Here is a 57,322-nt window from a genome sequence, read left to right on the forward strand (position 1 = left end):
GATCGCCTACCTGCTCGGCGCCCGCGGCGTGCAGCCGGGCGAGATCCTGGCGATCACCTTCACCAACAAGGCCGCCGGGGAGATGAAGGAACGCGTCGCCGCGCTCGTCGGGCCGCGCGCCCGGGCGATGTGGGTGTCGACGTTCCACTCGATGTGCGTGCGCATCCTGCGCGCCGAGGCCGCCAAGCTGGGCCTGAAGTCGTCGTTCACGATCTACGACCAGGGCGACTCGGTCCGGCTCATGACGATGGTCGCCCGCGACCTGGACCTCGACGCCAAGCGCTACCCCGGCCGCAGCCTGGCCGCCCAGGTGTCGAACCTGAAGAACGAGCTCATCGACGAGGAGAGCTACGTCCCGGGGACGGCGCCGGAGAAGGTGCTCGCCGAGGCCTACACGCTGTACCAGCAGCGGCTGCGCCAGGCGCACGCCATGGACTTCGACGACCTGATCATGACGACGGTGCACCTGCTGCAGGCGTTCCCCGACGTCGCCGAGCACTACCGCCGCCGCTTCCGGCACGTCCTGGTCGACGAGTACCAGGACACCAACCACGCGCAGTACGTGCTGGTCCGCGAGCTGGTGGGGCGCGTGGGCGACGGCGCAGCGGGCCCGGTGCCGCCGGCCGAGCTGTGCGTGGTGGGGGACGCCGACCAGTCGATCTACGCCTTCCGCGGCGCCACGATCCGCAACATCGACGAGTTCGAGCGCGACTACCCCGACGCGACGACGATCCTGCTGGAGCAGAACTACCGCTCCACGCAGCGCATCCTCAAGGCGGCCAACCAGGTCATCGCCAAGAACACCGGCCGCCGTCCCAAGAACCTGTGGACCGACGCCGGCGACGGCGAGCTGATCGAGGGCTACGTCGCCGAGAACGAGCACGACGAGGCCGCCTGGGTCGCCGAGCAGATCGACGCGCTGGTCGACGAGGGCGAGGCCAAGCCCAGGGACATCGCGGTCTTCTACCGGACCAACAACGCCTCCCGTGTGTTCGAGGAGGTGTTCATCCGCGTCGGCATGCCCTACAAGGTGGTCGGCGGGGTGCGCTTCTACGAGCGCAAGGAGGTCCGCGACGCGCTGGCCTACCTGAAGCTGGTCGCCAACCCGGCCGACGTCGTGAGCCTGCGCCGCATCGTCAACGTGCCCAAGCGGGGGATCGGCGAGAAGGCCGAGTCCTGCATCGAGTCCTTCGCCGACCGGGAGCGGATCGCGTTCGGGTCGGCGCTGCGCCGGTGCTCGGAGGTCACCACCCTGGCGCCGCGGTCGCTCAAGGCGATCCAGGAGTTCGTCGCGCTGCTGGAGGAGTTCGAGCAGCTGGCCGAGACCGGCTCCGGTCCGGCCGCGCTGCTGGAGAGCATCCTCGACCGCACCGGCTACCTCGCCGAGCTGGAGGCCAGCACCGACCCGCAGGACGAGGGCCGCGTCGACAACCTCAACGAGCTCATCTCGGTGGCCGCGGAGTTCGAGGCGGCCAACCCGGGCGGCTCGGTCACCGACTTCCTCGAGCAGGTGTCGCTGGTCGCGGACGCCGACCAGATCCCCGTGGCCGGGGACGAGGCCGGCGTCGTCACGCTGATGACCCTGCACACGGCCAAGGGCCTGGAGTTCCCGGTCGTCTTCCTCACCGGCATGGAGGACGGCGTCTTCCCGCACCTGCGCGCCCTCGGGGACCCGCGCGAGCTGGAGGAGGAGCGCCGGCTGGCGTACGTGGGCATCACGCGGGCGCAGCAGCGGCTGTTCATCTCGCGGGCCACGGTGCGCACCAGCTGGGGTCAGCCGGCCTACAACCCGCCGTCCCGCTTCCTCGACGAGCTGCCGTCGGACACCGTGCGGTGGGCGGGCAAGGAGCCGACGCCCGCGCCCAGCACCGGCTACCGGTCGGCGCAGCAGCGGGTGGCGGCCACCGGGCTGTCCACCGGCGGGCTGCGCGGCGGCGCGGGCAACCGGCCGGTCATCTCCGTCGACGTCGGGGACCGGGTCAGCCACGACGCCTTCGGGCTGGGCACGGTCGTCGAGGTCAACGGCATGGGGGACAAGGCCCAGGCCACGGTCGACTTCGGCTCCGGCGGGACCAAGCGCCTGGTCCTGCGCTACGCCCCACTCGTCAAGCTCTGACCCGAGGAGGGGGGCCCGGAGGGCTCCGCGAGGAGGGGCAGGACGGGCTCAGCGCCGTTGGGGATCGGCACCTGGCTGCGGTCGTCGGCCGGAGGCCGACAGATCAGATGACCACGCCGTGCTCGGCGAGCCATTCCTGCGGGTCGATCGGGCGGCCGGTCATGCCGCCGCGGTGGATCTGGTAGTGCAGGTGCGGGCCGGTGGACTGGCCCTCGTTGCCGATCTTGGCGATCGGGTCGCCCGCGTGCACGATGTCGCCGGCCTGGACGTCGTAGTAGCGCATGTGGCCGTAGACGTGCACGTTGCCGTCGGGGTCCTGGATGTAGACGGCGTTGCCGTAGCCGGAGGCGCGGCCGGCGCGGATGACGACGCCGTCGGTGGCCGAGTGGATCGGCGTGCCCAGCGGCCCGGCGAGGTCGATGCCGTAGTGCATCGTGCCCCAGCGCATGCAGAAGCAGGTGGTGAGCCGGCCCTGCGTGGGCAGCACGGTCTTCGGCTCCCGGGCGGCGCGGGAGGCGGCCAGCTCGCCGAGCCGGGCCTGGGCCTCGGCCTCGGTGATGCCGCGGCGCACGCCGACGTCCTCGAGGTCGCCGCTGAAGCCGACGTCGGAGGCGACGCCCAGGCCGTAGTCGGCGGCGCTGACCGACAGCCCGGCCGTGTCGCTGCCGAGGGTGCTGGGCAGGGCGGCGACGACGGCGCCGGCGACGAGCGCGGCGAGCCACACGGGGCCGCGCCGGCCGGGCGGGCGCGGCAGGCGGCGACGCCGGCCGGCGGCGGGCTCCTCGGCGGCGTCGGGACCGGCGGTCTCGGCGGCCGGCGCCTCGGTCGTCTCGACGAGGGCGGGGACGGCGGGGACGGCGGGGACGGCGCCGGTGGCGGCCCCGTCGTCGGTGCGCGGTCGCTCCAGCAGCGCGGGGCCGGTCGAGCCGATCACGGGGCACCTTCTTCGGGAGCGCCTCCCCGAGCGGGCGCCGCGGGGCGACCCGTCGGGGGAGCGACGGCGGCGGGGACGTCCGGGGACGTCTGCCGGTGGGTACCGGCTCCGTGATCGGACCGTAACGATCAGTCAGCTCCGCGACGGGTCACCGACACCCGGGTGTCGACACGTCTGCGCCGGGTGAGGCGGGTGTGACGGGGGTGGCGGTGTCGCAGCGCACGACCGCCCGCCACGCGTGACGGGTGTGGCGGGCGGGGGGCATGAGGCGGCCCGTCCCCGGCCGGCCCCGTCCAGAGGCTCGCCCCGAGCCTGCGAGGGGTGAGGAGGACGGGGTCCTCTTTCAGGCGACGGCGGCCCGTGCGGGGGCCTGGGTCCGCGGCCGGCGGTGGCCGGCGAGAGTGGCGGCGACCTCGTCGAGGACGGCGCGGTGGAAGGGCAGTGACATGTGGCCGACGCCGCGCACCAGCACGTTGCGGGCCTGCAGGTCCGGGTGGTCGCACCGCCCGGCGCTGGTGGGGAGGACGACCTGGTCGAGGTCGCTGTAGATCGCGGTCACCGGCGTGCGGATGCCCGGCGCGGGCTCGGTGAGCTCCCGCAGCACCGGCGAGCCCGGCCGGAGCTGGCGCACCAGCGGGGTGGGCAGCAGGTGGGCGAGCACCGACCCCTGGTGCGGCGTCCCGAGCGTCACCAGCGACTCGACGTGCCGGTCACCGCCCTGGCGCTGCACGTGGTAGCGGGCGAGCAGACCGCCGAGGCTGTGCCCGATGACGTGCACCCGCTCGTGCCCGGTCTGCTCGCAGACGCGCTGCAGGTGCTCGCCGAGGGCAGCGGCGCCGCGCGCCACGTCGGTGAGCAGCGGGCTGTAGTTCCAGGAGCAGACGGAGGTGAACCCGCGGCGGCGCAGGCTGCGCCGCATCACCGCGAAGACCGAGTGGTTGTCGATCAGGCCGTGCACGAGGACGACGGGGACGCGCGCGGCCAGCGGGTCGGCGGCGAACAGGGCGCGCACCGCGGGCGGCTGCTCGCCGGGGCGGCAGCGTGGGTCGGGGCGCAGCGGCTCGGTGCGCGTGCCGAGCGGGTAGATGAGCGCGTGGGCCCCGACGAGGGCCAGTTCGGTGAGCCCGCCGGTCAGCGTGGCCAGGCTCATCAGCGACCGCACCGGGTGCCGTGGCGCTCCCGGCCCGCCGGCGTCGGTGTGCGACGCTGGATCGGACTCCGGGTCGCTGAGTGGGCGCATCGTTCCTCCCCCGTCCGGGACCGCTGATCGGGTTCGTCCCGGCGGGGACGACGACCTCCCTGGGGTACCCCAGTTCACCTGACGGTAAAGCGGCTGTGTGGTGCTCGTCACATCGGCGCCACGCACCGAGGCCAGTTCGTGACCGATGACGAAGGGGGAACCGTGGTCGCCCGCGATGGCTCGACCCGCGACCGCTCGACCCGCCCCGAGGGGAGGACGGCGCGCCCGTCCGCCCGCCGCGCCGGACCCCGCCGCCCGCCCGAGCCCGCCGCCGCGGTGCCGGCCGACGGGCTGGTCGTCGGCGAGCCGCCGGTGCCCGCCCGCGTGACGGGGGTGCTGCTCGTCCTCGCCGGCCTCGCCGGGGCGGCCGCCCTCTTCCCGACCTACCTCGTCGTCGGCGGTACCGAGGTGTCCCAGTCCGCCGGGGCTCTCAGCCTGCTCGCCGGCCTGCTGGTGCCCCTCACCGCCGCGGCGGTCGGCGGCGGCCTCGTCGCCGGCCGGGTGCCGCGCCTCGGCCTCTCCTACGCCGGGATCGGCGGCGCGCTGGCCCTGGGGCTGCTGCTGATCGAGCTCTACCGGGCCAGCACCTCCACCATCCGGCCGGGCATCGAGGTCATCGCCGGCCAGCGGGTGCTCACCAGCTCGGTCGACGTCGGGCCCGGCTGGGTGCTCGGTGCGGTCGCCCTGGGGCTCACCGTGCTGGCCGGCGTCCTGGGGGTGGCCGCCTGGGGGCGCACCGTCATGGACGACGCCGGCACCCTCGACCCCGTCCGCCCGGCGCTCGCCGGCGCCGCGGTCGTGCTCGGGGTGGGTGCCGTGCTGTGCCTGGTGCTGCCGGCCGCCGACCTCCCCGACCGCATCGTCACCGACCCGACCACCGGCCTGCAGGTCGTGGTCGAACAGGAGGGGCCGCAGGGGCTGCTCGAGCGTCCCGGGCTGGCGCTGCTCGGGGGCCTGCTGCTCGCAGGGACCGTCGTCCTGTGCTCGGTGCTGGCCCCCTCGCTGCGGCCGCGGCTGGCCGCGGTCGGCGGCCTGCTCGCCATCGCCGCCGTCGTCCTCGCCGCCGGGCTGGGCGGCCTGCGCGACGCCGTGGTGTCCGACGAGCTGGAGTGGACGCTGCCCGGCGTCGGGCTGCTGCTGGCCGGCGTCGGCTACGTCGTCCTCACGGTGCTGGCCTGGCGGCTGCGCCGGGCGCCGGCCCGGTGACCGCACCCGACGCGGCCGCCGAGGAGCGCATCCGCGTCGTCGTCGCCACCTGGGGGGACGACGACGCCGACCGCGCCACCGGGACCGTCGCCCGCGGCCTGCGCGACGCCGGGATGGAGGTGGTCCACGCCGGCCGGCTCTCACCTGAGGCGCTCGCCGACACCGTGGTCCAGGAGGACGCCGACGCCGTCGGCCTGCCGGAGCTCCCCACGGACGCACGGGCGCTGCTCGCCCGGCTGGCCGCGCTGCTCGCCGACCGCGGTGTCGACGACGTCGCCGTCTTCGGCTGCGGCGCGGACGCCGACCCGCCCGGCCGCACCCGCCTCTTCCCACCCGGCAGCCCGCCCGCCGAGATCGCCGACTGGCTGCGCGGACAGCTCGGCGGATGACGGTCACCCCCGCGGTGAACAGGGCAGTCGTCGGCACGGCGGCGGCTCGGCGCACGGCTGCGGCTCCTCGTCGCCGGGAGGCCCCGGTGGTCGGCGCCGTGTGATGCCGCCCACCCTCTCCGCGCCGGTGCGCGGCGCCGGTCCGGCGGGGGATACGGTGCCTGTTCGTGGATCTCTTCGAGTACCAGGCCCGTGACCTGTTGGCCTCGCACGGTGTCCCCGTGCTCCCCGGCGGCGTCGCCGAGACCCCCGAGCAGGCGGAGGCGATCGCCCGCGAGATCGGCACCACCGTCGTCGTCAAGGCGCAGGTGAAGACCGGTGGCCGCGGCAAGGCCGGTGGCGTCAAGCTCGCCGACAGCGCCGAGGACGCCCGGGCGCGCGCCCAGGACATCCTCGGCCTGGACATCAAGGGCCACATCACCCACCGCGTGATGGTGGCCCAGGCCAGTGACATCGCCGAGGAGTACTACTTCTCCTACCTGCTCGACCGCGCCAACCGCACCTTCCTGGCCATGGCCAGCGTCGAGGGCGGCATGGAGATCGAGCAGCTCGCCGTCGAGCGCCCCGAGGCCCTGGCCCGCATCCCCGTGGACGCCACCACCGGCGTCGACACCGCCAAGGCCGCCGAGATCGTCGACGCCGCCGGCTTCCCCGCCGAGGTGCGCGACCAGGTGATCGCCATCGCCGTCCAGCTGTGGGACACCTTCGCCAAGGAGGACGCCACCCTGGTCGAGGTCAACCCGCTGGCCAAGGCGCCCGACGGCACCGTCCTCGCGCTCGACGCGAAGGTGACCCTCGATGAGAACGCCCGCTTCCGGCACCCGCAGCACGAGGAGCTCGAGGACTCCGCCTCGGCCGACCCGCTGGAGGCCGCGGCCAAGGAGAAGGACCTCAACTACGTCAAGCTCGACGGGGAGGTCGGCATCATCGGCAACGGCGCCGGGCTCGTCATGAGCACCCTGGACGTCGTCGCCTACGCCGGTGAGGAGTTCGGCGGCGTCAAGCCGGCCAACTTCCTCGACATCGGTGGCGGCGCCTCGGCCGAGATCATGGCCAACGGGCTGCACATCATCCTGTCCGACCCCGCCGTCAAGAGCGTCTTCGTCAACGTGTTCGGCGGGATCACCGCCTGCGACGCGGTCGCGAACGGCATCGTGCACGCGCTGCAGCTGCTCGGCGACGAGGCGACCAAGCCGCTGGTCGTCCGGCTCGACGGCAACAACGTGGAGGAGGGCCGGCGGATCCTCGCCGAGGCCAACCACCCGCTGGTGACCCTGGTGGACACGATGGACGGCGCCGCCCGCCGGGCCGCCGAGCTCGCCGCCGCCTGAGGAAGGACCCCCTTCCTCCCCACCCCTCGCAGGCTCGGGGCGGGCCCCTGGAAGGGGGCCGTTCCATCAACCCCAGACAGGACCAACAGAGATGTCGATCTTCCTCAACGAGAACAGCAAGGTCATCGTCCAGGGCATGACCGGCTCCGAGGGGCGCAAGCACACCCAGCGCATGCTGTCCTCGGGGACGGCGATCGTCGGCGGCGTGAACCCGAAGAAGGCCGGCCAGAGCGTCGACTTCGACGGCGCCAGCGTCCCGGTGTTCGGCGGTGTCGCCGAGGCGATGAAGGAGACCGGCGCCGATGTCAGCGTCATCTTCGTGCCGCCGGCCGGCGCGAAGAACGCCGTCATCGAGGCCGTGGACGCCCAGATCGGGCTCGCCGTCGTCATCACCGAGGGCATCCCGGTGCACGACTCGACCCACGTCTGGGCCCACGCCCAGGGCGGCTCGACCCGCATCATCGGCCCGAACTGCCCGGGGCTGATCAGCCCGGAGCGCTCCAACGCCGGCATCATCCCGGCCAACATCACCAAGCAGGGCAGGATCGGGCTGGTCAGCAAGTCCGGCACGCTGACCTACCAGATGATGTACGAGCTCCGGGACATCGGCTTCTCCACCTGCGTCGGCATCGGTGGCGACCCGGTCATCGGCACCACGCACATCGACTGCCTGCGGGCCTTCCAGGACGACCCGGAGACCGAGGCCATCGTGATGATCGGTGAGATCGGTGGCGACGCCGAGGAGCGGGCCGCGGACTTCATCAAGGCCAACGTCACCAAGCCCGTCGTCGGCTACGTCGCCGGCTTCACCGCGCCCGAGGGCAAGACGATGGGCCACGCCGGTGCGATCGTCTCGGGCTCGGCCGGTACCGCGCAGGCCAAGAAGGAGGCCCTCGAGGCCGCCGGTGTCCGCGTGGGCAAGACCCCGTCGGAGACGGCCCGCCTGATGCGCGAGATCGTCGGCGCCTGAACGAGGACCACCCTCCCTCCCACGCCTCGCAGGCTCGGCGCGGGACCTGAGGGGTCGCCGTTCCAGCACGTCACCTGCTGCCCGGTGGCCCCTCGGGGTCGCCGGGCAGCGGCGTCCCTGCGTCTGGCCCGCACCCGGACGGGGGATGATGGGCGCGCCGCGGTCGCACGGGCTGCGGGCCGGTGTCCACGATCCGCGCAGTCACCAGGCCACGACCGAGGAGCGCCCCGCGATGACCAGTCAGCCGCCGCAGCAGCCGGGCGGGTACGGGCGCCAGCCGGGTGAGGGCGAGGAGGCACCGCGTCCGGACGGCGGGCAGTCCGCGCCGGAGCAGGCGCAGCCCGGGTACGGGCAGCAGCCGCCGTCCTACGGCCAGCCGGGGTACGGACAGCAGCCGGGCTACGGCGCGCCCTACGGCCAGTCGTCCTACGGCCAGTCGTCCTACGGACAGCCGCCCTACGGCCAGCCGGGCTACGGCCAGCAGCCCGGGTACGGCTACGGGCAGCCGGGCTCCGGTGCGCAGTACCCGCAGCCCTACGGCCAGCCGCCGTACGGGCAGTCCTCGTGGGGCCAGCCGGGACACGGCCAGCCGGCGTACGGCCAGCAGGCGCCCTGGGGGCAGCCGTACGGGCAGCAGCCCCCGGCCCAGCAGCCGTGGGCGCCGCAGGCCCGCAGCGGCCCGCAGGTCGGCCTCGACCGCACGCGGGTGCACCGGGGCGACTGGCTGGTGACCCTCTGCGCCGTGGCGTTCCTGCTCTTCGCGGCGCTGCCGTGGTTCACCTTCGACTTCGGGTTCGGGTTCTCCGAGTCGATCAACGGCTTCGACTTCGCCCTCGTCACCATCGCGGCCGTGCTGCTCGTCCTCGCCGCGGTGTGGTCCCTGCTCCCCGCCGTCGTGGACCTCGATCTGCCCTTCCCGCGCGGCTTCGTCACCGTGGGTCTGACCTCGCTGGCCCTCCTGCTGACCTTCGCCGAGTGGCTGAGCTCCTTCGAGGGCGGGTTCAGCCCCTTCGCGCTGCTGACCTTCCTCACCGCGGCCGCCGCCGTCGTGGTCGCCGTCCTGACGCTGCTGCGCCAGCCCCACAGCCGCCCGGGTACGACCTCCGCTGGCACGCCCTGGCCCACCCAGCAGCCCGGTCAGCCGTGGCAGCCGGCCACGTACGGCCAGCAGCAGCCGCCGTACGCCGCGCCGTACGCCCCGGAGCCGTCCCCGCCGACCCCACCGGGATCCACGACGCCGCCGTCCGAGGGCGACCGGGATCCCCACCGGCCGGGCGGCTCGACCGCCCCGGGCGCGGGGTCCGACCCGTCCGCGTAGCCCTCCTCATGCCGATCCTCGGATCCGCCGGGCGCGTGGTCCGACGATCCCGGCCCGGCCTTGGGACAGTGGGGGCGTGGTCTCCCTGCTCGCCCGACTGAACCTGCCCGGGCAGCGGGACCCGGGCACCCGCACCGCGTGGCACGCCCCCGTCCTCGCCGCCGCGGCGACCGCCGCCGTCACCGTGCTCGGCCTGCTCGGCGTGGGCCTCGCCTCGGTGGTGGTGCAGACGCTCGACCCGGCCGGTGGGATGCCCGTCGCCGGTTCGGCGCGCCTGTCCGGCCGGCTGTGGCTGCTGGCCCAGGGCGGCGGCCTGACGCTCGGGTCCGGTCCGCTGGTGCTGGCGCCGCTGCTGCTCAGCCTCGTCGTCGCCTGGGGCCTGTCCAGTGCCGGCCGGGGAGTGGTCCGCGCCTGCGACCTCACCGTCGGGCGGTCGCTGGCCGCCGTCGTGGCCGCGGCGGTCGGGACGCACATCCTGCTCGCCGTGCTCGTCGGGCTGCTCGTCACCACCCCGGGGGCGCAGGTCGACCTGCTGCGGTCCGCGGTCGGCAGCGGCGTGATCGCCCTGCTCGCAGCCGGCTGGGGTACCGCCCGCGACGCCGGCCTGCTCGACGACCTCCTCGACTCCGCGCCGGGGCCGGTGCGGCCACTGCTGCGCGCGGTCGCGGCCGGGCTGCTGACCGCCGTCGCCCTCGGCCTGCTCATGGTGGCGGTGGCCCTGGCCGCGGACGCCGGGGGCTACGCGGCGCTGTCGCGGTCCCTCGGCGGGTCCGGCGCCGGCGCGGTCGGGCTCCTGGTGCTCGGCGTCCTGCTGCTGCCCAACGCCGCCGCTGCCGCGATCGGCGTGGCCGCCGGCCCGGGCTTCGCCGTCGGCAGCGGCACGCTCGTCTCCGTGCACGGCGTCACCCTCGGGGCGGTGCCGGCGCTGCCGCTGCTGGCCGCGCTGCCCGACACCCAGGCGGTGCCGCTGCTGGCCTTCGCCTCCCAGGTGGTGCCGGCGCTCGCCGGCCTGGTCGCCGGCGCGACGCTCGGCCGGCGGCTGCGCGACGACGACGGCGGCTCCGTCGTCGCCGGGCTGTGGGGTGTGCTGTCGGGCGTGCTGGTCGGCCTGGCCTGCGGCCTGCTCGCCTGGGCCGCCGGCGGCTCGCTCGGTGACGGCGCGCTGGCCGACGTCGGGGCGCCACCGGTCGCGACGGGGCTGGCGGTGGCGCTGCAGGCCGGTGTGGCCGCCGCGGTCGCGGCCGCGGTCACCCGCTGGCGCTCGCTGGCCTGAAGGGAGTTCCCGGCCCCATCCCGCGCCGGCCCCGTCCAGAGGCTCGTCCCGAGCGTGCGAGGGATGAGGAGGACGGGGTCCTTATAGGGTCGCTGCCGTGCCCGCCCCCGAGACCTCCGCGCGGGCGCGGGTCGTCGTCCTGCTCTCGGGCACCGGGTCGCTGTGCGAGGCGCTGCTGACCGCCGCGGAGGACCCGGGCTACCCGGCCACCGTGGTCGCCGTCGGTAGCGACCGCGACGCCCCAGGGCTCGAGCACGCGCGGTGCCGTGGCATCCCGACCTTCACCTGCGCGCTGCGCGACCACCCCGACCGCGGCGCCTGGGACCGCGCGCTGGCCGCCGCCATCGCCGCGCACCGGCCCGATCTCGTCGTCTCCGCCGGGTTCATGAAGATCGTCGGCCCGGCCGTGCTCGACGGCTTCGGCGGCCGCCTGCTCAACACCCACCCCGCGCTGCTGCCGGCCTTCCCCGGCGCGCACGCCGTTCGCGACGCGCTGACCGCCGGCGTCGACGTCACCGGCAGCACCGTGCACTGGGTGGACGCCGGCGTCGACACCGGACCGGTGATCGCCCAGCGGGAGGTGCCCGTGCTCCCCGGGGACGACGAGGCCCGGCTGCACGAACGGATCAAGGACGTGGAGCGCGAGCTCCTGGTGGAGACGGTGGCGCGCGTGGTCACCGGCCTCGGCACCGAGACCACGGAGGACCCCCGATGAGCGACCGCACCCCGGTCCGCATGCCCATCCGCAGAGCCCTGCTCGGCGTCTACGACAAGACCGGCATCGAGGAGCTGGCCCGCGGCCTCGCCGACGCCGGCGTCGAGCTGGTGAGCACCGGCGCGACCGCCCGCCGGATCGCCGACGCCGGGGTGCCGGTCACGCCGGTCGAGCAGGTCACCGGCTTCCCCGAGTGCCTGGACGGGCGGGTCAAGACGCTGCACCCGGCCGTGCACGCCGGCATCCTGGCCGACCGCCGCAGGCCCGAGCACGTGCAGCAGCTCGAGGAGCTCGGCATCGCGCCGTTCGACCTCGTCGTCGTCAACCTCTACCCGTTCACCGAGACGGTGGCCTCCGGTGCCGGCCAGGACGAGTGCGTGGAGCAGATCGACATCGGCGGCCCGGCCATGGTCCGCGCGTCGGCCAAGAACCACCCGTCGGTGGCCGTCGTCGTCGACCCGGCCCGCTACGGCGACGTCCTCGCCGCCGTCGCCGCCGGGGGCTTCACCTTGGCCGAGCGGCAGTCGCTGGCCGCCGCGGCCTTCCGGCACACCGCCGACTACGACATCGCGGTCGCCTCGTGGCTGGGCAACGTCGTCGCCCCCGACGACGACTCGGGGTTCCCGGGCTGGGTCGCCGCCGGCTGGCGGCGCGCCGACGTGCTGCGCTACGGCGAGAACCCGCACCAGCGGGCGGCGCTGTACCGCAGCGACCGGCCCGGGTTGGCGCACGCCGAGCAGCTGCACGGCAAGCAGATGTCCTACAACAACTACGTCGACACCGACGCCGCGTGGCGGGCCGCGCACGACCACGCCGACCCCTGCGTGGCGATCATCAAGCACGCCAACCCCTGCGGCATCGCCGTCGGCACCGACATCGCCGCAGCCCACCGCAAGGCGCACGCGTGCGACCCGGTCTCGGCCTTCGGCGGCGTGATCGCGGCCAACCGCGAGGTCGACCTCACCACGGCCGAGCAGGTGGCCGAGGTGTTCACCGAGGTCGTCGTCGCGCCGTCCTTCACCGAGGACGCGCTGCAGGTGCTCACCGCGAAGAAGAACATCCGGCTGCTGCGCCTGGCCGAGGTGGCCCCGCCGGGAACCGAGATGCGCCCGATCAGCGGCGGGCTGCTGGTCCAGAGCGTCGACCGCATCGACGCCCCCGGCGACGACCCCACCACCTGGACCCTCGCCACCGGCGAGCCGCTGGATGCCGCCGGCCTCGACGACCTGGTGTTCGCCTGGCGCTCGGTCCGCGCGGTGAAGAGCAACGCCATCCTCCTGGCCCACGACAAGGCCACGGTCGGCGTCGGCATGGGCCAGGTGAACCGGGTGGACTCCGCCCGGCTGGCCGTCGCGCGGGCGGGGGAGCGGGCCGCCGGCTCGGTCGCCGCCTCCGACGCCTTCTTCCCGTTCGCCGACGGCCTCCAGGTGCTGCTCGACGCCGGGGTCCGGGCGGTCGTGCAGCCCGGCGGATCGGTGCGCGACGAGGAGGTCGTCGCGGCCGCGGCCGCCGCCGGCATCCCGGTCTACCTGACCGGCACCCGCCACTTCGCCCATTGAGGTCCCGTCCAGAGGCTCATCCTGAGCCTGCGGAGGGTGAGGGGGACGGGGTCCTTCGACCCCCCACCCCTCGGAGAAGGACCCCGTCCCCCTCACCGCTCGCAGGCTCGCGATGAGCCTCCGGACGCGGCCGACCGGCACGGGGCCGCGGCCGCACGTCCGGCCGCCCGAGGCCGGCGCGGTCGTCGAGGGGGCCGACTACGCCCGGATCGACTGGTGGGGCGCCGAGCTCGACGGCGTCACCTTCACCCGCTGCCGGTTCGAGGACGCCGGGCTGGAGGAGCTGGTCACCCGGCGGTGCGTCTTCGACTCGTGCGTGCTCACCGGGGTGCGGATGGGCGGTGCCGAGCACCTGGGGACGGCCTTCCTCTCCTGCCGCTTCGACCGCGCCCGGCTGTTCGACGTCACCTGGGACGGCTGCAAGCTCACCGGCTCGCAGTTCCCCGGTGCGCAGCTGCGCCCGATGACCACGACCGACAGCGACTGGAGCTGGACGTCGCTGCGCGGCGCCGACCTCTCCGGGGTGGTGCTGGCCGGTCAGCGGTTCCGGGAGGCCGACCTGACCGACGTCGACCTGCGCGAGTCCGACCTCACCGGTGCCGACCTCGACCGGGCCCGGCTGCAGGGCGCGAAGCTGCGCGGGGCCGACCTGCGCGGCGCCTCGACCGACGCGGTCGACTGGCGGGCGTTCGAGCTGACCGGCGTGCAGCTCGACCTCGTCCAGGCCGTCCAGGTCGCCCGCGCCCACGGCGCCCTCGTGGTGGACTGATCACCTCCAGCGGGGGCCGGTGAACAGGGCCTTCAGCGCGCCGAGCAGGCCGAGCGCCGGGACGGCCACGGCAAACCAGAACCCGGTGTCGATGGTGTCCAGGTCCCAGCCCTCGGCAGCCAGCGGCACCAGGACCCCGGCTCCGGCCACCAAGCTGACCAGCAGCGCCAGCACCCCGAGGAAGCGGTGCGAGTGGGCCGGGAGGACGACGAGCAGGCCCAGCAGGAACAGCACCGCGCCACCCAGGACGACGGCCATCGGCTGCCAGAACCCGTTGTCGAACAGCGCCGCGACACCGCCGTCGGCGGCATCGTCGAAGCCGCGGCGGACCAGGTCCCAGCCGGTCAGGTCGCTCACCGGGAGCCAGCGCAGCAGCAGGCTGACCCCCGCGGCGATGCCGGCCAACAGCAGCAGCAGGCTGGCCAGGCTGTCCGGGCGCCGCACCCGGACCGGCGTGGTCGAGTACTCCGGGGCTGGGCGCGGGGCGTACCCCGGGGGCGGCGGAGGTGGGCCGCCGGCGTAGCCGGGGCCGCCGGCCCCCACCGGCGCGCCGACCGGCTGCATGCCGGGGATCGTCTGTTCCCGCCAGTCAGCGGTGCCCCGCGTCCCGGGGGCCGGGGACTGCTCGCGCTCGCTCATCTGCACTCCTCGCGCAACAGCGGGCGCGGGAGGCGCCCGCACCTGCGAGCCTAGGGCGGGGTGGCTCGTGCCGGACCCCTCTCCGGCAGACTGTCGGCCGTGCAGGCGACGACTCTCGACGGCAAGGCCACCGCAGCAGCCATCCGCGCCGAGCTCACCGAGCGGGTCGCTGCCCTGACCGCGGCCGGTCACCAGCCGGGCCTGGGCACGCTGCTGGTCGGCGACGACCCCGGCAGCCGCTGGTACGTCAACGCCAAGCACAAGGACTGCGCCCAGGTCGGCATCGCGAGCATCCAGCGCGAACTGCCAGCGACCGCGACGCAGGACGACGTCCTCGCCGTCGTCGACGAGCTGAACGCCGACCCGGCCTGCACCGGCTACATCGTCCAGCTGCCGCTGCCGAAGGGCATCGAGGAGAGCGTCGTCCTCGAGCGGATGGACCCGGCCAAGGACGCCGACGGCCTGCACCCGGTCAACCTCGGCCGGCTGGTGCTCAACGTCCCGGGCCCGCTGCCGTGCACGCCGGTCGGCATCGTGGAGCTCCTGCGCCGCCACGACGTCCCGATCGCCGGTGCCGAGGTCGTCGTCGTCGGCCGCGGCATCACCGTCGGCCGGCCGCTGGGTCTGCTGCTCACGCGCCGGACCGAGAACGCCACCGTGACGCTCTGCCACACCGGCACCCGCGACCTGGCCGCGCACCTGCGCACCGCCGACATCGTGGTCGCCGCCGCCGGCGTCCCGGGCCTGGTCACGAAGGACGTCGTCAAGCCCGGCGCCGCCGTCCTCGACGTGGGCGTCAGCCGGGTCGACGGCAAGATCGCCGGGGACGTCGCCCCGGACGTCGTCGAGGTCGCGGGCCACGTCGCCCCGAACCCCGGCGGGGTGGGCCCGATGACCCGCGCGATGCTGCTGCAGAACGTCGTCCTGGCCGCTGAGCAGGCCGCCGCCGCGGACGTCCTCTCGGCCTGATGACCCGCCCGCCGCTCTACACCCGCCGGCCGTTCCTGGCCGGCCTGCTGCGGCAGCTGCCGCTGCTGGCGGTGCTGCTCGCGGTGGGCGTCGGGCTGCTCATGGTCACCTTCGAGCACTGGCGGCGGGGGCTGGTCGTCGTCGGCCTGGCGCTGGTCGGCGCCGGTGTGCTGCGGCTGTTGCTCCCCCTGCGCCGGCTCGGCTTCCTCGCCGTCCGCAGCCGTCCGGTGGACGTCGTCCTGCTGGTCGGCGTCGGGGTCACGCTGACCGCCTTCGCGCTGGCGATCCCGGGCGCCTGAGGAAGGACCCCCTTGTCCCCGCCACTCGCGGGCTCGCGGCGGGGCCCTGCACGGGGGCCCCACCCTTCCCCCCCACCCCTCGCGAGCTCGGGTGGGCCCCTGAAGGGCGGCCGCCCTCGCCCCTGCCACTCGCAGGCTCGCGGCGGGGCCCTGCACGGGGGCCGCACCCCGACCGGGCGCGGTACCCCGCCCAGCGATAGGTTGGCCGCCATGGCAGAGCAGCCCAGGAACGGCAAGGTGACCGTCGTCGGTGCCGGGTTCTACGGCTCGACCACCGCCCTCCGTCTCGCGGAGTACGACGTCTTCGAGACCGTCGTGCTCACCGACATCGTCGAGGGCAAGCCCGAGGGCCTGGCCCTCGACATGAACCAGTCCCGCCCCATCGAGGGCTTCGAGACGAAGGTCGTCGGCGTCGGCGGGGGGTCCTACGAGGGCACCGAGGGCTCCGACGTCGTCGTCATCACCGCGGGCCTGCCCCGCAAACCCGGCATGAGCCGGATGGACCTCATCGAGACCAACGCCAAGATCGTGCGCCAGGTCGCGGAGAACATCGCGCAGACCTCGCCGGACGCCGTGGTCATCGTGGTGTCCAACCCGCTGGACGAGATGACCGCGCTGGCCCAGCTGGCCACCGGCTTCCCCAAGAACCGGGTGATGGGCCAGGCCGGCATGCTCGACACCGCCCGGTTCACCAACAACGTCGCCGAGGAGCTCGGCGTCCCGGTGGGCTCGGTGCGCACCCTGACCCTCGGCTCGCACGGCGACACGATGGTGCCGGTGCCCTCGCGCTGCACCGTCGACGGCAAGCCGCTGTCCGACGTCCTGCCGGCCGACCGCATCGAGCACCTCGTCGACCGGACCCGCAACGGCGGGGCCGAGGTCGTGGCCCTGCTCAAGACCGGCTCGGCCTACTACGCCCCGTCCGCGGCCGCCGCACGCATGGCGCGCGCGGTCATGGAGGACTCCGGTGCGGTCATGCCGGTGTGTGCCTGGGTCGACGGCGAGTACGGCATCTCCGGGGTCTACCTCGGGGTCGAGGCCGAGATCGGCCGCGAGGGCGTGCGCCGCGTGGTCGAGGGCGACCTGACCGAGAGCGAACTGGCCGGGCTGCGCGAGGCGGCCGAGGCCGTGCGCGCCAAGCAGGCCGACGTAGCCGACCTCTGAGCCGAACCGGCTCGGAGCATGTAGAGAGGGACCCGCACGTGGCGAAGATCAAGGTCGAGGGCACCGTCGTCGAGCTCGACGGCGACGAGATGACCCGGATCATCTGGCAGTTCATCAAGGACCAGCTGATCCTCCCGTACCTCGACGTCAACCTCGAGTACTACGACCTGGGCATCGAGAAGCGCGACGAGACCGACGACCAGATCACCGTCGACGCCGCGAACGCGATCAAGCAGCACGGCGTCGGCGTCAAGTGCGCGACCATCACCCCCGACGAGGCGCGGGTCGAGGAGTTCGGCCTCAAGCGGATGTACCGGTCGCCCAACGGGACGATCCGCAACATCCTCGGCGGCGTCATCTTCCGCGAGCCGATCATCATGTCCAACGTGCCGCGGCTCGTGCCGGGCTGGACCAAGCCGATCGTCGTCGGCCGTCACGCCTTCGGTGACCAGTACCGCGCCACCGACTTCCGCTTCCCGGGCGAGGGCACCCTGACGGTGACCTTCACGCCCAAGGACGGTTCCGCGCCGATCGAGCACGAGGTCTTCCAGTCGCCCGGCGCCGGCGTCGCCCTGGCGATGTACAACCTCGACGAGTCCATCCGCGACTTCGCCCGGGCCTCGATGAACTACGGCCTGCAGCGCGGCTACCCGGTCTACCTGTCGACCAAGAACACGATCCTCAAGGCCTACGACGGCCGCTTCAAGGACCTGTTCGCCGAGGTCTTCGAGGCCGAGTTCAAGGACGAGTTCGACGAGGCCGGCATCACCTACGAGCACCGGCTCATCGACGACATGGTGGCGGCCTCGCTCAAGTGGGAGGGCGGGTACGTCTGGGCCTGCAAGAACTATGACGGTGACGTGCAGTCCGACACCGTCGCGCAGGGCTTCGGCTCGCTGGGCCTGATGACCTCGGTGCTGATGAGCCCCGACGGCCGCACCGTCGAGGCCGAGGCCGCCCACGGCACGGTCACCCGGCACTTCCGGCAGCACCAGCAGGGCAAGGAGACCTCGACCAACCCGATCGCGTCGATCTTCGCCTGGACCCGGGGCCTCGCGCACCGCGGCAAGCTCGACGACACCCCCGAGGTGACCCGGTTCGCCGAGACCCTGGAGCGGGTCTGCATCGAGACCGTCGAGAGCGGTCAGATGACCAAGGACCTGGCGCTGCTGATCTCCAAGGACAGCCCGTGGCTGACCACCCAGGACTTCCTGGCGGCCATCGACAGCAACCTGCAGAAGGCCATGGCATAGAGGAAGGACCACCCTTCCCCCACGCCTCGTAGGAGGACCCCGTCCTCCCCACCCCTCGTGAAGTTCCAGCGCGTCACCAACGGCGGCCCCCTCACCTCGCGGTGAGGGGGCCGCCGTTCACGGTGAGGGGGCCGCCGTGCGTCAGGCGACGTAGGCCGCGAGGTGCTCGCCGGTGAGGGTGGAGCGGGCGGCGACGAGGTCGGCGGGTGTGCCCTCGAAGACGATCCGGCCGCCGTCGTGGCCGGCGCCGGGGCCGAGGTCGATGATCCAGTCGGCGTGCGCCATGACCGCCTGGTGGTGCTCGATGACGACGACCGACTTCCCGGAGTCGACGAGCCGGTCGAGCAGCCCGAGCAGGTTCTCGACGTCGGCGAGGTGCAGGCCGGTGGTCGGCTCGTCGAGGACGTAGACGTCGCCCTTCTCCGCCATCTGAGCGGCCAGCTTCAGCCGCTGCCGCTCGCCGCCGGACAGCGTGGTGAGCGGCTGGCCGAGGGTGAGGTAGCCGAGCCCGACGTCGGCGAGCCGGTCCAGGATCGTGTGGGCGGCCGGCGTACGCGCCTCACCGGCCCTGAAGAACTCCTCGGCCTCGGTCACGGGCATCGCGAGCACCTCGGCGATGTTGCGGCCGCCCAGCGTGTACTCCAGCACCGACGCCTGGAACCGCTTCCCGTCGCACTCCTCGCAGGGGGACTCGACGGTGGCCATGACGCCCAGGTCGGTGTAGATGACGCCGGCGCCGTTGCACGTGGGGCAGGCGCCCTCGGAGTTGGAGCTGAACAGCGCCGGCTTCACACCGTTGGCCTTGGCGAACGCCTTGCGGATGGGCTCGAGCAGCCCGGTGTACGTCGCGGGGTTGCTGCGGCGCGAGCCGCGGATCGCACCCTGGTCGACCACCACCACGCCGTCCCGCGGCGCGACCGAGCCGTGGATCAGCGAGCTCTTGCCGGAACCGGCGACGCCGGTGATCACCGTGAGCACGCCGAGCGGGATGTCGACGTCGACGTCCTGCAGGTTGTGGGTGCCCGCGCCGCGCACCTCGAGGGCTCCCGAGGAGCTGCGCACCGCGGACTTCAGGGACACCCGGTGGTCGAGGTGCCGGCCGGTCAGCGTGCCGCTGGTCCGCAGACCGTCGACGGTGCCCTCGTACACCACCTCGCCACCGCCGGTGCCGGCGCCCGGGCCGAGGTCGACGACGTGGTCGGCGATCGCGATCGTCTCGGGCTTGTGCTCGACGACGAGCACGGTGTTGCCCTTGTCCCGCAGCTGCAGGAGCAGGTCGTTCATCCGCTCGATGTCGTGCGGGTGCAGCCCGATGGTCGGCTCGTCGAAGACGTAGGTGACGTCGGTGAGCGAGGAACCGAGGTGGCGGATCATCTTGGTGCGCTGCGCCTCGCCCCCGGAGAGGGTGCCGGCCGGCCGGTCGAGCGAGAGGTAGCCCAGCCCGATCCGCTCGAACGAGTCGAGCAGGTGCTGCAGTCCGGCGAGCAACGGGGCGATCGACGGCTCGTCGAGCTCCCGGATCCAGTCGGCGACGTCGCTGATCTGCATCGCGCAGAGGTCGGCGATGTTCTTGCCCCCGATCTTCGACGACCTGGCCTCCGGGGTGAGCCGCGTCCCGTCGCACTCGGGGCAGGTCTGGAACGTGATCACGCGCTCCACGAAGCGGCGGACGTGCGGCTGCAGCGCGTCGACGTCCTTGGAGAGCATCGACTTCTGGACCTTCGGGATCACGCCCTCGTACGTGAGGTTGACCCCCTCGACCTTGATCTTGGTCGGCTCCTTGTAGAGGAGGTCGTCCATCTCCTTCTCGGTGTACTTCCCGATCGGCTTGTCCAGGTCGAGGCCGATGCCCTGGAAGAGGCGCCCGTACCACCCCTCCATGCTGTAGCCCGGGACCATCAGACCGCCCTCGTTCAGGGACCTCGACTCGTCGTACAGGGCCGTGAGGTCGAAGTCCGAGACCGAACCCATGCCCTCGCAGCGCGGGCACATGCCGCCCATGTAGACCACGTCGCGCACCACGTTCTTCTCGACGCGGCCGCCGGCCTTCTCGGTGCTCATCACCCCGCTCGCCTTCCGCGTCGGGACGTTGAACGAGAACGCCGTGGGGGGACCGATGTGCGGCGTGCCGAGCCGGCTGAAGAGGATGCGCAGCATCGCGTTCGCGTCGGTGGCGGTGCCCACGGTGGAGCGGGGGTTGGCGCCCATCCGCTCCTGGTCGACGAGGATCGCCGTCGTCAGGCCCTCGAGGTAGTCGACCTCCGGCCGCGCGAGGGTCGGCATGAAGCCCTGCACGAACGCGCTGTAGGTCTCGTTGATCATCCGCTGCGACTCCGCGGCGATCGTGTCGAAGACCAGCGAGCTCTTGCCCGAGCCGGAGACCCCGGTGAACACGGTCAGCCGGCGCTTGGGGATCTCGACGCTGACGTCCTTTAGGTTGTTCACGCGCGCGCCGATCACCCGGATCAGGTCGTGGCGGTCGGCGGCGTGCACCTCGGTCGCCTGCGTGTCCGCCCTCGAGGCGATGCTCATCGTGTCTCCGTCCGTCGGGCCAGGCCGCCTCCGCTGACCGCGGCGACGGTCTGCTGTCTACCGGATCGACGGAGTCGGGCGGGCGGCGGAACACCCGTTCGGCGGACACCCGCCTCCGACCCCTGCAGCGGCCCCCTGCAGGGTCCCGCCGCGAGCCTGCGAGTGCCGGGGGCAGGGGGTCCTCTCTCAGACGCCGAAGAGCTGGGTCCACCAGGGGCCGCCGGGACCCTCGGCGACGCCCACACCGAGCTTCGTCAGCTCGCAGTCGAGGATGTTCGCGCGGTGGCCAGGGCTCCCCAGCCAGGCCTCCATCACCGCGGTCGCGTCGGCCTGGCCGAAGGCGATGTTCTCCGCCCGCGAGTAGTCGATGCCGGCCCGCTCGGCCCGGTCGAAGGGGGACAGGCCCTCCGGGCTGGTGTGCGAGAAGTAGTCGCGGTCGCGCATGTCCGCGCTGTGCGCCCGCGCCACCGCGGCCAGCGCCGGGTCGGCGGTCAGGGCACCGCAGCCGGCGTCGACCCGCGCCTCGTTGACCAGCGCGAGCACCGCGGCCTCTGCGGTGGGGTCCGCGGGGACGGCGGCCTGGGCCACCGGCGCCGGTTCGGTCTCCGCGTCGACGGCGGGCGCCTCGGCCTCGGCCTCGGACTCGGCCGCCGGCTCCTCGACGGGGACGGCGGCCTCCGACGCCTCGGCTGCCGCGGACCCGGTCACGGGAGCCGACGGGCTCACGGGGGACGGCGCCTCGACCGACGACGGAGCGGCGGGCGCCGCGGCCGAGGCCTGCGGCGCCGGGTCGCCGTCGACGCCCATCCGCACGAGCGGGTGGTCCACCGACCCGCCGGAGGACGATGACCCGCCCGAGCCGACCGTGTCGGGGACGGTGCCGGTGGGCGTCGGGATCGACTCGAGTGCCACCGGGTCGGTGAAGCTGGTCACGGCGCCGGACACCATGGGCGCTCCGACCGTCACGACGGCGACGGCGCCGACCACGAGGAGCAGGGGTACCAGGCGCGGGAGCCGGAGGAGGCGAGCCCACCGGGCGAGTGCTGCGGCGATGCGGGAAGAGAGCGGCGGACCCGCCTGCATGTGGTGCACGAGTGGTGGCCCTCACCAGGTGCTAGATCACGAATCGTTACTCTGGCAAGAGTAGACGTACGCGGAGCGTGATCGGCAGTGGGTGGTGGCCGAGGTCACTGTGGGCGGGCCGACCCCCCTCGGGTGGTGCCCTCGGGGGGAGGAGCGGGCAGCATGGACGTCGTCCCACTGCCCCGTTCGACAGGAGCACGCCGCCGGTGAGCGACGTCTGGCTCAACATCGTGATGGTCGTCGCCTTCGTCCTGATCGGCGGCGCCTTCTCAGGGGCGGAGATCGCGCTCGTCTCGCTCCGCGAGTCCCAGGTGCGGGCGATGGGCGAGAACGGCGGACGGCGCGGCAAGGCCGTGCAGCGCCTGCTCAGCGACCCCAACCGCTTCCTCGCCGCCGTCCAGGTCGGGGTGACCCTGGCCGGCTTCTTCTCCGCCGCCTTCGGTGCCAGCACCCTCTCCCGGCCGTTCGCCGCCTGGCTGGTCGGCCTGGGCGTGCGGGAGGGCCTCGCCGGCACGCTGGCCCTCGTGCTGGTCACCATCGCGATCAGCTACCTGTCACTCGTGGTCGGCGAGCTGACCCCCAAGCGCCTGGCGCTGCAGCGGGCCGAGGGCTTCTCCCTGCTGGTTGCCGCACCCCTCAACGCGATCGCCAAGCTCTCCCGCCCGGTCATCTGGTTGCTGTCGAAGTCGACGAACGTGCTGGTCCGGCTGCTCGGCGGCGATCCGGCGGCCAGCGGCGAGTCGATCAGCCAGGAGGAGCTGCGCGACCTCGTGACCGCGCACGAGTCGCTGACCTCCGACGAGCGCCGGCTCATCGGCGAGGTCTTCCGGGCCGGCGACCGCGAGGTCCGCGAGGTCATGACGCCGCGTACCGAGGTCGACTTCCTCGACGCGTCGATGACCGCCAGCCGCGCGGCCAAGCAGGTCTCCGACTCCAGCCACTCGCGCTACCCGGTCGTCGGCCGCGACGAGGACGACGTCCTGGGCTTCGTGCACGTGCGCGACCTGCTCCTGCCCAACCACCCGGCCGGCCGCGCCGCGACCGTCGGCGATCTGGTCCGCGACGTCAAGCGGCTCCCGGGCACCGCCGGCGTCCTCACCGCCCTGTCGGAGATGCGGCGGGAGAACCACCACCTCGCGATCGTCGTCGACGAGTACGGCGGCACCGACGGCATCGTCACCCTCGAGGACCTCATCGAGGAGGTCATCGGGGAGATCTACGACGAGTACGACGAGGACGTCTCCGGCGAGGGGGAGGAGCGCCCGGACGGGCCGCACGAGGTCGACGGGCTGCTCAACCTCGACGACTTCCGCGAGGTGACCGGGCTGCAGCTGCCCGAGGGTCCCTACGAGACCGTGGCCGGGTACGTGCTGGCCGAGCTGGGCCGGCTGCCCGTCGTCGGTGACAGCGTCGAGGTCGAGGGGCGCACGCTGACGGTCCTCGACCTCGACGGACGGCGGATCGCGCGGATCTCGGTCAGCCGCGCGTCGGAGCCCGAGATCGACCCCGCGCAGGTGCCGACCACGACGATCGGCACGTGAAGGACCCCGTCCTCCCCACTCCTCGTTGGAGGACCCCGTCCCTCCCACCCCTCGCAGGCTCGGGGCGAGCCTCCGGATGGGGCTGCGGGACCCTGCACGGGGGCCGGACCCTCCCCTGGACGGGCCGGCTCAGGCGCGTTTCTGGGCGGTCTCCCAGGCGTCGCGCACGATGCCGGCCAGGTCGGTGTGCCTCGGCGTCCAGCCCAGGTCGCCGCGGATCTTGTCGCTGGAGGCGACCAGCTGCGCGGGATCCCCGGCCCGCCGCTGCCCGACCTCGACCGGCACCGGGTGGCCGGTGACCTCGCGAACGGCGTCGATCACCTGCTGCACCGAGAAGCCCGTGCCGTTGCCCAGGTTGTAGATGCGGTGCTCGCCGGGGGCCGGGGCGGAGAGCGCCAGCAGGTGGGCGTCGCTGAGGTCCTCGACGTGGATGTAGTCGCGGATGCAGGTGCCGTCGGGCGTGGGGTAGTCCTCGCCGTAGATCGTCAGGTGGTCCCGCTGGCCGGCCACCACCTGCAGCGCGATCGGGATGAGGTGGGTCTCGGTGGTGTGCCGCTCGCCCAGGCCGTAGGCGGCACCGGCCACGTTGAAGTAGCGCAGGCTCACCGCCGCGAAGTCGTACGCGGCCGCGTAGGAGGTCAGCATCGCGTCGACGGCGAGCTTGGTGGCGCCGTAGGTGTTGGTGGGCCGGGTGGGGACGTCCTCGCGGATCGGCACCTGCTCGGGCTCGCCGTAGGTGGCCGCGGTGGAGGAGAAGACGATCCGGCGGCAGTCGGCCGCACGCATGGCCTCCAGCAGCGCCAGCGTGCCGGTCACGTTGGTGTCCCAGTAGATCTCCGGCTTGACCTGCGACTCACCGACCAGGCTCTTGGCCGCGAAGTGCAGCACCGCCTCCGGGCGGACCTCGGCCAGCACCGGCGCGGAGTCGTGCAGCGACGCCTGCACGAACCGCGCACCCGAGGGGACGGCGTCGGCGTGCCCGGTCGACAGGTCGTCGAGGACGGTCACCTCGTGCCCGCCCTCCAGGAGGGCCGCCGTGACTACGCTGCCGATGTAGCCGGCTCCACCGGCGACGAGAACGCGCATGCGCCCACCCTAGATCCGCGCGCGGCCACCCACCGTCGCGACGCGGAGCCGCGGTCAGGAGGTCCCGACGTGGTCAGCGCACGACCGGCGGTGCAGCAGCTGCCCGCCTACCGGCCGGGGCGCAACCCCGCCGACCTCGCGCGGGAGATCGGCGTCGAGCAGGCGGTCAAGCTGGCCAGCAACGAGGTGGCGTTCCCGCCGCTGCCGGCCGTCGTCGAGGCGATCGCGGCCGCGGCGGCGGAGACCAACCGCTACCCCGACAACGGCGCCGTCGTCCTCACGGCCGCCCTGGCCGAGCGCTACGGCGTCGACCCCGCCCAGGTGGTGACCGGCTGCGGCGCGGTGATGCTCTGCCAGCAGCTGGCGCAGTCGTTCAACGACCCCGGCACGAGCATCGCCTTCGCCTGGCGGTCGTTCGAGATGTACCCGCTGCTCGCGCAGGTGGCCGGGGCCCGGTCGATCCAGGTGCCGCTGGTGCCCGGCCGTCCGGACGGCCCGGCCGACACCCACGACCTCGGGGCGCTGGCGGCCGCGGTCGACGACAGCACCCGGGTGGTCTTCGTCTGCAACCCGAACAACCCCACCGGGACGGCGGTCCGCCGGACCGAGCTCGAGCGCTTCCTCGACGCCGTCCCCGCCGACACGCTCGTCGTCCTCGACGAGGCCTACCGCGAGTTCATCACCGACCCCGACGTCCCCGACGGGTTGGAGCTTATGCGCGGGCGGCCCAACGTCGCGGTGCTGCGCACGTTCTCCAAGGCCTGGGGGCTGGCCGGGCTGCGGGTCGGCTACCTGGTCGCCGAGGACCCCGCGGTCGCCGACGCGGTGCGCCGGACGCACGTGCCGTTCAGCGTCTCCAGCCTCGCCCAGGCCGCCGCGGTCGCCGCGCTGGCCAGCGAGGACGAGGTCCGTCGGCGCTGTGCCGCGGTCACCGCCGAGCGGGCACGGCTCACCGCCGCGCTGCGCGAGCGCGGCCTCGACGTGTCCGACAGCCAGGCCAACTTCGTCTGGCTGTCGGTGGGGGAGGAGGCCGCGGGACTGGCTGCCGCGCTGGAGTCCCGAGCGGTCATCACCCGGCCGTTCGCCGGGGAGGGGATCCGGGTGACCGTCGGCACGCCCGAGGAGGACGACGTCCTGCTCGCCGCGCTGGACCAGGTCCGGTCGGCCGCTCTCGTCGGCGGGACCCGCCGCCGGTGACGAGGGCGTTCGGGACGTGTGGCGCCACGCCCCGGGATCGGCTGGTTTGATGGCCGACGTGCCTCTTCCCCGTGTGCTCTCCGGCATCCAGCCGACGGCGGGCTCGTTCCACCTCGGGAACCACCTGGGCGCACTGCGGCAGTGGGTGCGGCTGCAGGAGGACACCGAGGCCTTCTACTGCGTCGTCGACCTGCACGCGATCACCGTCGCCCAGGACCCGGCGGAGCTGCGGCGCAACACCCTCGTCTCGGCGGCCCAGTTGCTGGCCCTCGGCGTCGACCCGGAGCGCAGCACGCTCTTCGTGCAGAGCCACGTGCCCGAGCACCTGCAGCTGTCCTGGGTGCTGGAGTGCCTGACCGGGTTCGGCGAGGCCAGCCGGATGACGCAGTTCAAGGACAAGAGCCAGCGCGAGGGCACCTCCGGCACCTCGGTCGGGCTGTTCACCTACCCGGTGCTCATGGCCGCCGACATCCTCGTCTACCAGGCCGACCAGGTGCCGGTCGGGGACGACCAGCGCCAGCACCTGGAGCTCACCCGCGACCTCGCGACCCGGTTCAACGGCCGCTTCGGCGACACCTTCCCGCTGCCCGAGGGGATCATCCCGGCGGGGGCGGCGCGGGTCATGGACCTGCAGTCCCCGGACAAGAAGATGAGCAAGAGCCTCCCGCCGGCCGGCTGCGTCTTCCTCCTCGACGACCCCAAGGTGACCGCCAAGAAGATCCGCTCGGCGGTCACCGACACCGGCCGCGAGGTCGTGGCCGACCCGGTGGGGAAGCCGGGGATCACCAACCTGCTGACCATCCACAGCGCGCTGTCGGGCACGCCGATCCCCGAGCTGGAGGAGCGGTTCGCCGGCCGCGGCTACGGCGACCTCAAGAAGGAGCTGGCCGAGGTCGTCGTCGACTTCGTGACGCCGGTCCGCCAGCGCACCCAGGAGCTGCTCGACGACCCCGCGGAGCTGCAGCGCATCCTGGCGCAGGGTGCGGCCCGCGCTCGCGAGGTCGCCGTCCCCACGGTCGCCGACGTCTACGACAAGGTCGGCTTCCTGCCACCCGCAGGAGCGCCCGCGTGAACGACGACACCTTCGTCCCGCGCAGCCGCAGCGCCGCGCAGACCGCCGTCCTCGGCGTCGTCGTCCCCATCCCGGAGCCTTGGTCGCAGCTGTTCGTCGACTGGCGGGCCAAGGTCGGTGACCCGCAGGCCACCTCGGTGCCGCCACACGTCACGCTGCTGCCGCCGACCGAGGTTCCGCTGGCCGACCGGCCGGTGATCAGCGCCCACCTGGCCGAGGTCGCGGCCAACCACCCGCCGTTCGACATGCACCTGTCGGGCACCGGGACGTTCGCGCCGGTCTCGGCGGTGGTGTTCGTGGCCGTGGCCCGCGGTATCGGCAACTGCGAACTCATCGCCAACGACGTCCGCCGCGGGCCGCTGGCGCGGTCGCTGTCCTACCCGTACCACCCCCACGTGACCGTGGCCCACGACGTCCCCGCCGACATGCTCGACCTGGCCTACTGCGGGCTGGCCGACATCTCCGCGGAGTTCCGCGTCGAGCACTTCACCGAGTTCGAGCAGACTCCCGACGGCGCCTGGGTGGTCGCCCACGAGTACCCCCTCACCGGCCCGCCGTTCTGAACGGAAGGGCCCCCTGCCCCCACCGCTCGTGAGAGGACCCCGTCCTCCTCACCACTCGCGAGCTCGCGGCGAGCCTCTGGACGGGCCGGGCGGGGCCCTGCAGGGGGCCGCTCCAGCACCGGAAGGACCGCCCTTCCCCCCGCGCCTCGCACGCTCGGCGCGGGACCCTGAAGGGTGGCCGCCGGGGCGCGCGGGGGGCGTTCTGCCCGCAGACTGGGGCGGGTGAGTGCCACCCGGACCGAGCGGTCCGCACCTGCGCCCGCCGGGGACCAGCCTCCCGGCGGCCGCTGGTCGCGGGTCACCCAGCTGCCCGGACGCTGGCAGGACCGCGTCGCCCGGCTGCGCCGCCGCCTCCCGTGGTTCGACCACCTGGCCCGCGCCGGCGGCCGCTACCAGCGCACCCAGGGCGACCTCATGGCCGCGGGCGTCACCTACTTCGTCTTCCTCGGCCTGGTGCCCGTGCTGCTGCTCGTCGCGTCGGTCATCGGGCTGGTCCTCGCCGGCAACGAGCTGCTGCAGCAGGAGCTCTACGCCACCATCCGCGAGAGCTTCCCCGGCTCGACCGGCGCGGAGATCACCGACGAGCTGGACGGCGCCGTCGGTTCAGCGGGGATCACCGGGCTCATCGGCCTGGTGGGCTTCCTCTACGCCGGGCTGCGTGCCATGGACAAGCTGCGCCTGGGCATGGAGCGGACCTGGAAGGGCCGCGTCGACGACCCGGAGTTCCTCCGCGACAACCTGCAGGACCTGCTGGCGCTGGCCGCCTTCGGCCTCGCCGGGCTGCTCAGCCTCGGCCTCACCGGCGGGGTCACCCGGGCCACGTCCTGGACGCTGGAGGCGCTGGGCCTCGAGCGCGCACCCGGCCTGTTCCTGCTCACCGCCGTGCTCGGGCTGGGGCTGGCCCTCCTCACCGACGTCGTCGTCTTCCTGTGGCTGCTGCGGGTCGTGCCCTCCATCTCGTACCCGCTGCGCCGGCTGCTGCCCGGGGCGCTGTTCGGCGCCGTCGGCTTCGAGGTGCTCAAGCTGGTGGGCAGCCTCTACCTGTCGCTGATCTCGGGCAGCGTGACGGCGTCGGCGTTCGGCGGCGCCGTCGGCATCCTGATCTGGATCAACGTCGTCTGCCGGTTCGCCTTCTTCACGGCCGCGTGGACGGCGACCCTGCCCCGGGTGCAGGGGGACGCGCGCGTGGTGGCCGAGGGCCGCGGGCCGGTGGTCCCGGCCGCGGACGGCCGGGGCGCTCCGGCGCCCGGCTGACCGGCGCGGGGACCACCTCGATCGCCCGGCGTACGCCGACCACCGTGGCGACGACGATGCCCGCGGCGGTCACGGCCAGCGACACCGGCACGAGCACGGACCGCCCGTCGTCCACGGCCGCGGGGGCCGGGGCGGCGGCCACGCCGGCCGGTCCGGGCCACGAGGTGGGGAGCAGCGGGGAGACCTCGGCGGCGGAGTCGACCAGCCGGCCCACGCCCGCGGTCGCCGGGGGCGTGGCGAAGCCCCAGTCCAGCAGCAGCGCGGCCTGGTCGGCGGCGCGCAGCGGCACGCTCTCGGTGCCCATCACGCTCACCACCAGCCGCCGCCCGTCCCGCTCGGCGGCGGTGACGAAGGTGTGCCGGGCGGCGTCGGTGAAGCCGGTCTTGCCGCCGAGGTTGCCGGGTGTGCCCGCCAGCGGGTTCTGGTTGTGGATCTGGAAGCCGGGGTAGCGGCCCTCGACCGCGGGCATCTCCGCGAGCCGCGTCCGCAGCAGCGCCACCGTGTCCGGGTCCTCGACCAACCGGCGGAAGACCAGGGCGAGGTCGTAGGGCGAGGAGGACTGACCGGCCACGTCCAGCCCGGACGGCGTCCCCGCGACGGTGTCGTAGGCGCCGATCGACTCGGCCATCTCGTTCATGGCGCGCACGGTGACGTCGGTGCCGCCCGCGGCGCGGGCCAGGGCGTTGGCCGCGTCGTTGCCCGACTGCATCACGAGTGCCTGGTAGAGCAGCGACACCGGGTAGCGCCCACCGGCGACCATGCCGACCCGGCTGCCCTCGACCGCCTCGTCCTCGACCGTGGCCTCGACGACCTCTGCCGGGTCCAGCAGCGGCAGGAGGGTCAGCAGGGTAAGGGCCTTCAGCGTGCTGGCCGGGTAGTAACGGCCGTGCGGGTCCCGGGCGGCCAGCACCGCGCCGCTGCCGGCGTCGGCCACCAGCCAGCCGGGCGCGACCACCTCGTCCGGCAGCGAGGGAGCCCCGTCCACCACGACGGTGCCGCGCGTGTCGAGCTCCTCACCGCCGACGGTCACCCCGCCGGGCCCGCTGCCCTGGGCTGGTCCGCCGGGCGGAGGTGCGGTGGGCGTGGGCGCGGACGGGTCGGCGGTCGGCCGGGTGTCCTCCGCCACCGCGGGCCCCGCGCCGCCCACCAGCAGCCCCGTCGCCAGCACCGCGGCGGCCAGCCGTGCCACCGGTCGTCGCATGGCGGGCACGCTAGCCCTCGGCCCGGCGTCGGCGGCGTGCGCGTGGCGCGGGCCACTGCGGTCGCGGCGTTGGCAACGATCCCGTCTCGGTCTCTCCGACGGGGTTCGGCGCAGATGCGGGGCGCGGTTAGCGTGCCGTCGTCGCGTGCTGTGGGAACCGGCGCCCGCCGGCAGTCACGCACGGACCCGACCCACCGGGACCGGCCGCCTCGTCCGTGCGGCCCGTCCCCCCAGAGAGGAGATCGTCTTGCGCCGAGCGCGGAGGATGAAGGCCGCGGCTCTGCTGCTGGCCGGCAGCATGGCCCTGGCGGCCTGTGCCAGCGACGAGCCCACCGGAGGCGGGGGCGGCGAGGGCGGTGGCGGCACCGCCACCGAGGAGCTGCGCGTCGGCCTGGCCTACGACACCGGCGGCCGCGGTGACCAGTCGTTCAACGACTCGGCGTACGCCGGTGCCTCGGCGGCCGTCGACGCCCTCGGCGGCGAGCTGCAGGAGCTCAGCCCCAACGAGGACGCCTCCAACCGCGTTCAGCTGCTGACCCAGCTGGCCGAGCAGGGCTTCAACCCGGTCATCGCCGTCGGCTTCGCCTACGACGACGTCATCGGCGAGGTGGCCCCGCAGTTCCCCGACACCACGTTCGCCCAGGTCGACGGCTCCAACGCGGACGGCGCCAAGGGCGACAACGTCACCGGCCTGGTCTTCGCCGAGGAGCAGGGGTCGTTCCTGGCGGGCGTGGCCGCGGCGCTGAAGAGCGAGAGCGGCCACATCGGCTTCGTGGGCGGCGTGCAGAGCCCGCTGATCGAGAAGTTCGAGGCTGGCTACGTGACCGGTGCGCAGGCGGTCAACCCGCAGATCACCATCGACCGGCAGTACATCTCCCCGGCGGGTGACGTCTCGGGCTTCGGTGACCCCGCCCGCGGTCAGATCATCGCCCAGGGCATGTACGACGCCGGGGCCGACATCGTCTACCACGCCGCGGGCGGCTCGGGCATCGGCGTCTTCCAGGCCGCCGCTGCCTCCGGCAACCGGGCGATCGGTGTCGACTCCGACCAGTACCTGACCGTCGGCGACCCCGCGCTGCAGGCAGTGATCATGACCTCGATGCTCAAGCGGGTCGACAACGCGGTGGAGCAGTTCATCAACGACTACTCCGAGGGCAACGTCCAGGGCGCCACCGACGTCCTCAACGACCTGTCCACCGAGGGCATCGACCTGGCCAGGTCCGGCGGCTTCATCGACGACATCCAGGGCGAGATCGACCAGTACAAGCAGCAGATCATCGACGGCACCATCACGGTCCCGACGACGGTCGAGTGACACCCGTGCGGGCGTTCCTGCACGACTGAACCACCCTGCGACGCGGGCCCGGGCGGCAGACGCCCGGGCCCGCGGTGCTCCGCGGCCCGGCGGGTGGGGCACCATACCCACGGCCCCCGGGCCCTGGTCCCGGCGGAGCGGCTGATCCCGCACGCCGGTGCCGTCCGTAGTGACCTCCCGCCCACCGGCGGGTCCACAGCGAGGAGATGCCGGCATGGCCCCAGCAGACTCGCCCGCAGACGGCTCCGCGGCGGGCGACGTCCCCCTCGCCGTCGAGCTGCGTGGGATCACCAAGCGCTTCCCGGGCGTGGTGGCGAACAAGGACATCGAGCTGCGGGTCCGCCGCGGTGAGGTGCACGCCATCGTGGGCGAGAACGGCGCGGGCAAGTCGACGCTGATGAAGACCCTCTACGGCGAGCACCGCCCGGACGAGGGCCAGATCCTCATCGACGGCCGCCCGGTCTCCTTCCGCAGCCCGTCGGACGCCATCGCGGCGGGCATCGGCATGGTCCACCAGCACTTCATGCTGGCCGACAACTTCACCGTCCTCGAGAACGTGATCCTGGGCAGCGAACCCACGAGGCGCGGCCGGCTGGACCGGACCGTGGCGCGCCGCCGCATCGAGGAGATCTCCGAGCGCTACGACCTGGGCCTGCAGCCCGACGCGCTCGTCGAGGACCTCGGCGTCGGCGACCGGCAACGCGTGGAGATCGCCAAGGTGCTCTACCGCGACGCCCGCATCCTGATCCTCGACGAGCCGACCGCGGTCCTGGTACCGCAGGAGGTCGACGAGCTGTTCGGCAACCTCGCCGAGCTCAAGCGCGAGGGCCTGACGGTCATCTTCATCTCGCACAAGCTCGACGAGGTCCGCCGGGTCGCCGACTCGATCACCGTGATCCGGCGCGGCACCACCGTCGGCACCGCCGACCCGCGGACGACGACGGCCAAGCAGCTGGCCGAGTTGATGGTCGGCGCCGAGCTGCCCACGCCGGAGACCCGCGAGTCCACCGTGCGCGAGACCCCGGTGCTGCAGATGGTCGGCGTGACGGTCACCGACGGCGCCCAGCGCCCCGTCGTGGACGACGTCACGCTCACCGTGCGCGAGGGCGAGGTCGTGGGCATCGCCGGCGTCGAGGGCAACGGCCAGGCCGAGCTCGTCGACGCGATCATGGGCCTGCGCCCGCTGGCCGCCGGGTCGGTGCTGCTCGGCGGGGAGGACGTCACCGCCTGGAGCACCCGTGCCCGGCGGGAGAGCGGCGTGGGCTTCATCCCCGAGGACCGGCACCGCCAGGGCATGCTGCTCGACGCGCCGCTGTGGGAGAACCGCATCCTCGGCCACCAGACCCGCCCGCCGGCGGTGAAGGGTCCGTTCATCGACCGCCGCGGCGCCCGGGCCGACACCGCTCGCATCATGCGCGAGTACGACGTCCGCGCCCCCGGGCCGGACACCCTCGCCGTCGCCCTCTCCGGTGGCAACCAGCAGAAGCTCATCGTCGGGCGCGAGATGAGCGCCCGGCCCCGGCTGCTCGTCGCCGCGCACCCGACCCGGGGCGTCGACGTCGGTGCCCAGGCGGTGATCTGGGAGCTGCTCAAGGACGCCCGCGCCGAGGGGCTGGGCATCGTGCTGATCTCCGCCGACCTCGACGAGCTGATCGGCCTGTCGGACACGCTGCACGTCATGCTGCGCGGCCGGCTCGTGGCCACCCTCGACCCGCGGCGGGTGACCCCCGAGGAGCTCGGCGGGCACATGACCGGTGCGCGGACGACGGCGGGTGCGGCATGAGCGGCCTCGTCCGCCGGGTGGGGCTGTCCCTGCTCGGCCCGGTGCTCGCCGTCCTCGTCGCGTTGGTGATCTCCGCGGCGGTCATCGCCCTCATCGGGGAGGACCCGCTCGCGGCGTTCCGGGTGATGGTCGACCTCGGAGACAGCCCCTCGCAGCAGGTGCAGTCGATCGTCGTGATCCTCAACCGGGCGGTGCCGCTGTTCCTCGCCGGCCTGGCCGTCGCCGTCGCGTTCCGGATGGGCCTGTTCAACATCGGCGTGGAGGGCCAGTACCGGCTGGCCACCATCCTGGCCGCCGCGGTCGGTGCGGCCGTGGTCCTGCCCGGCCCGCTGCACGTGCTGCTGATCGTCGTCGTGGCGATGGTGGTCGGCGCGCTGTGGGCCGGCATCGTCGGCGTGCTCAAGGTGACCCGCGGCGTGAGCGAGGTCATCAGCTCGATCATGCTGAACTTCATCGCGCTGGGCCTGGCGTCCTTCCTGCTCACCGGCCCGCTGCGCGGCAGCCCGCCGGGTGCCTCGATCATCACGACCGTCGAGATCCCCGAGTCCGGCCGGGTCCCGAGCCTCAACGGGTTGCTCACCGCACTGGGCCTGGCCACGCCGCGCAGCGGCCTGTACGGCTTCCTGGTGATGGCGCTCGTGGTGGGCGTCGTCGTGGCCGTGCTGCTCAAGCGCACCCGCTTCGGGTTCGACCTGCGCGCCACCGGCCTGTCGCCCTCGGCGGCCACCGCCAGCGGCGTCGACACCCGCGGCATGGTCGTCAAGACGATGCTCATCTCCGGCGCGATCGCCGGGCTGATCGGCCTGCCCGACCTGCTCGGCTCGCAGTACGACTACGGCACCGAGTTCACCGCCGGGCTGGGCTTCCTCGGCATCGCCGTCGCGCTGCTGGGCCGCAGCGCTCCGCTCGGCATCGCGCTGGCCGCGCTGCTGTTCGCCTTCCTCGACCGGGCCGCGCTCCCGCTGCAGTTCGCCGACATCCCGTCCTCGGTCGTGACGATCATCCAGGGCACGATCGTGCTGGCCGTCGTCATCGCCAACGAGATCGCCCGCCGACTGGCGCTGCGCTCGGCCGAGCGGGCCGGCGCGACGGCCGGCCCCGGCCCGCAGACCGACGGGGACGACGGCGTCCCCCCGCCCACCGCTCCGGACGGCGGACAACGGGTCCGCACCGGTGCCCCCGGCACCCCTGAGGACGTGCAGGCATGAACCAACCCCACGAGAACGCTCCGCTGGCGCTCCACGTCCTCGCGGGGGTCCTGGCATGAGCACCACGGCAGCGACCCGCACCGGCCGGCCCAGCCGCGGCCCCCTGACCGACCTGCTCACCGGCGGCGGCCGCGCCCGGCGGCTGCTCTGGCTGCTCGTCGGCCTGTGGGTGCTGTTCTCGCTGGTCCGGGTCATCTCGGGGGAGCAGGAGCTCACCTCGTCGTCGACCCTCTCGGCGGCGCTGCTGCTCGCCGTCCCGATCGGCCTGGCCGCCCTCGGCGGGCTGTGGTCCGAGCGCGCGGGCGTGGTGAACATCGGCCTCGAGGGCATGATGATCCTCGGCACCTGGGGCGCCGGCTGGGCCGGCTACCAGTGGGGCTGGGTCGGCGCGGTCGTCGGCGGCATGGTGTTCGGCGCGGCCGGCGGCCTGCTGCACGCGATCGCCACGGTCACCTTCGGCGTCGACCACGTGGTCTCCGGCGTGGCCATCAACATCCTCGCCGAGGGCGTCGTCCGCTTCCTCTCCGAGCTGCTGTTCACCGAGGGCACCGGTGGCGGCCCCACGCAGTCGCCGTCCCTGGCCAGCGACCCGCCGTCTCTGTCGCTGCCGGTGCTGTCCTCCGGGCCGGACCTGCTCGGCGGCCTGGAACGGCAGCACTGGTTCCTGGTCAGCGACCTGGCCGGCCTGCTGCGCGGGCTGACCAGCGGCGTCGGCCTGCTCACCCTGCTGGCCGTGCTGCTGGTCCCGGTGTCCTACCTGCTGCTGTGGCGCACCGCGTTCGGCCTGCGGCTGCGTTCCTGCGGCGAGAACCCGGCCGCGGCGGACTCGCTCGGCGTCCCGGTCTACCGGCTGAAGTACCTCGCGGTGGTCATCTCCGGCGCGCTGGCCGGCCTCGGTGGCGTCTTCCTGGTCTTCGTCGCGGGCATCTACCGCGAGGGCCAGACCGGTGGCCGCGGCTTCATCGGCCTGGCGGCGCTGATCTTCGGCAACTGGCGGCCCGGGGGGCTGGCGGCCGGCGCGGGCCTGTTCGGGTTCGCCGACGCGCTGCAGCTGCGCAGCCAGACCGCGGTGGTGGCCCTGCTGCTGCTCATCGCCGTCCTGCTGGCCGGTGTCGCGGTGTACCAGGCGGTGCGCCGCAAGCCGGTGCAGGCGGTGCTGGCCGGGGTCTTCGCCGTGGCCGCGCTGGTCGGCTTCCTCACCATCGACCGGCTGCCCGAGGGCATCGTCTTCTTCACCCCGCACCTGACCACGCTGCTCGTGCTGTCGCTGGCCTCCCAACGCCTGCGGATGCCCAAGGCCGACGGGTTGGTCTACCGACGAGGAGAGCACTAGTGGCCGGACCCGATTGGGAGGCGCTGCGCGCGGCCGCCCGGGAGGCGATGACGCACGCCTACGCCCCGTACTCGCGCTTCCCGGTGGGCGTGGCCGGGCTGGTGGACGACGGCCGCGTCGTGACCGGCTGCAACGTGGAGAACGCCTCCTACGGGCTGGGGTTGTGCGCCGAGTGCGGCATGGTCAGCGACCTCGCCCGCACCGGCGGCGGCCGGCTGGTCGCGGTGGCCTGCGTCGGCGGCGACGGGCAGCCGCTGATGCCCTGTGGTCGGTGTCGGCAGCTGCTGTGGGAGCACGGCGGCCCGGAGATGCTCATCGAGACGGTGTCGCTCGGCATCGTGCCGATGCGCGAGGTGCTGCCCGACGCCTTCGGGCCCGACGACCTGGTGAAGGCGGCCGCTCGGTGACCTTCGACGCGATCGACGTCATCCGCACCAAGCGGGACGGCGGGCAGCTCAGCCCCGAGCAGATCCGCTGGGTGATCGACGCCTACACCCGCGGTCTGGTGCCCGACGAGCAGGTCAGCGCGCTGCTGATGGCGGTGTTCTTCCGCGGGATGGCGCCCGAGGAGCTCGCCGTCTGGACGCAGGCGATGATCGACTCGGGCGAGCGCAAGGACCTCTCCTCGCTGGGCCGGCCGACCGCCGACAAGCACTCCACCGGCGGCGTCGGCGACAAGACCACGCTGCCGCTCGCGCCGCTGGTCGCCGCCTGCGGGGTGGCGGTGCCGCAGCTGTCCGGCCGGGGCCTCGGGCACACCGGCGGCACGCTGGACAAGCTCGAGTCGATCCCGGGCTGGCGGGCCGACGTGCACGAGGAGGCCTACCTGGCGCAGCTGCGCGAGGTGGGCGCGGTCATCTGCGCGGCCGGCAACGACCTCGCCCCCGCGGACAAGAAGCTCTACGCGCTGCGCGACGTCACCGGCACGGTGGAGTCGATCCCGCTGATCGCCAGCTCGATCATGAGCAAGAAGATCGCCGAGGGCGCTGACGCGCTCGTGCTCGACGTGAAGACCGGCTCCGGGGCGTTCATGACGGACCCGGACGCCTCCCGCGAGCTGGCCCGCACGATGGTCGGCCTCGGCGAGGCGGCCGGCGTGCACACCGTGGCCCTGGTGACGGCGATGGACCGCCCGCTGGGCCGCGCCGCCGGCAACGCCGTCGAGGTGGCCGAGTCGGTGGAGGTGCTCGCCGGCGGCGGTCCGGCCGACGTCGTCGAGCTGACCCTGGCGCTGGCGCGGGAGATGCTGGCCGGCGTCGGCCGGGCGGACGTCGACCCGGCCGACGCCCTCCGCGACGGGCGGGCCATGGACGTGTGGCGGCGGATGATCAGCGTCCAGGGTGGCGACCCCGACGCTCCGCTGCCGCAGCCGGCCGAGAAGCACGTGGTGACCGCGCCGGCCACCGGCACGCTCACCCGACTGGACGCCTACGCGCTCGGCGTGGCCGCCTGGCGGCTGGGCGCCGGCCGGGCGCGCAAGGAGGACCCGGTGTCGCCCGCCGCCGGCATCACCTGGACCGCCGGGGTGGGGGAGCAGGTGGGAGCCGGTCAGCCGCTGCTGGAGCTGCACACCGACGACGCCGCGCGCATCCCGCGGGCCCTGGAGGCGCTGGAGGGCGCGGTCGGCGTCGACACCGGCGAGCAGCCGCTGCCCCTCGTCCTCGACCGCATCACCGCCTGAGCCGTGTCGCCCTGCGAGGCGGTCGGAGACGCCTCCCAGGGCAGGTCACGGCCAACTGGAGGTGATCATGGAGCTGCGGTGGCGACACACCGGCGCTCACCGACGTGTCGCCACCGCGACTCCATGATCGTCGGGGGTGGGGCAGGCTCCGGGGAGGGGTGGGCGCGCTCATCCCGGGCGCCGGGGGACACTGTGTCCCCGTGACGAGTCCGTCCGTGCCCGTGGTGGCCGACAACCGGCCCCGGCCCGGCGACCCGCTGGACCCGGACGCCGCCATCTCGGTCCGCGGCCTGGTGAAGCGGTACGGCGACCGCACCGCCGTCGACGCCCTGGACCTCGACATCCGCCGCGGCGAGATCTTCGCGCTGCTGGGCCCCAACGGCGCCGGGAAGACCACCACCGTCGAGGTGCTGGAGGGTTACCGGAAGCGGGACGGCGGCGAGGTGCGCGTCCTGGGCACCGACCCGGCGAAGGGCGGACGGCGCTGGAAGGCCCAGCTGGGCATCGTGCTGCAGTCGGGTGCGGGGGACAGCCAGCTGTCGGTGCGCGAGCTGCTCGTGGCGCGGGCGTCGTACTACGCCGAGCCGCGCGACCCCGACGAGGTGCTGGAGCTGGTGGGCCTGACCGAGAAGGCGGGCGCGCGCGGCCGCACCCTCTCGGGCGGCCAGCGCCGGCGGCTGGACGTCGCCCTGGGGATCGTCGGCCGGCCGCGGCTGCTGTTCCTCGACGAGCCGACCACCGGCTTCGACCCCGAGGCCCGGCGGCAGTTCTGGGCGCTGATCCGCTCGCTGCGCGACCTGGGTACCACGATGCTGCTGACCACCCACTACCTCGACGAGGCCGAGGCGCTGGCCGACCGGGTCGGCGTCCTCGCCCGCGGCCAGCTCGCCGAGGTCGCCGTCCCCGCCGCGCTGGGTGGGCGGGGGACCGCACCCGCCGTCGTCCGGTGGACCGAGGACGGCGTCCGGCGCACCGCCGAGACCACCACGCCGACCGCGTTCGTGCGGGAGCTGGCCGCCCGGTTCCCCGGCGAGGTACCCGACCTGACGGTCGCCCGTCCCACGCTCGAGGACGTCTACCTGAAGATGATCGGGGACAACTCGTGACCACCGCCGCCCCGGAGCGCACCGCGCTGCCCCCGCTGGGCCGGATCCACCTCACCCGCGCCGGCGTCGAGCTCAAGGAGTTCTTCCGCCAGCGCGAGTCGGTGGTCTTCACGCTCGTCTTCCCGGTGATCCTGCTGCTGGGCCTGGGCGCGGTGCTCGACTACGACCTGGGTGCCGGCGTCGACTTCCCGCAGTACTTCATGGCCGGGGTGATCACCGCGGGCATCGTCGGGTCCAGCCTGCAGAACATGGCGATCCACATCGCCGGTGAGCGCTCGGACGGGACGCTCAAGAGCCTCCGGGGCACGCCGATGCCGGCCAGCGCCTACTTCGTCGGCAAGGTCGTGCAGGTGCTGGCGGTGGCGGTCGCGACCATCGTGCTGCTGCTCCTGGTCGGCGTCCTCGTGTACGGCATCGACCTGCCCTCGGGCGCCGACTGGCTGACCTTCGCGTGGGTGTCGGTGCTGGGTGCGGCTGCGTGCACGCTGCTGGGCATCGTCGTCTCCACGCTGGCCCGCAACGGCCGGTCGGCGTCGGCGACGGTCACCCCGATCGCGCTGGTGCTGGAGTTCGTCTCGGGCGTCTTCATGCCCTTCGACCAGGTGCCCGCCTGGCTGCAGGACGTCGCCGCGGTGTTCCCGGTGAAGTGGCTGGCCCAGGGCCTGCGCTCGGTGTTCCTCCCCGACGCGCTGGCCGCCCGCGAGCCGGCCGGGTCGTGGGAGCTCGGCACCGTCGCCCTGGTGCTCGGCCTGTGGTGCGTGGCCGGACTCGTGCTCTGCGCGCTCACCTTCCGCTGGCAGGACCGCGAGGGCTGAGCACATCGTCGGCCCACCGGCGTCCACCCGGCCGGGTGCCGTCCCCGGCTCAAGCCCCCCTGTCGGGCTGACGAGAATGGGAGGGTGCCCGCACCGCTGAACGCCGACTCGATCCGCCGCGCTCCCAAGGTGCTCCTGCACGACCACCTGGACGGCGGGCTGCGGCCGCAGACGGTGCTCGAGCTCGCCGACCAGGCCGGCTACCGGGACCTTCCCGCCGGTGACCCCGAGGCGCTGCGCGACTGGTTTACGGCCCCAACCGGCTCGCTGGTGCGCTACCTGGAGACCTTCGCGCACACCGTCGCGGTGATGCAGCGTCCCGAGGCGGTCAGCCGGGTGGCCCGCGAGTGCGCGCTCGACCTGGCCGCCGACGGCGTCGTGTACGCCGAGGTGCGCATGGCCCCCGAGCTGCTGACGGCGCAGGGCACCCCGATCGAGGAGGCGGTCGAGGCGATCCTCGACGGTTTCGCGAAGGGCAGCGCCGAGGCCGCCGGGGCGGGGACGCCGATCACGGTCGGCACGCTGCTGTGCGCCATGCGGCAGGCCGACCGGTGGGACGAGGTGGCCGAGCTGGTGGTGCGCCACCGGGACGACGGCGTGGTCGGCTTCGACCTGGCCGGCCCGGAGATCGGCTTCCCGCCCGACCGGCACCCCTCGGCCATCGCACTGCTGGACCGCGCCGGGGCGCACCGCACCGTGCACGCCGGCGAGGCCGCCGGCATCGACAGCATCGTCGCCGCGCTGGACGGCGCCCACGCCGAGCGGCTCGGGCACGGCGTGCGCATCGCCGACGAGGTCGCCGAGGACGGCACCCTCGGCCCGGTGGCGCAGCGGGTCCTCGACGCACAGGTGCCGCTGGAGGTCGCGCCGTCGTCCAACGTGCAGACCGGCGCCTACCCGTCCCTGGCCGCGCACCCGGTCGGCCGGCTGCACCGGCTCGGCTTCGCGGTGACCGTCAACACCGACAACCGGCTGATGAGCGGGGTCTCGGTCACCAGCGAGCTCACCGACGTGGCGCGGACCTGCGGCTGGGGCTGGGACGACGTCCAGACGGTGACCGAGCGGGCCCTCGCCGCCGCGTTCCTGCCCGAGGAGGAGCGGGCGCGGCTGCTGGCCGACGTCGTCCGCCCGGGGTACGCGGCGCTGCGAGCCTGATCACTGGCGGAATGCCACGGTGACCTGCGCTGCTACGGTGGGTGTACCGGCAATCGCCGGTCATCCTCCCGGACGGTCCGTCCGGGCATGAGCGCATCCGTGCAGATCCGCAGCGTCCCCTGACGCAGTGATCGCCAGTGAGGACGCCGGTCGACGGTGTCCGCGCACCACCACGGGACGCGCGCCGAGAAGCATCGGAGTCCCACACCCGCATGACCACGTTCGACACTGTCGACGTCCAGACCACCCCTGAGACCCCCGAGGTCGAGGCCCCGACCGAGGCCATCGCCTCGCCCCCGGCCCACCTCGCGCCGACCTTCGCCCAGCTGGGCCTGCCCCAGCAGCTGGTGACCGCGCTCGAGCGGCGCGACATCCGCACCCCCTTCGCCATCCAGGCCTCCGCGCTGCCCGACGCCCTCGCCGGGCGCGACGTGCTCGGCAAGGCCGCCACCGGCTCGGGCAAGACGCTGGCCTTCGGCCTGCCGATGCTCACCCGCCTCGGTGCCGACGTCCGCCGGGGCCGCCGTGCTCCGCGCGGGCTGATCCTCGTGCCGACCCGCGAGCTGGCCCAGCAGGTCTTCGACAACCTCGCGCCCCTCGGGCAGTCGATCGGCGTCCAGCTGACCACCGTGTACGGCGGCGCCTCGATGTACCGGCAGATCCAGCAGCTGCGCCGCGGCGTGGACGCGATCATCGCCACCCCGGGCCGGCTGCAGGACCTGATCGGCCAGGGTGAGGCGACCCTCGACGAGGTCGAGGTCACCGTCGTCGACGAGGCCGACTTCATGTCCGACCTCGGCTTCCTGCCGGTCGTGCAGGAGCTGCTCGACCAGACCCGGCCCGACGCCCAGCGGCTGCTGTTCTCGGCCACGCTGGACGGCGAGGTCGACACCCTGGTCCGCCGCTACCTGAAGGACCCGGCGCGGCACGAGGTCAAGCGCGCCGGGGACGACGCCCCGCTGGCCGAGCACCTGGCCTACAGCGTCGCCTTCCGCGACAAGGTGCCGGTCACCGAGCAGCTGGCCGCCCGCCCGGGCCGCACGCTGGTCTTCGTGCGGACCCAGCTCGGCGCCGACCGGCTGGCCGGCAACCTGCAGGCCGCCGGCATCAAGGCCGAGGCGATCCACGGCGGGCTGCCGCAGGGTGCCCGCCGCCGTGCCCTGGAGGCGTTCACCGACGCCCGCAGCCCGGTGCTGGTCGCCACCGACGTCGCCGCCCGCGGCATCCACGTGGACGACGTCTCGCTGGTGCTGCACTACGACCCGCCGGCGGACCACAAGACCTACCTGCACCGCTCGGGCCGCACCGCCCGCGCCGGCGCCGGCGGTGTCGTGGTCTCGCTGCTGCTGCCCGACCAGGTGGGCCAGGCCAAGCGCCGGTTCCGCCAGGCCAAGGTCGAGCCGGAGGTGTCCCGGGTCCGTCCGGGCGACGCCCCGATCGCCGAGCTCGTCGCCAGCGGCGTGCACGTCGAGCCGGTGGAGCGCCCGGTGCGCGAGTCCCGGCGTCCCGCCGGGGGCCCCGGGGGCCGGCGTCCCCGGCGGGACGGCGACCGTCCGCGCCGCGACGGCGACCGGCCGCGCCGTCCCCACGGGGAGCGGCCGCGCCGGGACGGCGACCGCCCGGCGTACGGCGACCGCCCGTACGGCGAGCGTTCCCGCGGGAACGGCGAGCGGCCCTACGGCGGCGAGCGGTCCTACGGCGAGCGCGGGGAGCGGCGGTCCAGCCCGTACCGCGGCCAGGGCCGTCGGCCCGAGCGGTCGGCGGACTGAGCGAGGACCACTCCTGACAGACGGCAGCGGCCGGTCCCGGTTACCCGGGGCCGGCCGCTGCCGTTCGCGGTGGGTGCCGCTGCCGCCTCCCCTCCACCGCCGTTGATCGTGGGGTCGTCGCTCGCGGACACGCGGCTGCCGGCGTCTCCATCGGCGACAACCCCATGATCAACTCGGGGAGCAGGGCGGACGGCGGCCACCTCCAGACTCCAGCCGGCCCCCTGCAGGGGCCCACCGCGAGCCTGGTGACGTACTGGAACGGCCACCCTCCAGACTCCCGCCGGCCCCCTGCAGGGGCCGCCGCGAGCTTGCGAGCCGTGGGAGCAGGGGGTCCTCCCTCAGTCGCGGAAGGTGAGCGCGCTGCTGACCTCGGTGACGACCTCGTCCCAGGCCGGGCGCAGCGCGGCGGCGTCCTCGGCGCGCAGCGGGGTGTCCGGGACCCGCTCGCTCCGGGCGACGGCGCGGCCGAGCGGCGCGTCGGGGCGCAGCAGTTCCTCGACGCGGGTCAGCCCGGCGTACTCGGCGATGTCGCGCACCCCCTCGACCTGCTGGGCGAGCACCCGGTGGTCGACGAGCCCGGCCGCGCCACCGGCGACCTCGGCCAGCACCTCGCTGGTCTCGGTGAGGTCGTAGCGGTCCTGGTCGGCGGGCAGCGGCGGGGTGGTGGTGTCGGCGACCTCGGGCCAGGAGGCGATCTCGGTGAGGTCGTGCGCCTCGCTGCCGCGGCAGAAGCGGGTGAGGTCCTCGGGGGAGCCGAAGAGGAAGACCTCGCCGTCGCGGCCGAGGAAGCGCGCCCGGTCCTCGACGTAGCAGCGCAGCGTGAGGCCGGCGCCCTCGGGCACGACGACCTCCACCGGCAGGATGCCGACGGCCTCCCAGAACTCGGCGGCCTTCGCGACGTCCGCGGGCGACGCGGCGATGCGGCCCGGGCGGGCGATGGTGCTCACACCGGCCGCTGCAGCTGCGGTCGCGCCGCCCGCCGGGCGCGGAGCCGCCGCGGCGTCGTCCTCGAGGTCGTCGTCCTCCTCGTACTCGTCCTCGTCCGCCTCCGCCGCAGAGGGGTAGTCGTCGAGGGAGACGGTGCCGCCGCCGGTCCAGTCCAGGTGCGTGCCGAGCTCGTCGAGGACGTCCTCCCACAGGTCGTCGAGAGCGCTGCCGACGCCGACCCAGGCGTCCTCGCCGGAGCGGCCGACGAAGGCGTCGACACCCAGCCCCAGCGAGCCGATCTCGGGGCGGGCGACGAGCTCGGCGAGCGCCCCGAACTCCCCACCGCGGGTGACGGCGCCGTCGGCCCGGCGCTCGAGCTCGATGTCGTCGTCGTCGACGTCCGGCTCGTCGTCGGTGTCGGTCAGCTCGTCGTCGGCGTCGTCCTCCACGTCGAGGCACTCGGCCAGCCGGGTGACGATGTCGATGGTCGCGGCCAGCTCCTCGACCGCCCACCGGTCGGGGTTCTCGGCGGCGATGTCGTAGACGCCGTCGAGGTCGTAGCGGTGGTCGTCGTCGGGCGTGAGGTCCGCCGCGCCCAGCCCGACCACGACGGGCCAGACCGGGTGGTCGGCGAGGTCGTGGTCGGTGCGGGTGCGGCAGAACGCGGCCAGCGCGTCCGGGGTCGGGAAGAGGTGCACGCGCGCCCGGTCGTCCTCGGAGGTGCCGAGGAAGGCCTGCCACTCCTCACCGTCCTCCTCCCACGGCGGAGCCCACAGGGTGAAGCCGGTGCGGTCGTCGACGGTGAGGGCGATGGGGACGATGCTGGGCCGGGCCACGCGCCCATCCTGCCCGATGGAGGACCCCGTCCTCCGCACCGCGGAAGGGCCCCGTCCTCCCCGCCCTTCGCGAGCTCAGGGCGGTGCCCCTGGACGGGGCCGCGGCGGGCCACCCGGGACGGGCCGTTCAGAGGCCCATGGGGTGCCAGACGGTCTTGGTCTCCAGAAACGGTGTCAGCCGGGTCAGGCCGGGGTCGGCCGACCAGTCCGGCTCCTCGGCCGGCGGCCGCACGACCCGCTTGATGCTGCCCGCGGCGAGGCGCTCGAGCTCCATCGCGCGGTCGGCGGGGGCCCCGGTGAGGTCGATGGCGTCGACGTCGTCGTGCTCCGCGAGCCACGGACCGACCTCCCCGGCGTCCCCGGTGAGCAGGTTGACCACCCCGGCCGGGACGTCGCTGGTGGCCAGCACCTCGCCGAGGGTGACGGCCGGCAGCGGCCGGGCGTGCGACGTGACGACGACGGCGGTGTTGCCGCCGGCCAGCACGGGCGCGAGCACGCTGACCAGACCCAGCAGCGAGGAGCGCTGCGGCGCGAGGACGGCGACGACGCCGGTGGGCTCGGGCAGCGAGAAGTCGAAGTACGGCCCGGCGACCGGGTTGGCCCCACCGAGGACGGCGCCGAGCTTGTCGGTCCACCCGGCGTACCAGACCCAGCGGTCGATGGCGGCGTCGAGGGCGGCCCGTGCCCTGGACGACGACAGGCCCTCCCCGGCCGCGACCTCCTCGCAGAACTGGGCGTGCCGGCCCTCCATCACCTCGGCCACCCGGTAGAGCACCTGGCCGCGGTTGTAGGCCGTGGCGCCCGACCACTTCGCGAAGGCGGCGCGGGCGGCGACGACGGCGTCCCGGGCGTCCTTGCGGGAGGCCCACGCGGCGTTGGCGAGGAACGCCCCCTTGGTGTCGGTGACCTCGTAGGTTCGGCCGGACTCCGAGCGCGGGAAGGCGCCGTTCACGTACAGCTTGTACGTCTTGCGGACGGCCAACCGGTCACTCACTGGGCACACTCCAGGTACGCGGCCAGCCCGTGCCGGCCACCCTCGCGGCCGTAGCCGGACTGCTTGTAGCCGCCGAAGGGCGACGTCGGGTCGAACTGGTTGAACGTGTTGGCCCACACCACGCCGGCGCGCAGCCGGTCGGCGATGGCGAGGATCCGCGAGCCCTTCTCGGTCCAGATGCCGGCCGAGAGCCCGTAGGTGGTGTTGTTCGCCTTGGCGACGGCCTCGTCGGGCGTGCGGAAGGTGAGCACGCTCAGCACCGGGCCGAAGACCTCGTCGCGGGCGATGCGGTGGGCGGGGGAGACGTCGGTGAAGACCGTCGGCGGGAACCAGTAGCCGCGCTCGGGCAGCTCGCAGGCCGGCTGCCACCTCGACGCGCCCTCGGCCTCGCCGACGTCCACGAGCTCCCGGATGCGGGCCAGTTGTGCGTGCGAGTTGATCGCGCCGATGTCGGTGTTCTTGTCCAGCGGTTCACCGAGGCGCAGGGTGCCGATCCGCCGCTGCAGCGAGGCGATGACCTCGTCGTGCACCGACTCCTGCACCAGCAGCCGGCTGCCGGCGCAGCACACGTGGCCCTGGTTGAAGAAGACGCCCTGCACGATGCCCTCGACGGCCTGGTCGATCGGGGCGTCGTCGAAGACGATGTTGGCCGCCTTGCCGCCGAGCTCGAGGGTGAGCTTCTTGCCGGTCCCGGCGACGGCGCGGGCGATGGAGCGGCCCACCTCGGTCGAGCCGGTGAACGCGACCTTGTCGACGTCGGCGTGCTCGACGACGGCCCGGCCGGTGTCGCCGGCGCCGGTCACGATGTTGACCACGCCTGGCGGCAGGTCGGCCTGGCGGCACACCTCGGCGAACAGCAGCGCGGTCAGCGGGGTGGTCTCGGCCGGCTTGAGGACGACGGTGTTGCCGGTGGCCAGCGCCGGGGCGACCTTCCAGGCCAGCATGAGCAGCGGGAAGTTCCACGGGATGACCTGACCGGCCACGCCCAGCGGCCGCGGGCCGGGGCCCAGGCCCGCCCAGTCCAGCTTGTCGGCCCAGCCCGCGTGGTAGAAGAAGTGCGCCGCGGCCAGGGGGACGTCGACGTCGCGGGACTCCCGGATCGGCTTGCCGTTGTCCAGGGACTCCAGGACGGCGAACTCGCGGGCCCGCTCCTGCAGCAGCCGGGCGATGCGGAACAGGTACTTGCCGCGGTCGGCCGGGCGCATCGGCCCCCACACCCGCGTGAAGGCGCGCCGGGCGGCGCGGACGGCGCGGTCGACGTCGGCGTCGGTGGCGCTGGCGACCTCGGAGAGCACCTCCTCCGTCGCCGGGTTCACCGTCTTGAAGGGGGTCCCGGAGCCGTCGACGTACTCGCCGTCGACGAACAGGCCGTAGGACGGCGCGACGTCGACGATCGAGCGCGACTCGGGCGCGGGGGCGTACTCGAACAGTTGTGTCATCAGTCGACGCTCACGTGGTCGGGGCCGGAGTAGTGGCCGGTGCGCTGCTTCTGCCGCTGCAGGAGCAGGTCGTTGAGGAGACTGGAGGCGCCGAAGCGGAACCAGTCGGGGGAGAGCCAGTCGGGCCCGGCGACCTCGTTGACGAGGACAAGGTGCTTGATCGCGTCCTTCGTCGTCCGGATGCCGCCGGCGGGCTTGACGCCGACCTGGCGGCCGGTGGCGGCGCGGAAGTCTCGGACCGCCTCCAGCATCACCAGGCAGACCGGCAGGGTGGCGGCGGGGGAGACCTTGCCGGTGGAGGTCTTGATGAAGTCGCCGCCGGCGAGCATCGCCAGCCACGAGGCGCGGCGGACGTTGTCGAGGGTGACCAGCTCGCCGGTCTCGAGGATGACCTTGAGGTGCGCGTCCCCGCACGCCGCCTTGACCGCGACGATCTCGTCGAACACGTCGAGGTAGCGCCCGGACAGGAAGGCGCCGCGGTCGATGACCATGTCGATCTCGTCGGCGCCGTTCGCCACGGCGTCCCGCACGTCGGCGAGCTTGACCGCGCGGCTGGCCCGGCCGCTGGGGAAGGCGGTGGCGACGGCGGCGACGTGGACGTCCGTGCCCGTCAGGGCCTCCCGGGCGACCCCGGCCAGGTCGCCGTAGACGCAGACCGCGGCGACCTGCGGTGTCGTGGGGTCGGTGGGGTCGGGACGGCGGGCCTTGGCCGCCAGGCTGCGCACCTTGCCCGGGGTGTCGGAGCCCTCGAGGGTCGTCAGGTCGACCATCGAGACGGCGGTGTCCAGGGCCCAGGCCTTGGCAGTCGTCTTGATCGACCGGGTGCCCAGGACGGCGACCCGCGACTCGGCGCCGACCTGGTCCACGCCGGGCAACCCGTGCAGGAAGGCCCGGAAGGCGGCGTCGGAGCGGGTCACGTCGAGGTACGGCGCCGGGGGCTCGCGCCGCGGCGGGATCGCCGCCGCCGGCGCATCGGGGTCGAGCACGTGGGTCATGGGCGCATTCTCCCTCCCGCGCCCGGCGCCCCCGCGCCCCGCACACCCGTGCGGGTGGGGACCGACCGCAGGCGCAGCATGCTGCGCGCGCCGCGCTGGAACTCGTAGGGGACGTCCTGCACCCGCGCCTGCACGCCGGCGTCGCCGAGCTCGGCCACCACGGCGGCCAGCAGGTCGGGCAGGGCCCGGCCGGCCTGGTCGACCAGTGGGTAGACGCGCACCTCGGCGCCCACGCGCGCCATCTCGCGCAGGGCGGCGACGTGGAACCCGGTGTCCAGCCGGTCGGCGTAGGTGAACAGCAGGTGCGAGGAGAGGACCAGGTCGAAGGCGCCGTCCGCGAACGGCAGGTGCGGCAGGGCGGCCGCCACGTGGTGTCCCGGGCGCTCGGCCAGGTCGCGCGCGAAGACCGCCGCCGACTCCGCCCGGAGCCGCGCGTGCGCGGCGGGGTCGCCGTAGTGGTCCCAGACGTAGCGCTCGGCGTTGGCGGTGGCCCAGGCGCTGCCGCGGGCCAGCTCCGTGTCGAGACGGGCCACGAGCTCGCGCGGTGGGCTCGCGTAGACGGGGTCCACCGCGAACGCCCCGGTGCCGCGGGCCCGGGCCGCCGCGGTGAACGAGGCGCCACCACCGGGACAGTCGAGGACCCGGCCGTCCAGTTCGGCGTCGGTCAGGGCGAACATCGCGCGGTACTCGTCGAACGACCGGGCGCTGACCAGGAAGTCCCCGATGTCGGTTGCGCCGCGCAGCTCGCTCACCGCAGCTCCTTGACCAGGTGCACGAGCTCCAGCCCGGGGCGCACCGGCTCCCGCGCGGTCTCGACGTAGCCGTGCCGGCGGTAGAGCCGCAGGTTGGCGGTGCTGCGCGCGCCGGTGAACAGGGCCGCTCGTGGCGGCGTGGTCGACCGCTCCGCGGCCAGCAGCAGCCGCGTGCCGATGCCCCGGCCCTGCAGGTCGGGTGCGACGACCAGCCGGCCGACGTGCAGGACGCCGTCCCGCTCGCGGGTGCGCACCGCGCCGACCAGCCGGCTGCCGGCGAGCGCGGCCAGGCAGGTGCCCTGCGCGAACTCGTCGGTCAACTCGTCGGGGGTCTGGACCAGCGCCGGCAGCCGGACGTCGTCGTACAGCTGGGCCTCGGTCACGTAGGCGGCGCGCTGCAGGGTGAGCAACTCGCCGACCGCGCCGGGCGGGAGGGCTCCGAGCTCGATCGGTGGCACGGGCGGTCTCCTCGGACGGAGGTGGACCGGGTGCGCGGCCCACCGGGGACGGGTGGGCCGGACGACGAGGGCAGCCACCTACCGGCGGCGCCACTCCTGCGTCGTCGTCACAGCGGGGATGGTGCCAGCGCCGGCAGCCGGGGTCCACCGGGCCGCTACCGTGTCGCGCGTGCAGCTCACCGTCGTCGACCACCCGCTGGCCCGTGCCCGTCTGACCCGCATGCGCGACGAGCGGACCGACAACGCGGCGTTCCGCGCGGCCCTGGCGGAGCTGACCCAGATGCTCGTCTACGAGGCCACCCGGGACCTGCCCGTCGCCGAGGAGCCGATCACCACGCCGGTCACCGACACCACCGGCTACCGGCTGGCCGCGCCGCCGCTGATCGTGCCGGTGCTGCGGGCCGGGCTCGGGATGGCCGACACCGCGCACGGGATGCTGCCGGAGTCCCAGATGGGCTTCGTCGGCCTGGCCCGCAACGAGGTGACCTTCCAGCCCGAGGCGTACATGGCCTCGCTGCCGAAGTCCCTGGTCGACCGGGAGGTCTTCGTCCTCGACCCGATGCTGGCCACGGGCGGGTCGCTGGTGCACTGCTGCGGGCTGCTGACCGACCGCGGCGCCTCCTCGATCACCGTGCTGTGCGCGCTGGCCGCCCCGGAGGGCCTGCGCCGGCTCGAGGAGAGCGGGCTGCCGCTGCGGGTGTTCACCGCCTCGGTCGACGAGGGGCTCAACGACAAGGCCTACATCGTCCCTGGCCTCGGGGACGCCGGCGACCGTCAGTTCGGGGCGGTCTGACCATGCGCTTCGGGGTGCTCGGCACCGGCCACTGGGCCCGGACGGTCCACGCGGCCGCCCTGGCCGAGCACCCGAGCGCCGAGCTGGTGGGCGTCTGGGGCCGCGACCTGTCCAAGGCCAAGGCGGTCGGCGCGGACTTCGACGTCCCCGGGTTCTCGGACCTGGCCGCGCTGCTCGACCAGGCCGACGCCGTGGCGATCGCCGTCCCGCCGTCGGTGCAGGTGGGGCTGGCCGAGCAGGCCGCGGCGGCCGGGAAGCACCTGCTGCTGGAGAAGCCCATCGGGCTCTCGCTCGACGAGGCCGACCGGGTGGTCGCCGCGGTGCGCTCCGCGGGGGTCGCGTCGGTCGTGTTCTTCACCTTCCGCTTCCAGGCCGGGACGTCGACCTGGATGGCCCAGGCCGCCCGCACGCGGCTCGCCGGTGGCGCCGGCTCGTGGCTGAGCGCGCTGGCCGGCAGCCCCTTCGACTCGGCCTGGCGGCGCGAGCACGGTGCCCTGTGGGACATCGGCCCGCACGCGCTCTCCCTGCTGCTGCCCACGCTGGGCCCGGTGGTGTCCGTGCAGGCCGGGGCCGGCGCGGGGGACACCGTGCACCTGGTGCTGCAGCACGCCACGCCCGGCGTCGCCTCGACGCTGACGCTGTCGCACACCGTGGGGCCGATGTCGACGGGCGTCGAGTTCTTCGTGCACGGGGACGCCGGCCGGCTGGTGCTGCTGCCGGACACCGAGAGCCCGGCCGAGTCGTTCTCCGCGGCGGTCGACGAGCTGGAGGTGACCGTGGTGACCGGCGGGACGCACCCGTGCGACGTCGGCTTCGCGCGCGACGTCGTCGCGGTGCTGGCGACCGCTGCCCGCGCGCTGCAGTCCGGCTGCCGGGAGCCGGTCCCGTCCTGATCCCCGTCCGGGTGACGACGCGGCCGTGGGTGGCCGCCGCTGCAACACCGGCAGTGCACCAACGGCGCCGGCAGTGCCGCACTCTCGCGCCGTTCCTGACGCCTCCGCGCTGCTGCAACGGCGCAGAGGCGTCAGGAACAGCGCGACAGTGGGTCAGTCGAACGGGTTGGTCAGGACGGGGCTGGCCTGGAGGACCGTGAAGGTCGCCGGCGGGCCGTCCGTGGTCGTGGTGCCGGGGACGTCGGCCGTCGCGCCGCCATCGACGCTGAAAGTGCCGCTCCAGGTGGTGGTCAGCGAGGCGGTGTAGGTGCCGCTGCGGTAGTCGTGGCTGATCGTGTGGTCGGGGTAGGGAGCACCGGGGTCGGTGGTGTGCAGGACGGTGCCGTCGCCGGTGTCCCAGGTGAAGGCGCTGGCGGTGGCGACGATGTCGACGGTGAAGCCCCGGATGTCGACGGTGAAGGTCTGGGTGGTCGGGCCGTCGGTGTAGAAGACGACGGGCAGCCCGGCCAGCGCGTTGCCGGGTGGCTGCTGCTGGGTGGGCAGGTCGGGCAGCGGCAGCGTCTGGAAGTAGCGGTAGACCTCGGCCGGGGACGGCGGCGGGTTCAACACCGTGATGTCGACGCACGTTCGGGTCACTTCGTCCCAGTCTCCAATTGGAGTACCCGGTGCCGTACCGGGAAGTGCCGCAAAGTCGTCGGCCGTGTCATCGGCTAGGAAAATCCTGCGCTGTTGGATCACTAGAAAATCCAATACTTGACCAGGTGCTGCCTGGCAAGCTCTGAAATCCCGCCCGTCGCAACTACCAGTTGCGGCATCGTTAACAACGCAGGGATCGATAAGTCGGTAAATGTATGGGTGGGCCTCAGGTGCCTCCTGAGTGGCGACCCAGGTGCTGCCCGAGCTGTAAACGTATGAAGCCTCCAGAGTGCCGTTGCCGACGGACACCTCGGGTCCACTGCAGATACCCCGAACGCATTCGGCAGTAGCAACTGAAGGCTGCGCTAGCCAGATGGTCACCATTGCCAACGCAAGGGTCAGGCGCTTGCGTGTCAACTGACTAGCCGATCGTCATGCTGGTGACGATCCAACTGACTCGCAGGTCATCCCAGAACAGATGCGCACCACCTTGTAGAGTTCCCGATTCGGGAGCTGATCGATCGGCAACCAGTTGACCGGACGAGTCGTAGGTATCGGCGGCGCCCTGGCTATAAACAAATCCCACTTCAGCCGCGTCTCCAGATAGGAGCCCTGGGCCGTTTTCCTGAAAAGAGTACGTAAAGTCGCCGTATGTGTAGCCGGCCGATCGGTCTTCGTCGTACGACTCTGCTAACTGTTGGCAGTACGCACAGTCAGCGCTAAGGTCTAACAGTGGGGTTGGGTCGAAAGGCCCCTCGGCTACGTACGCATTCAAAGCCATGTAGTACCGCATGAACTGAGCGGCGCCTTCGGGGGTCTTCTGGCGAGCCTCGGCGGGCATCGGGAGATCGGGCGGACCCAGGGGTGGCAGCTCGGGCTCCGACGCGCTGGGCGTGGCGTCCGCCTCGGGCAGCGTGTCGGCCGCCTCCTGCCGCTCCGAGCAGCCGCTCAGCACCACCGCGCCGGCCGCGAGGCCCGCCAGGAGGCGCAGGGTCCAGCGCCGTGTCACCGTCGTCCACCCCCGTGTCGATCACCGGTCGCCGGGAGACTACGGACCTCCGCCGCGCCGGGCACGCGCCGCTGTGGACAACCACCCGAACGCATTGCCGGGGTTCCTCACGCACTGCGGGCGCTGCAGCACCGGGCACCCACGAGGAAGCCCGGCAACGGCCCGCCTCACGCCCCCAGGCGGTCGGCGAGCTCCTCGAACGAGGACACCGAGACGTCGGCGTCCGGGTCCGTCCCGGGCGGCACGACCCGCCCGCCGAACTCGTCGGGCCGGTGCACGTACGCCGTCCGCAGCCCGCGCGCCCGCGCGGCGGCCAGGTCGTCGAGGTGCGCCGCCACCATGACCACCGACGGCGGCGGCACCGCGAGCAGCTGGGGAACGGAGTCGTAGACCTCCGGGTCGGGCTTGTAGTGCCGCACGACCTCGGCCCCGAGCACGCAGTCCCACGGCAGTCCGGACCGCCGGGCGAGGTCCACCTGCAGCGCGATGTTGCCGTTGGACAGCGGCGCCAGCACGAACCGGCGTGACAAGCGGCGCAGACCCGGCACGGCGTCCGGCCACGGGTCCAGCCGGTGCCAGGCGAGCACCAGTTCGTCGCGCACGTCCGCGGGGACGTCGGGCAGGCCGGCGTCCGCGAGCACCGAGGACAGCGAGGAGCGGTGCAGGGCGTCGAGCGGCGTCCACGGCAGCTCGCCGGAGCGCACCCGCTCCATCGACGGCACGTACCGCTCGCGCCAGTCGTCGGCCACGGCGAACGCGTCCACCGCAGGACCCAGCAGCCGGGACACCTCGCGGGCGACGCCGCCGCGCCAGTCGACCACCGTCCCGAAGACGTCGAAGACCAGCGCGCGGACGTCCACTACAGCCCCAGGGCCGCCGACATCTCGTCGCGCAGCCGGTCGAGCTCGTCGGCACCCCGGCCGCGCGCGGCGATGATGCCGGCGTCGTCGTGCACCGGGACGACCGTCTCCAGGTACGCCTTGAGCTTGGGCTCGGTGCCGCTGGGCCGCACGATCACCCGCACACCGTCCCCGAGCAGCCGGACGGCGTCCACCGCGGGGATCTCGTCGAGCAGGTCGGAGGCGACGACCTCCCGACCCAGCAACCGGCGAGGCGGGTCCGACCGCAGCCGCGCCATCATCGCGCCGATCCGGGAGAGGTCCTCGACCCGCACCGACAGCTGCCCGGTCGCGAACAGCCCGTGCTCGAGGGCCAGCTCGTCGAGCCTGTCGGTCAGCGTGCGGCCGGTGGCCCTGAGCTCGGCAGCGAGCAGCGCGACCGCCAGCGCGGCGGAGATGCCGTCCTTGTCCTTCACGACGTCGGGTGCGACGGCGTAGCCCAGCGCCTCCTCGTAGCCGAAGACCAGCGGCTGCTCCGGGGTGCCGGCGCGGACGATCCACTTGAAGCCGGTCGGCGTCTCGGCGAACCGGACGCCGTGCGCCTCGGCCAGCGCGTGCAGCAGCGAGCCGCTGACCAGGGACGCCGCGTACGTGCCGCGCACCCCGCGGCGCAGCAGCCAGTCGCCGAGCAGCCCGCCGACCTCGTCGCCGGTGAGCTGCCGGCCGTCGCAGACCACCGAGCAGCGGTCGGCGTCGGGGTCCTCGGCGATCGCCACGTCGGCGTCCAGCCGCTCGGCCAGCCCCTGCAGCAGGTCGACCGCGCCCGGCTCCTCCGGGTTGGGGAAGGCGACCGTCGGGAACGACGGGTCGGGCTCGTCCTGCTCGGGCACGCTGACCGGCGGCGCGAACCCGGCGGCGGCGAACACTGCTCGCGTCGTCGCGGCACCGACCCCGTGCATCGCGGTGTAGGCGACGGTCAGCCCCTGCCGCACGATCGCCGGCACCGTGGCGGGGTCCAGCGCGCGCACGACCGCGGCCACGTAGTCGGCCTCGACGTCGTCCCCGAGGGTGAGCCAGTCGTCGGACGTCGGCACCTCGCGCGCCGGGCCGACGGCGGCGATCGCGGCCTCGATATCGCGGTCGGCCGGTGGCACCAGCTGCGCGCCGTCGTCCAGGTAGACCTTGTAGCCGTTGTCGTCGGGTGGGTTGTGGCTGGCGGTGACCATCACCCCGGCCGCGCAGCCCAGGTGCCGGACGGCGAAGGACAGCACCGGCGTCGGCAGCGGACGCGGCAGCACCTGGACGGCGAACCCCGCGCCGGCCAGCACCGCGGCGGAGACCCGGGCGAACTCGTCGGAGCGCCGGCGTGCGTCGAAGCCGATGACCACGCCGCCACCCGCGTGCCCGGCGTCGGCCAGCCAGCGGCCCAGGCCGGCGGCCGCGCGGGTGACCACGGCGGCGTTCATCCCGGCCGGCCCGGCACGCAGCGGACCGCGCAGCCCGGCGGTGCCGAAGGTCAGCGGCCCGGCGAAGCGGCGCTCCAGCTCCGTCCGGTTCCCGGCCTCGATCAGCGCCTCGATCTCCGCGCGGTCGCCGTCGTGCGGGTCGGCGTCGGCCCAGGCCCGGGCGGTCTCGACCAGGCTCACGCACCCTCCTCGAAGTGCTCGGCGTCGAAGTCGGCCGTCGTGAACTCCCCGCCGACACGGCCGTGCACCGGGTCGGCGAGATCGGGCTCGCCGTGCACCGCGACGAGCGCCGCCGCGTAGGCCTCGGCGTCGTCGGCCGGCTCGTAGCCCAGCGCCCGGGCGGCGGTGAGGTCCCACCAGCCGCGGGTGTTGGCCGAGACGCCCCACACCACGGCGAACCCGGGGGAGGGCGCCCGCAGGGCGGCGTCGACCAGCGACACCTGGTCGCGGGGGGAGAGCCACGTCGACAGGTGACGGGTCGTCGTCGGCTCGGGGGCTGCGGTGCCGATCCGCAGGCAGACGACGTCCAGGCCGTACCGGTCGGCGTACAGCGCGCCGAGCGCCTCCACCGCCACCTTGGACACCCCGTAGAAGGTGTCCGGCCGCGCGAGGCCGTCGTCCTCCCGGAGCAGTCCGGACGCCGGCCGCGGGGTGAATCCGGTGGCGTGGTTGCTCGACGCCAGCACCACCCTGGGGACGCCGGCCCGCCGCGCCGCCTCCAGCACGCAGTGGGTGCCGTCGATGTTGGCGTGGGAGACCGCCGCCCACGTCGACTCGCTGGAGACGCCGGCCAGGTGGACGACGGCGGTGGCGCCGGAGACGGCCTCCGCCATCGCGGCCGGGTCGGTGACGTCGGCGACCACGTGCTCCTCGCCGGGACGGGGATCGGTCACCGGGACGACGTCGAGCGAGCGCAGCGCCCAGCCGCGCTCGGGCAGCCCGCCGCGCAGCACCGCGCCGATCCGCCCGACCGCACCGGTGAGCAGGACCGGACCGGTCACGGCAGCCGTCCGATGAACTGCACCAGGAACTCGCCCAGCCGGCCGGCCGCTGCCTTCCCTGCGGCGAGCACCTCCTCGTGGTCGAGCTTCTCGCCGGTGATGCCGGCCGCGGCGTTGGTGACCATCGACAGCCCCAGCACCTCGAGCCCCGCGGCCCGGGCCGCGATCGCCTCGAGCGCCGTCGACATGCCCACCAGGTCCGCACCGAGCGTGCGCAGCATCCGGATCTCGGCCGGCGTCTCGTAGTGGGGCCCCGGCAGCGCCGCGTAGACGCCCTCGGCCAGCGACGGGTCCAGCTCGTGGGCCAGCGACCGCAGTCGGGCCGAGTACAGGTCGGTGAGGTCGACGAAGGTGGCGCCGACCAGCGGGGAGCGGGCGGTGAGGTTGAGGTGGTCGCTGATGAGCACCGCCTGGCCGACCCGGTGCTCGGGGGCCAGCCCGCCGGCGGCGTTGGTGAGGACGACGGTGCGCACCCCCGCGGCGGCCGCCGTCCGGACGCCGTGCACGACCGGCTCGACGCCCCTGCCCTCGTACAGGTGGGTGCGGCCGAGGAAGAGCAGCACCCTGCGGTCACCCACGCGCACCGAGCGGACCTCGCCGCCGTGGCCCACCGCCGTGGGGGCGGCGAAGCCGGGCAGCTCCCCGATGGCGACGCTGGCCTCTACGGTGCCGAAGGCGTCGGCGGCCGGCGCCCAGCCCGACCCCATGACGACGGCCACCTCGTGGCCGCTGCCGAGCGCGCTGGTCAGGTCGTCGGCCGCGCGGGCGGCCAGGGCGGCGGGGTCGGTGGCGGGGGGTGCACTCACGAGCGGACGCTAACGCAGCGCTCGCGTCGGTGACGGGGCACACGTGTCCCAGCTGTCCCGTTGCGGGCGTGTCCGCTGGAGGCGGGTGAGCGGGAGGCCGAGTGTGTCGGGGTGCAGCGCATCGACATCGACGGCGTCCCCGTCTTCACCGCCGACGGCCCGGCACGGACCACCGCCGCCCTCGTGTTCGGGGTCGGGCTCCGCGACGAGACGTTCGCGACCATCGAGGTCACCCACCTCGTCGAGCACCTCGCGATGGGGGCACTGCCCAAGTCGCACCTGCGGTGCAACGCGGTGACCGACGTCGACACCACGACCTTCTACGCGACCGGCCGTCCGGAGGCCGTGGGCGCGTTCCTCGAGGGCATCTGCCGGGCGCTGGCCGACCTGCCCACCGAGCGGATGGAGCTCGAGGTCGGCGTCCTGCAGGCGGAGAACTGCTCCACCGCCCACTCCACCCTCGGCGCGCTGTGGGCCGCCCGCTTCGGCCTGACCGGCCCGGGCCTGGCCGTCGCCGACGGGCCGGGCCCGGAGTACCTGACCGAGGAGACCGTGCGGGCGCACGCCCGCCGGTGGTTCGTCCGCGACAACGCCGCGCTGTGGTGCGCCGGGCCGCTGCCCGCCGGACTGCGGCTGCCGCTCCGGGCCGGCCCCCGTCCCGAGCGCCCCGCCCCGGCGCCGCGGCCGCAGACCGGGCCGGTGTGGACCCAGGGCCACGGCGCCGGCGTCGGCCTGCTGCTGTCCGCGGGCGGCCCGGGCGACCCCGCGCTGACCATCGGCATCGAGGTGCTCAAGGAGCGGCTGCGCGACACCGCCCGCCTCGCCCGCGGGCTGAGCTACTCCGTCGACTCGATGGCCCTCGACATCACGGCCGACCGGCGCGAGGTCGCCGTGGTCCTCGATGCCCGGGAGGGGCAGGAGGCGGCCGTCGCCGGCCTGCTCTGGCAGGCCTACACGGAGCTGTGCGCGTCCGGCCCGACCGCCGAGGAGCTCGCGCACGCGGTGGCCGGCTTCGAGGAGGAGCTGGACGCCGACGAGCGTGCCGTCGTGGAGTCCGAGCTCGCCGACGCCGCCTACTGCGCGGTGAGCGGCCTGCCGTTCCGCCCGGTGCAGGACGTGCTGGCGACCTGGCGGACGACGCCCGGCGAGCGCGTGGCAGCGGCGCTGCAGGGCTCCTGGCCGACGGCGATCCTGTACGTGCCCGAACAGGTCGACTACGCCGGTCCGGGCGGGCCGGTCGAGCGCCGCTACGTGTGCAACCTGCAGACCCAGTTGCCGGTGGGGGAGACCTTCCGGCCCTCGGCGCTGGCCCGGCTGTTCTCCCGGGACAGCCGGGTCGCCCTCGTCGTCGGCGAGCGCGAGCTGGCCCACCGCGACAGCGACGGCGACGTCCACACCATCCCGTGGGAGCTGGTCGAGGCCGCGCTGCCGACCCAGGACGGCCGGGCCGTCTTCGTCGTCGGGCGCAACCTGTGCAGCGCCGTCGTGGACGAGGAGCGGTTCGGACGGCGGGCGGTGGCGGCCGTGCAGGCGCGGGTGCCCGCCGCCCGCTGGCTGCCGCGTCCGAGGACTGCGGGGGACGACCTGGTCGGGGCTGCTTCCCCGGCGGCCGGGACGGCTGCTCGTCCCTAGACTCCCCA

The 57,322-nt window shown here is 74.0% G+C and carries 51 protein-coding genes (1 of these 51 only partly in view); 32 read left to right on the forward strand and 19 right to left on the reverse strand.

The genetic code is table 11. The features are described 5' to 3' along the window. Positions 1-2,116, forward strand: the 3' portion of a protein-coding gene (gene pcrA, locus ACWIX7_RS16595; RefSeq protein ID WP_448617523.1) for a DNA helicase PcrA. 194 nt of this gene lie to the left of the window's left edge; 2,116 of the gene's 2,310 nt are visible here — the last part of the coding sequence; its start codon lies off the left edge, out of view; it ends in the stop codon at positions 2,114-2,116. Between the two features lie 103 nt (positions 2,117-2,219). Here pcrA and ACWIX7_RS16600 read toward each other — a convergent pair whose 3' ends face one another. Then, entirely contained in the window at positions 2,220-3,050 is an 831-nt protein-coding gene (locus ACWIX7_RS16600) for a M23 family metallopeptidase (protein ID WP_448617524.1), read from the reverse strand. A 343-nt stretch (positions 3,051-3,393) separates the two neighbouring features. Then, a complete protein-coding gene (locus ACWIX7_RS16605; protein ID WP_448617525.1) occupies positions 3,394-4,290 on the reverse strand; it encodes an esterase/lipase family protein in 897 nt (298 codons plus the stop codon). 138 nt (positions 4,291-4,428) lie between these two features. Here ACWIX7_RS16605 and ACWIX7_RS16610 point away from each other — a divergent pair, with 138 nt between their 5' ends. From ACWIX7_RS16610 to ACWIX7_RS16650, 9 genes are all read left to right on the forward strand, one after another. Next, a complete protein-coding gene (locus ACWIX7_RS16610) occupies positions 4,429-5,496 on the forward strand; it encodes a hypothetical protein (RefSeq protein WP_448617526.1) in 1,068 nt (355 codons plus the stop codon). Next, on the forward strand, positions 5,493-5,885 hold the full coding sequence (locus ACWIX7_RS16615; RefSeq protein ID WP_448617527.1) for a methylmalonyl-CoA mutase: 393 nt from the start codon (positions 5,493-5,495) through the stop codon (positions 5,883-5,885). Before ACWIX7_RS16610 ends, ACWIX7_RS16615 begins: the two co-directional genes overlap by 4 nt. Positions 5,886-6,052: 167 nt before the next feature. Then, a complete protein-coding gene (sucC, locus tag ACWIX7_RS16620; protein WP_448617528.1) occupies positions 6,053-7,216 on the forward strand; it encodes an ADP-forming succinate--CoA ligase subunit beta in 1,164 nt (387 codons plus the stop codon). 91 nt (positions 7,217-7,307) lie between these two features. Next, positions 7,308-8,186: a succinate--CoA ligase subunit alpha gene (gene sucD / locus ACWIX7_RS16625; RefSeq protein ID WP_448617529.1), complete on the forward strand. Its 879-nt coding sequence runs from the start codon at positions 7,308-7,310 to the stop codon at positions 8,184-8,186. Positions 8,187-8,418: 232 nt separating this feature from the next. Further along, complete coding sequence (locus ACWIX7_RS16630; protein ID WP_448617530.1) at positions 8,419-9,504, forward strand: hypothetical protein; 1,086 nt, start codon at positions 8,419-8,421, stop codon at positions 9,502-9,504. 76 nt (positions 9,505-9,580) lie between these two features. Further along, on the forward strand, positions 9,581-10,777 hold the full coding sequence (locus ACWIX7_RS16635; RefSeq protein ID WP_448617531.1) for a cell division protein PerM: 1,197 nt from the start codon (positions 9,581-9,583) through the stop codon (positions 10,775-10,777). Positions 10,778-10,874: 97 nt separating this feature from the next. Next, positions 10,875-11,492, forward strand: a complete 618-nt coding sequence (purN, locus tag ACWIX7_RS16640) for a phosphoribosylglycinamide formyltransferase (RefSeq protein ID WP_448617532.1) — start codon at positions 10,875-10,877, stop codon at positions 11,490-11,492. Further along, complete coding sequence (gene purH / locus ACWIX7_RS16645) at positions 11,489-13,051, forward strand: bifunctional phosphoribosylaminoimidazolecarboxamide formyltransferase/IMP cyclohydrolase (protein ID WP_448617533.1); 1,563 nt, start codon at positions 11,489-11,491, stop codon at positions 13,049-13,051. Before purN ends, purH begins: the two co-directional genes overlap by 4 nt. A gap of 112 nt (positions 13,052-13,163) precedes the next feature. Continuing rightward, positions 13,164-13,820: a pentapeptide repeat-containing protein gene (locus ACWIX7_RS16650; protein WP_448617534.1), complete on the forward strand. Its 657-nt coding sequence runs from the start codon at positions 13,164-13,166 to the stop codon at positions 13,818-13,820. On the opposite strand, the gene ACWIX7_RS16655 is transcribed toward ACWIX7_RS16650, so the two are convergent. Beyond that, complete coding sequence (locus tag ACWIX7_RS16655; RefSeq protein ID WP_448617535.1) at positions 13,821-14,459, reverse strand: hypothetical protein; 639 nt, start codon at positions 14,457-14,459, stop codon at positions 13,821-13,823. 99 nt (positions 14,460-14,558) lie between these two features. On the opposite strand from ACWIX7_RS16655, the gene ACWIX7_RS16660 reads away from it, so the two are divergent. The 4 genes from ACWIX7_RS16660 to ACWIX7_RS16675 all read left to right on the forward strand — a co-directional run bounded on the left by ACWIX7_RS16660 (position 14,559) and on the right by ACWIX7_RS16675 (position 18,144). Continuing rightward, positions 14,559-15,428 carry a bifunctional methylenetetrahydrofolate dehydrogenase/methenyltetrahydrofolate cyclohydrolase gene (locus ACWIX7_RS16660; RefSeq protein ID WP_448617536.1) on the forward strand — a complete coding sequence of 290 codons (870 nt, stop codon included), beginning with the start codon at positions 14,559-14,561 and terminating at the stop codon, positions 15,426-15,428. Beyond that, positions 15,428-15,727 (forward strand): DUF3017 domain-containing protein, encoded by a 300-nt coding sequence (locus ACWIX7_RS16665; protein ID WP_448617537.1) that lies wholly within the window; start codon positions 15,428-15,430, stop codon positions 15,725-15,727. Before ACWIX7_RS16660 ends, ACWIX7_RS16665 begins: the two co-directional genes overlap by 1 nt. A 210-nt stretch (positions 15,728-15,937) precedes the next feature. Beyond that, a complete protein-coding gene (mdh, locus tag ACWIX7_RS16670) occupies positions 15,938-16,891 on the forward strand; it encodes a malate dehydrogenase (RefSeq protein WP_448617538.1) in 954 nt (317 codons plus the stop codon). A 38-nt stretch (positions 16,892-16,929) separates the two neighbouring features. Then, a complete protein-coding gene (locus ACWIX7_RS16675) occupies positions 16,930-18,144 on the forward strand; it encodes an NADP-dependent isocitrate dehydrogenase (RefSeq protein WP_448617539.1) in 1,215 nt (404 codons plus the stop codon). 141 nt (positions 18,145-18,285) lie between these two features. Here ACWIX7_RS16675 and ACWIX7_RS16680 read toward each other — a convergent pair whose 3' ends face one another. Both ACWIX7_RS16680 and ACWIX7_RS16685 read right to left on the reverse strand, forming a co-directional pair. Beyond that, positions 18,286-20,676, reverse strand: a complete 2,391-nt coding sequence (locus ACWIX7_RS16680) for an ATP-binding cassette domain-containing protein (protein ID WP_448617540.1) — start codon at positions 20,674-20,676, stop codon at positions 18,286-18,288. A gap of 186 nt (positions 20,677-20,862) precedes the next feature. Continuing rightward, on the reverse strand, positions 20,863-21,609 hold the full coding sequence (locus tag ACWIX7_RS16685; RefSeq protein WP_448617541.1) for a CAP domain-containing protein: 747 nt from the start codon (positions 21,607-21,609) through the stop codon (positions 20,863-20,865). 356 nt (positions 21,610-21,965) lie between these two features. On the opposite strand from ACWIX7_RS16685, the gene ACWIX7_RS16690 reads away from it, so the two are divergent. Beyond that, on the forward strand, positions 21,966-23,300 hold the full coding sequence (locus ACWIX7_RS16690; RefSeq protein ID WP_448617542.1) for a hemolysin family protein: 1,335 nt from the start codon (positions 21,966-21,968) through the stop codon (positions 23,298-23,300). Positions 23,301-23,429: 129 nt separating this feature from the next. On the opposite strand, the gene galE is transcribed toward ACWIX7_RS16690, so the two are convergent. Further along, a complete protein-coding gene (galE, locus tag ACWIX7_RS16695) occupies positions 23,430-24,386 on the reverse strand; it encodes a UDP-glucose 4-epimerase GalE (RefSeq protein WP_448617543.1) in 957 nt (318 codons plus the stop codon). A gap of 69 nt (positions 24,387-24,455) precedes the next feature. Between galE and hisC the strand changes: the two genes are divergently transcribed. From hisC to ACWIX7_RS16715, 4 genes are all read left to right on the forward strand, one after another. Next, positions 24,456-25,583, forward strand: a complete 1,128-nt coding sequence (gene hisC, locus ACWIX7_RS16700) for a histidinol-phosphate transaminase (RefSeq protein WP_448617544.1) — start codon at positions 24,456-24,458, stop codon at positions 25,581-25,583. Between the two features lie 49 nt (positions 25,584-25,632). Then, positions 25,633-26,655 carry a tryptophan--tRNA ligase gene (trpS, locus tag ACWIX7_RS16705; RefSeq protein WP_448617545.1) on the forward strand — a complete coding sequence of 341 codons (1,023 nt, stop codon included), beginning with the start codon at positions 25,633-25,635 and terminating at the stop codon, positions 26,653-26,655. Further along, positions 26,652-27,218 carry a 2'-5' RNA ligase family protein gene (locus ACWIX7_RS16710; RefSeq protein ID WP_448617546.1) on the forward strand — a complete coding sequence of 189 codons (567 nt, stop codon included), beginning with the start codon at positions 26,652-26,654 and terminating at the stop codon, positions 27,216-27,218. The genes trpS and ACWIX7_RS16710 overlap by 4 nt, the downstream gene beginning before the upstream one ends. Before the next feature lie 222 nt (positions 27,219-27,440). Then, the gene (locus tag ACWIX7_RS16715) at positions 27,441-28,472 is read left to right on the forward strand and encodes a YihY/virulence factor BrkB family protein (RefSeq protein WP_448617547.1); all 1,032 of its coding nucleotides are present in this window, start codon (positions 27,441-27,443) and stop codon (positions 28,470-28,472) included. On the opposite strand, the gene ACWIX7_RS16720 is transcribed toward ACWIX7_RS16715, so the two are convergent. Next, on the reverse strand, positions 28,354-29,673 hold the full coding sequence (locus tag ACWIX7_RS16720; RefSeq protein WP_448617548.1) for a D-alanyl-D-alanine carboxypeptidase family protein: 1,320 nt from the start codon (positions 29,671-29,673) through the stop codon (positions 28,354-28,356). The genes ACWIX7_RS16715 and ACWIX7_RS16720 overlap by 119 nt on opposite strands. Before the next feature lie 247 nt (positions 29,674-29,920). Here ACWIX7_RS16720 and ACWIX7_RS16725 point away from each other — a divergent pair, with 247 nt between their 5' ends. The 10 genes from ACWIX7_RS16725 to ACWIX7_RS16770 all read left to right on the forward strand — a co-directional run bounded on the left by ACWIX7_RS16725 (position 29,921) and on the right by ACWIX7_RS16770 (position 41,838). After that, entirely contained in the window at positions 29,921-30,988 is a 1,068-nt protein-coding gene (locus tag ACWIX7_RS16725; protein WP_448617549.1) for a BMP family lipoprotein, read from the forward strand. 214 nt (positions 30,989-31,202) lie between these two features. Then, on the forward strand, positions 31,203-32,771 hold the full coding sequence (locus tag ACWIX7_RS16730; protein WP_448617550.1) for an ABC transporter ATP-binding protein: 1,569 nt from the start codon (positions 31,203-31,205) through the stop codon (positions 32,769-32,771). Next, positions 32,768-33,979, forward strand: coding sequence for an ABC transporter permease (locus ACWIX7_RS16735; RefSeq protein ID WP_448617551.1), 1,212 nt, complete (start codon positions 32,768-32,770; stop codon positions 33,977-33,979). Before ACWIX7_RS16730 ends, ACWIX7_RS16735 begins: the two co-directional genes overlap by 4 nt. Before the next feature lie 55 nt (positions 33,980-34,034). After that, the gene (locus tag ACWIX7_RS16740; protein ID WP_448617552.1) at positions 34,035-35,312 is read left to right on the forward strand and encodes an ABC transporter permease; all 1,278 of its coding nucleotides are present in this window, start codon (positions 34,035-34,037) and stop codon (positions 35,310-35,312) included. Continuing rightward, entirely contained in the window at positions 35,312-35,719 is a 408-nt protein-coding gene (locus ACWIX7_RS16745) for a cytidine deaminase (protein WP_448617553.1), read from the forward strand. The genes ACWIX7_RS16740 and ACWIX7_RS16745 overlap by 1 nt, the downstream gene beginning before the upstream one ends. After that, complete coding sequence (locus ACWIX7_RS16750) at positions 35,716-36,993, forward strand: thymidine phosphorylase (protein ID WP_448617554.1); 1,278 nt, start codon at positions 35,716-35,718, stop codon at positions 36,991-36,993. The genes ACWIX7_RS16745 and ACWIX7_RS16750 overlap by 4 nt, the downstream gene beginning before the upstream one ends. A 200-nt stretch (positions 36,994-37,193) precedes the next feature. Then, positions 37,194-38,099: an ABC transporter ATP-binding protein gene (locus tag ACWIX7_RS16755; protein ID WP_448617555.1), complete on the forward strand. Its 906-nt coding sequence runs from the start codon at positions 37,194-37,196 to the stop codon at positions 38,097-38,099. After that, positions 38,096-38,914, forward strand: a complete 819-nt coding sequence (locus ACWIX7_RS16760) for an ABC transporter permease (RefSeq protein WP_448617556.1) — start codon at positions 38,096-38,098, stop codon at positions 38,912-38,914. The genes ACWIX7_RS16755 and ACWIX7_RS16760 overlap by 4 nt, the downstream gene beginning before the upstream one ends. 84 nt (positions 38,915-38,998) lie before the next feature. Next, entirely contained in the window at positions 38,999-40,069 is a 1,071-nt protein-coding gene (locus ACWIX7_RS16765; protein WP_448617557.1) for an adenosine deaminase, read from the forward strand. A 212-nt stretch (positions 40,070-40,281) separates the two neighbouring features. Further along, positions 40,282-41,838, forward strand: a complete 1,557-nt coding sequence (locus ACWIX7_RS16770; RefSeq protein WP_448617558.1) for a DEAD/DEAH box helicase — start codon at positions 40,282-40,284, stop codon at positions 41,836-41,838. Positions 41,839-42,176: 338 nt separating this feature from the next. On the opposite strand, the gene ACWIX7_RS16775 is transcribed toward ACWIX7_RS16770, so the two are convergent. From ACWIX7_RS16775 to ACWIX7_RS16800, 6 genes are all read right to left on the reverse strand, one after another. Next, on the reverse strand, positions 42,177-43,601 hold the full coding sequence (locus tag ACWIX7_RS16775) for a hypothetical protein (RefSeq protein ID WP_448617559.1): 1,425 nt from the start codon (positions 43,599-43,601) through the stop codon (positions 42,177-42,179). Between the two features lie 127 nt (positions 43,602-43,728). Then, positions 43,729-44,595 carry an aldehyde dehydrogenase family protein gene (locus tag ACWIX7_RS16780; RefSeq protein ID WP_448617560.1) on the reverse strand — a complete coding sequence of 289 codons (867 nt, stop codon included), beginning with the start codon at positions 44,593-44,595 and terminating at the stop codon, positions 43,729-43,731. Further along, positions 44,592-46,034 (reverse strand): aldehyde dehydrogenase family protein, encoded by a 1,443-nt coding sequence (locus ACWIX7_RS16785; protein ID WP_448617561.1) that lies wholly within the window; start codon positions 46,032-46,034, stop codon positions 44,592-44,594. Before ACWIX7_RS16785 ends, ACWIX7_RS16780 begins: the two co-directional genes overlap by 4 nt. After that, positions 46,034-47,029 carry a deoxyribose-phosphate aldolase gene (gene deoC, locus ACWIX7_RS16790; protein ID WP_448617562.1) on the reverse strand — a complete coding sequence of 332 codons (996 nt, stop codon included), beginning with the start codon at positions 47,027-47,029 and terminating at the stop codon, positions 46,034-46,036. Before deoC ends, ACWIX7_RS16785 begins: the two co-directional genes overlap by 1 nt. Continuing rightward, positions 47,026-47,781 (reverse strand): methyltransferase domain-containing protein, encoded by a 756-nt coding sequence (locus tag ACWIX7_RS16795; RefSeq protein WP_448617563.1) that lies wholly within the window; start codon positions 47,779-47,781, stop codon positions 47,026-47,028. Before ACWIX7_RS16795 ends, deoC begins: the two co-directional genes overlap by 4 nt. Further along, positions 47,778-48,239, reverse strand: a complete 462-nt coding sequence (locus tag ACWIX7_RS16800; RefSeq protein WP_448617564.1) for a GNAT family N-acetyltransferase — start codon at positions 48,237-48,239, stop codon at positions 47,778-47,780. Before ACWIX7_RS16800 ends, ACWIX7_RS16795 begins: the two co-directional genes overlap by 4 nt. Before the next feature lie 169 nt (positions 48,240-48,408). On the opposite strand from ACWIX7_RS16800, the gene upp reads away from it, so the two are divergent. Both upp and ACWIX7_RS16810 read left to right on the forward strand, forming a co-directional pair. Then, positions 48,409-49,032 carry a uracil phosphoribosyltransferase gene (gene upp / locus ACWIX7_RS16805; RefSeq protein WP_448617565.1) on the forward strand — a complete coding sequence of 208 codons (624 nt, stop codon included), beginning with the start codon at positions 48,409-48,411 and terminating at the stop codon, positions 49,030-49,032. A gap of 2 nt (positions 49,033-49,034) precedes the next feature. After that, a complete protein-coding gene (locus ACWIX7_RS16810; RefSeq protein WP_448617566.1) occupies positions 49,035-49,925 on the forward strand; it encodes a Gfo/Idh/MocA family protein in 891 nt (296 codons plus the stop codon). Positions 49,926-50,078: 153 nt separating this feature from the next. On the opposite strand, the gene ACWIX7_RS16815 is transcribed toward ACWIX7_RS16810, so the two are convergent. The 6 genes from ACWIX7_RS16815 to ACWIX7_RS16840 all read right to left on the reverse strand — a co-directional run bounded on the left by ACWIX7_RS16815 (position 50,079) and on the right by ACWIX7_RS16840 (position 55,682). Beyond that, positions 50,079-50,561: a hypothetical protein gene (locus ACWIX7_RS16815; protein WP_448617567.1), complete on the reverse strand. Its 483-nt coding sequence runs from the start codon at positions 50,559-50,561 to the stop codon at positions 50,079-50,081. A gap of 421 nt (positions 50,562-50,982) precedes the next feature. Further along, positions 50,983-51,570 carry a DUF6318 family protein gene (locus tag ACWIX7_RS16820; RefSeq protein ID WP_448617568.1) on the reverse strand — a complete coding sequence of 196 codons (588 nt, stop codon included), beginning with the start codon at positions 51,568-51,570 and terminating at the stop codon, positions 50,983-50,985. 167 nt (positions 51,571-51,737) lie between these two features. Next, complete coding sequence (locus ACWIX7_RS16825; RefSeq protein ID WP_448617569.1) at positions 51,738-52,430, reverse strand: haloacid dehalogenase type II; 693 nt, start codon at positions 52,428-52,430, stop codon at positions 51,738-51,740. Then, the gene (locus ACWIX7_RS16830) at positions 52,430-54,055 is read right to left on the reverse strand and encodes a phospho-sugar mutase (protein ID WP_448617570.1); all 1,626 of its coding nucleotides are present in this window, start codon (positions 54,053-54,055) and stop codon (positions 52,430-52,432) included. Before ACWIX7_RS16830 ends, ACWIX7_RS16825 begins: the two co-directional genes overlap by 1 nt. Then, positions 54,052-54,876, reverse strand: a complete 825-nt coding sequence (locus ACWIX7_RS16835; RefSeq protein WP_448617571.1) for an NAD-dependent epimerase/dehydratase family protein — start codon at positions 54,874-54,876, stop codon at positions 54,052-54,054. The genes ACWIX7_RS16830 and ACWIX7_RS16835 overlap by 4 nt, the downstream gene beginning before the upstream one ends. Continuing rightward, the gene (locus ACWIX7_RS16840) at positions 54,873-55,682 is read right to left on the reverse strand and encodes a purine-nucleoside phosphorylase (protein WP_448617572.1); all 810 of its coding nucleotides are present in this window, start codon (positions 55,680-55,682) and stop codon (positions 54,873-54,875) included. The genes ACWIX7_RS16835 and ACWIX7_RS16840 overlap by 4 nt, the downstream gene beginning before the upstream one ends. Before the next feature lie 111 nt (positions 55,683-55,793). Between ACWIX7_RS16840 and ACWIX7_RS16845 the strand changes: the two genes are divergently transcribed. Then, positions 55,794-57,314, forward strand: a complete 1,521-nt coding sequence (locus tag ACWIX7_RS16845) for a hypothetical protein (protein WP_448617573.1) — start codon at positions 55,794-55,796, stop codon at positions 57,312-57,314. Positions 57,315-57,322: the final 8 nt, after the last annotated feature.

It is taken from the genome of Geodermatophilus sp. URMC 65, assembly GCF_053502545.1.

Excerpts from the sequence above, each read along its gene's own strand:
- ACWIX7_RS16605 (WP_448617525.1), bottom strand. The coding sequence starts at position 4,290 with ATGCGCCCACTCAGCGACCCGGAGTCCGATCCAGCGTCGCACACCGAC.
- sucD (WP_448617529.1), top strand. The coding sequence starts at position 7,308 with ATGTCGATCTTCCTCAACGAGAACAGCAAGGTCATCGTCCAGGGCATG.
- ACWIX7_RS16630 (WP_448617530.1), top strand. The coding sequence starts at position 8,419 with ATGACCAGTCAGCCGCCGCAGCAGCCGGGCGGGTACGGGCGCCAGCCG.
- purH (WP_448617533.1), top strand. The coding sequence starts at position 11,489 with ATGAGCGACCGCACCCCGGTCCGCATGCCCATCCGCAGAGCCCTGCTC.
- ACWIX7_RS16650 (WP_448617534.1), top strand. The coding sequence starts at position 13,164 with ATGAGCCTCCGGACGCGGCCGACCGGCACGGGGCCGCGGCCGCACGTC.
- ACWIX7_RS16655 (WP_448617535.1), bottom strand. The coding sequence starts at position 14,459 with ATGAGCGAGCGCGAGCAGTCCCCGGCCCCCGGGACGCGGGGCACCGCT.
- ACWIX7_RS16665 (WP_448617537.1), top strand. The coding sequence starts at position 15,428 with ATGACCCGCCCGCCGCTCTACACCCGCCGGCCGTTCCTGGCCGGCCTG.
- mdh (WP_448617538.1), top strand. The coding sequence starts at position 15,938 with ATGGCAGAGCAGCCCAGGAACGGCAAGGTGACCGTCGTCGGTGCCGGG.
- ACWIX7_RS16680 (WP_448617540.1), bottom strand. The coding sequence starts at position 20,676 with ATGAGCATCGCCTCGAGGGCGGACACGCAGGCGACCGAGGTGCACGCC.
- galE (WP_448617543.1), bottom strand. The coding sequence starts at position 24,386 with ATGCGCGTTCTCGTCGCCGGTGGAGCCGGCTACATCGGCAGCGTAGTC.
- trpS (WP_448617545.1), top strand. The coding sequence starts at position 25,633 with ATGGCCGACGTGCCTCTTCCCCGTGTGCTCTCCGGCATCCAGCCGACG.
- ACWIX7_RS16720 (WP_448617548.1), bottom strand. The coding sequence starts at position 29,673 with ATGCGACGACCGGTGGCACGGCTGGCCGCCGCGGTGCTGGCGACGGGG.
- ACWIX7_RS16730 (WP_448617550.1), top strand. The coding sequence starts at position 31,203 with ATGGCCCCAGCAGACTCGCCCGCAGACGGCTCCGCGGCGGGCGACGTC.
- ACWIX7_RS16735 (WP_448617551.1), top strand. The coding sequence starts at position 32,768 with ATGAGCGGCCTCGTCCGCCGGGTGGGGCTGTCCCTGCTCGGCCCGGTG.
- ACWIX7_RS16740 (WP_448617552.1), top strand. The coding sequence starts at position 34,035 with ATGAGCACCACGGCAGCGACCCGCACCGGCCGGCCCAGCCGCGGCCCC.
- ACWIX7_RS16770 (WP_448617558.1), top strand. The coding sequence starts at position 40,282 with ATGACCACGTTCGACACTGTCGACGTCCAGACCACCCCTGAGACCCCC.
- ACWIX7_RS16785 (WP_448617561.1), bottom strand. The coding sequence starts at position 46,034 with ATGACACAACTGTTCGAGTACGCCCCCGCGCCCGAGTCGCGCTCGATC.
- deoC (WP_448617562.1), bottom strand. The coding sequence starts at position 47,029 with ATGACCCACGTGCTCGACCCCGATGCGCCGGCGGCGGCGATCCCGCCG.
- ACWIX7_RS16810 (WP_448617566.1), top strand. The coding sequence starts at position 49,035 with ATGCGCTTCGGGGTGCTCGGCACCGGCCACTGGGCCCGGACGGTCCAC.